Origin of the sequence: Roseobacter sp. (assembly GCF_039970775.1) — a bacterium.
Classification (GTDB): Bacteria; Pseudomonadota; Alphaproteobacteria; order Rhodobacterales; family Rhodobacteraceae; genus Roseobacter.
On sequence record NZ_JBDVLG010000048.1, the window covers coordinates 1 to 56,607 of the forward strand.

Genomic DNA, 56,607 nt, shown 5'->3' on the forward strand with positions numbered 1-56,607 from the left:
GTGCTGTTCGCATGATTACAAAAGATCCTACGCCAATACGGGTCGCCGCCACTCAGCGCTGGGCTGGAAAAAACCCGTCGCTTTCGAACGCAAGGTGCCCTAAACGAGCACCGGGAGCGGCACTAAACCGTGAAAGATCCATAGCACGTCTCAGGATCTTCCAGAACTTCCCTGAGGCGTTTGATATTAGTCGCAGCCTTCAGTGCGACCTTGCCAAACTCAGCGAGATGAGCCCGCAACGCGTTGATCAGCTGCGTTCGTTGCGGAGGGAGCAGATCACGTGTCCGGAACAAAATCGCCCGACTTTGCTGTTCATGGGTTTTCACGGTGATTATTCGTATCGGGCGGCGTGAGGCCGCTTCGGCATCAGCAGCATCGTTCTTGTGTCGTTTGACGAAAGGCTTCGCATAGATAGGCGATATTAACTTAACCTCATGGCCGAGCGCCCCAATCTCGCTTCCCCAATCATGCCCGGTTGCGTAACCCTCCATAGCAATCATGCAAACTGGCAATTATGCAAAAAATAGCACAACTTGCGCTCGAGACAGATTTTTGCGGAATGGAGCACTGCCATCAGCCGATGCTCCATGCGACTGAAAACTGCGCTTTGCCAAATCAACCCCGATGATTGTAGCCTTGCCAATTGTCGCCTCCTCAGTTTCTGGTCTGTAAACAGTGCCAGCCTCGCACATCTCAATGCCGCCGGGAGGGGCACCCACTCCATCACATCGGGCGGCGGGCCGAATCTCATGCCACAGATGCGGGTGTTTGGTCCCGTCTGCGGCTCGGCTCACGCCCAAACCGCATGATATTAGGGCAATCGCTCCGATTTTCGCACAGTAAATAGCCACGACGACACATCTGCCCGCCCCTCTGGGCGGTTTTTCCTTGGTCCAACGGTCGCGGGCCCCTTTGATGGACCCTGCAGGATGTCTAGGGTTCCATTTCGATTTCGAAAGTTTGGTCCGAGAGATATCGCTATCTGGCGAAAGACCAGTTGGTACACGGCGGGGCAAAATCCCGGGAGGCTACTGCGCTGGTTTGACCCGCGCTCCGATTATGCCCTCCACGCGGTCATTCCATTTGACACATATAATGGGGACCGAAGATGAAGAAACTTATATCATTCACTGCGATGGCTCTGTGCCTTGCAACATCCGGCCATGCGCAGGAAAAAACCGACTTTAAGGTCGCATGGTCGATCTATGTGGGCTGGATGCCGTGGGGCTATCTCGAAGAGAGCGGCATCATGGACAAATGGGCCGACAAATACGGCATCGACGTCGAGATCGTGCAGATCAACGATTATGTCGAATCGATCAACCAATACACCGCCGGTCAATTTGATGGCGTTTCAGCCACCAACATGGATACGTTGTCGATCCCCGCAGGTGGCGGCATCGACACCACAGCGTTGATTGTAGGCGATTATTCCAACGGAAATGATGCGGTGATCCTCAAGGGCGACGGCGATCTGGCCAGCCTTGCGGATAAGCCCGTCAACCTGGTGGAACTGTCGGTGTCACACTACCTGCTCGCGCGTGGGTTAGACACGGTGGGCCTGTCAGAACGGGATCTGGGCGGGGTGATCAACACCTCTGACGCGGATATGATCGCGGCCTTTGCCGCCGACGATGTGCAGGCGGTCGTCACATGGAACCCGCTGGTGTCGTCGATCCTCGAAGACCCAACCGCCAAGAAGCTCTTTGACAGCTCCGACATCCCCGGTGAAATCATCGACCTGATGGTCGTGAACACCGAAACGCTCGCTGCCAACCCAGATTTTGGCAAAGCGATAGTCGGCGCATGGTACGAGGTCATGGGGCTGATGGCTGCGGGCGACACAGACGTTTTAACCGCCATGGCCGAGGCGTCGGGCACCAATTTGGCAGGCTATCAGGCGCAGCTTGCCTCGACCGAAATGTTCTATACCCCCGCAGATGCTGTGGCCTTCACGACGGACGCTGCATTGCCCGCGACAATGACCAACGTCGCGGAGTTCCTCTTTGACAAGGGCATCTTGGGCGAAGGCGCACCGTCGGCGGATTTCATCGGCATCGCCTACCCCGATGGGTCCACAACCGGCGATGCAAACAACGTCACCTTCCGGTTTGACACGACCTATATGCAAATGGCCGCCGACGGCGCGCTCTGATCGAAAGGCAGCGTTCTGCGCGGGAAAAACCGCGCAGAGCCCCCCATATGCGTATCATCAACCTCAAACCCGGCAGACCCTTCGCGGTTTTCCTGACGCTGTTGCCCTTTGCGTTGGCCTTTGTGGCCTATGCCATCGGGTCAGACATCAGGCTGTCGGAAAACCCGGCAGACAAGCTGCTGCCCGCACCCGGCACCGTCTGGGACACCGCCTGGCGGTTGATCACCGAACCCGACCGACGCAGCGGGCGCATCCTGTTTTGGCACGACACCTGGGCCAGCTTGCGACGGTTGGCGATCGGCATCGGCATCTCGGCGTCTATTGCGGCTGTGTTTGGGTTGGCCATCGGGCTCATCCCTCTGATGCGCAGCTTTCTGGCGCAATTTGTTGCCGTATTGTCGATGATACCGCCCCTGGCCTTACTGCCGATTTTATTCATCGTCTTCGGTTTGGGCGAACTGTCCAAAGTCGTGTTGATCGTGGTCGGCACGCTGCCGTTCCTGATCCGCGATCTCAGCCAGCGCGTCGTTGAGATCCCCGCGGAGCTGATCGTCAAGGCACAGACCTTGGGCGCATCCAGCTGGGTGATCGCGATCCGCGTGGCGCTACCGCAACTGATGCCCCGGCTGATATTGGCGGTGCGCCTGTCATTGGGGCCCGCGTGGTTGTTCCTGATCGCGGCCGAGGCCATCGCATCTGATCTGGGTCTTGGCTACCGCATATTTTTGGTGCGCCGCTACCTCGCGATGGATGTCATCCTAACCTACGTCATCTGGATCACACTGCTGGCATTTCTCGTCGATTTGGCGCTGCGGCGCATATCCCGCCGGTGCTTTCCGTGGGCGGAGGACAGCCTGTGAGCTTTGTCACCGTGTCTAACGTATTCCAATCCTACGGCCGTCGGTCGATCATCGAACGGGTCAACCTGCAGGCTGATCAGGGTGAATTCCTGTCTATCGTGGGCGCGTCTGGCTGCGGCAAATCCACGTTTCTGCGGTTGCTTTTGGCGCAGGAACGGCCCAGTCGCGGCGAAATACGCATTGCCGGTGCCACCCCCGCGCGCGAACCCGGGCTTGACCGGGGGATCGTCTTTCAACGGTATTCAGTGTTTCCCCATCTGACAGTGCGTGAAAACATCGTGGCGGGCGAAAGCCTGCGCCTTGGATGGGGCCGGTTCTTTGGCGCCGACCGCTCAGCCGCCCGTAGCCGCGCCGATGACACATTGGCCCGCATCGGGCTGGACCACGTGGCCGATCACTACCCCGCCACGCTGTCGGGCGGCATGCAACAACGGCTGGCCATCGGTCAAGCGCTGGCCGCCAAGCCGCGGGTGTTGTTGCTGGATGAACCCTTTGGCGCGCTTGACCCCGGAACGCGGCTGTCGATGCATGATTTCCTGCAAGACCTGCGCGCCGAAACCGGCATGACGGTGTTCATGGTCACCCACGACCTCGAAGAGGCGTTCAAGCTGGGCGACCGCGTTCTGGTCTTCGACAAACCGCGTTGGGATCCGCATGACCCCAGCCGCTATGGCGCCACCATCACCTACGATTTCGATGCCCGAAATGGCGGCATCCCCTTTCAAACCCTCAAGGAGGAAACCCATGTTTTTCAACCCACCTGAACGGTCGCGTTCTCATCACCCTGCCGATGACCGCCCGCAGGACCTGCGCGCCCACCACCCCGATCTGACCAAACTGCGCGGTTGGAAAGCCATGCAAGCCGAAGGCGACTTGCCCGAAACCGGCTGGGAGCAGGAAAAGAAATGGGCCCTGCGCATGGGGCTAACCGGCGCCGACAGCATCGAGGACAAATCGATCCCCACCTTCGCGCGCGGTGAGCTGCCCCATTACGCGGGCATCAATACATTTCTCAAAGCGCCCTACGCCGAAGACGTCACCGAGGTCAAAGATTACGACGCCACGGTGCTGGGCATTCCCTTTGACGGCGGTACGACATACCGGGCAGGTACGCGGTTTGGCCCCCAAGGCGTGCGTAAGATCAGCGCGCTTTACACGCCCTACAACTACGAAATGGGCGTCGATCTGCGCGAACAAATGACATTGTGCGACGCGGGCGATGTCTTCACCATCCCCGCCAATATCGAAAAAACCTTTGACCAAATCAGCCGCGCGGTCAGCCACGTAGCGTCTTCCGGGTCGTTGCCGGTTATGATCGGGGGGGACCATTCTATCGGCTTTCCCTGCGTACGCGGGATCGCGGAATGTACGTCGAAAAAAATCGGGATCATCCATTTTGACCGGCACGCGGACATTCAGGAAAAGGATCTGGATGAACGCATGCACACCACCCCGTGGTTCCATTCGACCAACCTGCCAAATGTGCCCGCCAAAAATCTGGTGCAAATCGGTATCGGCGGTTGGCAGGTCCCCCGCGAGGCCGTAAAAGTCGCGCGCGAACGCGAGACCAACATCATCACCATGGGCGACATGGAAAAGATGGGCATCGACAAAACCGTCGAAATGGCGCTGGAAATGGCGTGGGACGGGGTCGATATGGTGTATCTGTCGTTCGACATCGACAGCATTGATTGTGGCTTTGTGCCCGGCACAGGCTGGCCCGAACCGGGTGGCTTCTTGCCCCGCGAGGCCTTGGCGTTGGTGTCCAAGGTTGCCGCAGAAGGCATCTGCGGGATGGAATTGGTCGAGGTGGCGCCGCCCTATGATCAATCCGAAATCACCGCCCTGATGGGCACGCGGGTGATCGTGGATGTGCTGGGGTCACTGGTTGCGTCGGGCAATATGGGCAAACATAAACGGCACCTCGACAAGCCCGTCGAAATCCCCCACGGCGAATTCACAGGAAAGCGGTGGTCCAATGCCACATGATATCGTGAACGGTCATATCGGCCACAACCATGCCCACCCCGACCACCTGCACAGTCACATGCACGAGGCCGACGACGCCGCCGAATTGCAGGTGCTGACAGAACAGTTCATCGATGGGTTTATCGCCGCCAAAGACAAGATGTCGTATCTGCGCATCGCCGGTGTGCCCTTGGAAATCGACACGCCGGGCGGTGGGCCTTCGATGAAACTGGTTGATGTGAAACTGACCACAGAATGGCAGGTGGGAACGGCCTCGCCCTCCTTTGGGTCACGCGAACTCAACTATCTGCCTTACCCCGGCGAAATGGTGACCGAGCGCACCAATATGGGCCTGATCTACGTATCGATTGACGCCAAACACGTCACCGATTTGCGCAGTTTCCTGCAACACCACTCTGCTTTTGGAAAGGACACCAAATGAAACACCTTGCCCCCGCCGTTACCATATTCACAGCCACCCCGGCCTTTGCGCATCACGAAGCCATTGTGATTGGCTCCGCGATGGGGCCAATTGCCGGCCTCACGGTCGTCTTGTTGGCGGGTATCGTTGGCTGGCGCCGGCGTCGCGCGTCCTGAATACCTATCCGGTTGGGAGTGCGCACCGACGTTGCCCCCAACCGCCGTGATGGTCTTCGACATCGCCATCCGGGTTGCAGTACCCAATACCTCTGACGGCAATCCTGACTTGCATCTACTTGGCGGTCAAAGGCGTGGTTGTGGGTGATCGCCCTTGTGGCGCGCATACGCCAGTAGGTTCGCCTTGATTGCCGGGTCCAACAGATCGACCGTTGGCAGCGCGCGACCAAAATCGACGCTGGTGCGGTAACGAATGTCGCCTGTCCCCATGTCGATATCAAACCCACCTGCAACCTGACGGCAATTCACCCGGTGAAGAAACTCAGCCACATCGCCAATGCGTTCAAAGGGGGCTTGTTCTGGGTGCACTGAATGGATCAAAACGCGGTTTAAGCCTTCGCGAAATCTCAAAAAGCAGGTCCAATTCCCTGCATCCGTCCCGTAATCAAACCAAAATAGCGGTTCCGTTTCATGCCGCTGCACCGGCCAACCCTGATCATCAAAATACGCACGGATCGTCAGTTCTAGGTCAGTCATGCGTCGTACCCAAGCGCTTTGCCATACCGTAACCTCCAGCCCAGGATACACGGCGCGTGGCCCATTCAAAGGCATTTCTTCACGTATATTGGGAACGATACGGCTTTGTTCCGCAGCTGCCTGCGCGGTTTGTCCCGCCTTCCTTTGAAGAGACCAAAACCCGCGGCCATAGGCGGCAGGTTTTTGTGGGTGTTCCACCCCCCTCATCGCCGCTATTGTCGGATGATATACCATTTTGGCCATATGCGACGCCCCGCAAGGAAAGCACCATGTCGGATCTCACCTCTGCTCCAACAGACCCCACGCAGCCGACCGACCCGATCGCACCCGGTGCCATCCGCAAGGTGATCGCAGCCGCCACAGATGACGCCCACCAAATGCTTCACCGGCACGCGTGGATTTCCCGTCTGATCGCCCCCTCCCTGCACCTGCAAGACTACACGCGGCTGCTGGCGGCCTATTACCAATTTTATCTGTCGGTGGAACATGCGCGCGCCTGCACCCGCAGCTATGACACCCTATCAGTACGGGGCGCGATCGCGGCCCTGCACGCCGATCTGACGGCGTTGGGCGCGGTGCCCGAAACCTCCTCAGCGCCTGATCTAAGCTATCTGGATACTGCCCCCAAAGTGCTGGGCGCGCTCTATGTTATGCACGGGTCAAGCTTTGGAGCGCGGCAAATGAGGAGCAACATAAAACGGGTTCTGCCCGACGCCCCCCGCGCGTATTTCGAGACGCCAACCGCATCGCCTATTTGGCACCATCTTACCACCCAACTGGATGCAACGGGCGGCACCTCATCAACTCGCGATACGGTCATCACCGCCGCCAATCAAACCTTCGTACGGTTTGGTGCATTTGTAACATTCAGGTGCGAACAACAGGATTGAAACTTAGGCGCCTGCCCCTGCGACACGTGACTTTAGCGCATCAATTTCAGACAGCAAATCCTCAACGGTAAACGGCTTTTCCAAAGCAACATCCGCGCCGATCCGCCGGGCCGCTGTCAGAATATTGGCCATCCCTGGATAAGCAGAGGTGCCAGAAATCACGATGATCGGCATCTCGCAGTACTTCTTGGAACGCCGCACCCAACCAATCAACGCAATCCCGCCATCTGGCACAGATCGTCTATCTTTCATCACGATGATATCAGAAATTAGCATATCATAGGTTTCGGTCGACAGTTCTTCGATCGCGTCCGAGGCAGACGTCCGCACAACAACCTCGTATCCGGCGGCCTCCAATCCATTCTTTAGCACAAAGCTAAGTTCCAGATCGTCCTCCATCACAAGAACTTTTGACATCGCGTCTCTTTCTGCCAATTTCACCATTCCACCTCTGGCGTGCTAACAGATCACACATTAGATTAACTACAGCGCCTGACACGCCACGCGCACGGTCCTTACACACGTTTTCCATATTAAAAATTATTACAAGACGTATGTCCTGTCCACAAGGAGCCTGAGCATATGGACAAAAAACTCACAGAAGATCAGGTAAACGAAGCGCTCGAGACTTGTGCGGCGGAACCGGTTCATATCCCCGGAACCGTGCAGCCCTTTGCCTGTTTGATCGGGTGCTCGTCGGACCTGTCCACAATCACATATGCCAGCGACACCTGCGAGACCTTCCTAAAATTGGCACCCGCTGCACTATTCGGCAAGCCCGTTGAAACCGTATTGGGCGGCGAAATCACGCACCAACTGCGCAATGCGGCCTCGCGCACGGATCTACACAAAGAGCGCGTGTCGTTGGGTGTTTATAAATTTGGTCGTGATAGTTTTGAGTTCTATTGCTTTCGCAGTGGCACGGCGCTGGTTATCGAATTGGAACCAGCCCTGGACGAGACATTCAGCGAGAGCGATGCGCTTTTTGCGATGAACTTTCTGCTGCCCAAACTACAAAACTGCACCAGCCAAGAAGAGCTATTTGAGGTATCTGTCGATCTGATCCGCCATATGACCGGGTTTGACCGTGTGTTGATCTATCGCTTTGACTTGGATTTCAACGGTGAGGTAATCGCCGAACGTCAACGTGCCTCAATGCCACCCTATCTGGGGTTGCGGTTCCCCCACTGGGACATCCCACGCCAGGCGCGCGAGATCATGAAACAGATCCCCATTCGGATCATCAATGACACCAATCAGACACCACAACCGTTGCAAAAAGCCACCCCGGATCTGCCCGAATTAGACATTACGCAGGCCGCATGCCGCGGTGTGTCCGAAGTGCATATGACCTATCTCAAAAACATGGGCACGGAGGCAACGTTGACGTTAAACGTGACCATCGATGACAAGCTTTGGGGCATCATCTCTTTGCACCATCGCAGACCCCGCCTTTTGCCCCCCAAAATGCGAGATCTCTTGGCTCGTTTTGTTCCGTTGTTTTCCTCCAAACTGCTGACATTGAGACAGAAAGATACCTTAGGCCGTATCCGCATGCTCGATTCCACTCTGGTCAACACGAAAAAACAAACTAACGGGGCGGAAATGGGGATCGCTGAAATCGCGCCGCGCATTTTAAAAAACATCGGCGCTGACGGCATCGCCTCGATCAATGGAGACCGGATATCCACCTTTGGCGACGTCCCGGATCCAGCGCTGCTCAAGGAAATACTCCCTTGGGCTAACGCCCAAGACGACGATGCGATTACAACCGAAACATTGGGCAATGTCTTTCCAGACCTTCAACACACCCTGCGGGGATGCGCAGGCGCATTGGTCATAAAGGCTTCCGACACCAAGGCTATTTGTGTCTTTCGCAACGAGGTGACCCGCAACATTGCATGGGCTGGAAGCCCCGAAAAAATAGCCGGGCCTGTAAGCGGCCCCTTACGTCTGTCACCCCGCGGCTCTTTTTCGACCTTCTTAGAAAAGGTACGCGGGACATGCATCGCCTGGTCCGAAGACGACGTCTATTTTGCGCGCCATGTGCGCACCCTGCTGGATGCATCAGAAACCCAAATGTTGCTGAACAAGATGAACCGGCAGCAGTCTTTGATGATCGACGAGTTGAACCACCGGGTGCGCAATATTCTTGCACTTGTGCGGTCAGTATCGCGGCAGGCGCGGAGGCGCTATGGGTCGGTTGACAGCTACGCCACCGCAATGGAAAGCCGTATTCGTGCGCTCGCCGCTTCGCACGAGTTGAGCGAAGGCTCCCTTGTCGACCCGATCTCGTTGTGCACCCTCATTGGTCAAGAATTCGAACCCTACGGCGGTGCCGAGCACAAAATTGTCATCCATGGGTCTGATCGGAATCTGCGCCCTGACATCGCGCCTATTTTCTCTTTGGTGATGCACGAACTATCCACGAACGCTGCAAAATATGGGGCACTCGTGGCCGACACCGGTCGGGTCAACATCACGCTCTCCCCAGGAGACGGCGGACTGCACATTTCCTGGAAGGAAACCGGTGGGCCACAAGTCAGCACTCCCGGCGACACCGGTTTTGGAACAGCAATGATTGAACAAGCCTTTCCGCATGAATTCGCAGGGACCGCACAGCTTACATACGAAGATGATGGGGTGTTGGCCGAATTTTGGGTTCCCGATCGCCATTTCGACGACGAGGCCCCCATTGGGAACCGGGCCCCCAAACCGACGGTTTTGGCGCAACAGCAGCACAGGTTTGCGGGCGAAAAACTGACAGCACCGGTGCTAATCCTTGAAGACAACTTCATTATCGCGCGCGAAATGAAGGACCAGATTTTGGAGTTCGGCGCACCTGTCGTTGAGGTCTTTTCCAACGTGGCAGATGCGCTCGATTTTCTGGAGGAAGACAAGGTGTCTTTGGGTGTGTTGGACATCAACCTAGGCAAAGATCAAAACAGTGTCGAGGTTGCGAAAAAGCTCACCGAACTTGGTGTTCCGTTTCTTTTTGTATCCGGTTACAGCGAACACTCTGAATTGCCGTTGCAATTCCCCAACACGCCGTTGCTGACCAAACCCGTGTCCAACGATGAACTGCAGACACTTCTCTCTATGCTCATTCTATAAACAGCGGCGGGCAGGTCTTGCGGGCCATCTTAGCCGCCCATGATTTCGGTAGGCCACCTGATGTAGCGGGTCCATTATACTTACCTGCGTAAATGACACCGCTGATTCATGCTGTCTGGCCTGATCCCGCCTTTTCTTGAGGCATGGGGTCTGGTGGGCTTGATTGTACCGCCTTTGGCCTCAGCACCTCCCGGAGCACATCCATTGCGCCAATACACAGCTCAACCTTGCAAGGTGCCGCCATGTAGAGCGGCATCCATTCGGGCGCGAATGACGCTTTGAACTGGTGCAACCCCTTGGCGGCCCATTTCCCGCGCATGTAGTTCAATGGTTTTGACCAGGTGCCCTCCACCGCTTTGGCTTTGGCGGGGACGGCGGCCAATGACATCTTTGGGATCCGCGCTTGCGCCGCCAATTTTATGGCTTCATGCACCAAAAGATACATCGTTCCGTCAGGCGCGTCGGGCGTATCCCGCATCAGATCAAGCGCCCATTCCGTTTGGCCGGTGTGCAGGGTGATAAACGCAACCGGACGACCATCTACCTGCGCCACAAGAACCCGTTGAGTGGCCAGATACCTGCCGCAAAACCGCCCCATGGTGCCGCCGCGTGCCCCCCCTGATCGCGCCTGCCAAGCCCTGTCGACCTGAGCAAGATCGTCGAATTGGCCATGCCTGAACGGCCCCACCACGACGCCTGCTTTGGCAGCCTTGCGTAGCTTACGGCGTAACCCTGCGCGCTTTGCCCCATCAAGATCGAACGACATGGGCGCCAGCATGGCATCATTGGCAACATGCACGACATTCCAGCCTACGCGCCGCGCGGCAACCGCGTATCGGGCAGAACATTTGTACATAAATGGTATCAGATTGCGCGACCGGGCGTGATGTTTGAAGTCTTGGACCCATTCGGGCCCCGGCGCCGCATAGGGGTCAAACAACGATACAAGGCTGTTGCCTGCAGGCCAAAATGCACCGCCCCCTGAGGGCAAAGCCACCATATGGCCACCGTTTTGCGCGATCACCCCTGCTTCGGCGCGGGGGGCTTTGCTAAGGGAAACGGTGGGCGACACCGCTGGAGCCTCTGGCGCGGCTGCAGGCGAGCGCAACACAAAGACAGCCGCGATCAGGGCGGGCAAAACGTAATACACAGCACGAAACCCGCATATCGCCGTCAAAAGGCTCGTTTGATCAATGTGCGTTGGCAAATGTGGCGCGGTGAGGCCTAGCAAGACGACCTCAAACGGGCCCACCCCACCGGGGACGCCAGACACGATGCCTGCCGCGAGTGCGATACAAAATACTGGTAAGAACGTGAAAAAACCTAGTTCGACGCCCACCGGCAAAAGAACGTAAAATGCGATGGCTGCCATCAACACATCAGCCGCCGCCCAAACGACAGATGCGACCATTGCGGGCAACGCGGGGATGGTGATCTCTTTGGTCCACAAGCGGATGCGCGGGCGCAAGACGCCCAAACACAAGACGACACCGACAAGCCCCGTTAAAACCGCCAGACCGACGGCCCGGCCAACCACCATGCCAGAAATCAACACCGCCAGCGCCGTCACGAACACCATACCAATCAGGAAAAACACTGTGACAAACGCGGTCACTTGCCCTGCACGCAACACACCCTGCCCTGGGTTCAACCGGTACCGGGCAAGGCTGCCGGTGATCAACCCAAACCCCAAAAGCTGTGACAAGGCGACGGAAATCATACCATTTTGGCGCCACCGGTTTTCTGCCCCCGGCAGGTGAAGATGGCGCTTTGCCAAGACATCATACTGCCCCACAAAATAAAAACTGGCCGTTGTAAAGGTGATCGCGGTCAGCCACGTCCAGACGGGCAAGGCCCCGATCAGGTCAAACACTTCTGATATCGAGACCGACACAAGAAGTTGCGGAAACGTCTGAAAACAGATCAAGAGCAATGCCAGCGGCATCGCGTGGCGAAGAACGGAATCCGCCGTGACACTTCTAACGCGTAAATTCATATACCTACCCACTTTCCCCGAGCCTGCATATCTGAAATGTCTCACCAAACGCCTAAGCAACTCGTTAAAATTAAGGGAATTGCCCAGTGGATGCCGCGCTTTTGCGCCACCTGAAACGCCCGCCCCTTGGGTGCCAACATGTCTCTAAAGTGTGGGGCGCAGAATTAGACCACGCCTAACGGCAGCCAGCATCTTGAACCCCACCCAGACATGACCCACCTTAGGGGCATGACCAAAACGCTTCTTTCATTTGGGCACGGGTTTAGCGCCCGTGCGCTTGCCCCAAAACTGCAACAGCAAGGCTGGCGGATCATTGGCACCACGCGCAGCGCCGACAAAGCGCGCGATATTTCGGCCACAGGTGTTGAGGCCATCGTATGGCCCGGCGCAGATATGCAACCGGCCTTGGATGCCGCTGATGCTGTGTTGGTCTCGGCGGGGCCCGGCGCGGATGGGGATCCGGTTCTGGGGACATTGCGCGATGCGATCTCGGCGGCGGCCGCGCGGCTAAAGTGGGTTGGATATCTATCCACCACCGGTGTTTACGGCGACCATGCGGGCGGTTGGGTTGACGAGACATCCCCCTTGACGCCCTCGACCAAACGCGGTCAGGCACGCGTTGCAGCCGAAACCGAATGGCAGGCGATTGCGGGTCTCAACCTGCATATCTTTCGATTGGCGGGCATTTATGGCCCCGGACGCGGCCCTTTCGCCAAAGTGCGCAATGGCACGGCGCGGCGGATCATCAAAGAGGGGCAGGTGTTTTCGCGCATCCACGTCGCGGATATTGCGCAAGTGCTGGCGGCCTCGCTGGCACGGCCAAACCCCGGCGCGATCTATAACCTATGCGATGATGATCCCGCCCCACCGCAGGACGTCATCGCCTATGCAGCCGAACTTTTGGGCACGCCTCTACCCCCAGAAGTGGATTTTGAGACCGCCGATATGACCCCAATGGCCCGCAGTTTTTACGCCGAAAGCAAGAAGGTCAGAAATGACCTGATCAAGGACGAATTGGGCGTAGACCTGATATACCCCGACTATCGCACTGGCCTCAAAGCGCTGTTGCAAGACGAAACCGGCGGTTGACCCCTGCGTTACGCGCGGGCTTCGCCGATCTGCGCAATGCCCAACGCGTCTAGGACTTTGCCTTCGATCTGCGCCGCGCTCATGCCCGCATCCGCATACATGTCTGCGGGGCTGGCCTGATCAATGAACGTATCCGGCAGCACCATTGAGCGGTATTTCAGGCCGCTATCAAACACGCCTTCATCTGCCAACAGCTGCGCAACGTGGCTGCCAAAACCACCCACGGCACCCTCTTCGATGGTGATCAAGGCCTCGTGATCTGCGGCCAACTGCAAGATCAAATCGCGGTCCAGCGGCTTGGCGAACCGCGCATCGGCCACAGTTGGATTGATCCCGCGCGCGCCCAACATTTCGGCGGCTTTTTGGACCTCGCCCAAACGCGTGCCAAACGACAGCAGCGCCACGCGGGCGCCTTTTGCCATGATCCGCCCCTTGCCGATTTCCAGCGGGATGCCGCGGTCTGGCATGTCAACACCCTGCCCCTCGCCCCGTGGAAAGCGGAATGCAATGGGGCCGTCATCATGGGCGGCGGCGGTGGCCACCATGTGCTTTAGCTCGGCCTCATCTGCGGCAGCCATAACGACAAACCCCGGCAAGTTCGCCAGAAACCCAATGTCAAAAGACCCCGCATGGGTCGCCCCGTCAGCCCCCACAAGGCCCGCACGATCAACAGCAAACCGCACCGGAAGGCGCTGGATCGCCACGTCATGCACAACTTGGTCATAGCCGCGCTGCAAAAATGTCGAATACATCGCGCAAAAGGGTTTCATCCCGCCCGCAGCCAGTGCCGCCGCAAATGTCACGCCATGTTGCTCTGCGATCCCCACATCGAAGCACCGGCTTGGGTAGCGTTCGGCAAAGAGGTTCAAACCCGTGCCATCTGGCATCGCAGCCGTGACCGCGCAGATCTTATCGTCGTCGGTGCCTTCCTGCAGCAGGCTTTCCGCAAAAACGCCGGTATAGCTGGGCGCGTTGGATGGCGCCTTTTTCTGTTTGCCCGTCACCACGTCGAATTTCGCGGTGGCATGGCCTTTGTCACGCGCAGTTTCTGCGGGGGCGTATCCTTTGCCCTTTTTGGTCAGCACATGGATCAGGATCGGCCCAGTTGCGCGCGCCTTGACCGTGCGCATAACGGGCAACAGCTGATCCATGTCGTGACCGTCAATCGGCCCCAGATACGAAAACCCAAGCTGTTCAAACAGCGTGCCACCAACGGCCATACCCTTGAGCATATCTTTGGCGCGTTTCGCCCCCTCACGGAAGGGTCCGGGCAGCAGGCTCACGGCACCTTTGGCGGCCGCTTTGAAATCCTGAAACGGTTCTTCGGCATACAGTCTGCTCAGATAACTCGACATCGCACCGGTGGGCGGGGCGATGGACATCTCGTTGTCATTCAGGACCACGATCAACCGTTTGCCAAGGTGGCCTGCGTTGTTCATCGCCTCATAGGCCATGCCCGCGCTCATGGAGCCGTCACCGATCACGGCAATCGCATCCCCCAACCCTTCGGGGATCACGCCACCCAGATCACGCGCAACGGCGAACCCCAATGCCGCAGAGATCGACGTCGAACTATGGGCCGCGCCAAACGGATCGTAGGGTGATTCTTTGCGTTTGGTGAACCCGCTCAGGCCGTCCTTCATGCGCAGTGTGCGGATACGGTCGCGACGTTCCGTCAGGATTTTATGCGGATAGCATTGGTGCCCGACATCCCAAATTACCTTGTCGCGGGGGGTGTCAAACACCGCATGCAGGGCGACCGTCAGTTCGACCACCCCAAGCCCCGCACCAAGATGCCCGCCCGTGACAGACACCGCCGATACGGTTTCGGAGCGCAATTCATGGGCCAGCTGCGTCAACTGCCCATCCGACAGAGATTTCATATCAGCCGGGCGTTGGATCGTGTCCAGCAGCGGGGTATCGGGTCGGTCTGCGCTCATCGGGCCCTCTCAATGCCTACGCGAAACGACAAAACGCGCCGCTTCTTTTAGGATATCTGCCTGTGCCCCGTAAACCGTCAGGCTGTCGCAGGCGTCTTCTACCAGGGCCGCAGCCCGCGCGCGGGCCGCATCCAGACCCAAAAGCGAGACGAATGTCGCCTTACCGGCGTCGGCATCTTTGCCAACAGCCTTGCCCACCGCGGCACTGTCGCCGGTGACGTCCAACACATCATCCGCAATCTGGAACGCCAACCCCAATGCACGGGCATAAGATTGCAACGCACTAGGGTCCGCGCCACCCAGCACAGCCCCCGCCGTTGCGGACCATTCGATCAGCGCGCCGGTTTTGCCGCGTTGCAAATGGGTGATGCCCTCTAACGTCAGCGGCACATCTGCGGTTTCTGCCGCAATATCAAGCGCCTGCCCCAGAACCATCCCCTGCGCGCCACTGGCCCGCGCCAACCGCAACGCCAGATCGGCGCGGATCTCGGCGGTGGGGCTGGTGTCTGGGCGGGTGACCAGTTCAAACGCCAGCGTTTGCAACGCATCGCCGGCCAAAACAGCGGTCGCCTCGTCCCATTTGCGGTGCACCGTGGGGTGGCCCCGGCGCAGGTCGTCGTCATCCATGCAGGGCAAATCATCATGTACCAGCGAATAGGCATGCAACGCTTCGATGGCGGTCGCGGGCCAGATCGCCTGCGATGCGCCGACCCCATGCAGCCGCGCGCTTTCCAGCACCAAAAACCCGCGCAACCGTTTGCCGCCATGGGTCGCATGCGCCATCGCCTGCACCACCGGCTGGTCAGACAGCGCCCCCAGAACCGTATCTAAATGCTGTTGAATGGCCCGAGCATCCGCGCTCAGGCGATCGGCAAACATGGTCAGAGCCCTTCGACCGGTTTGGTCCCCACTGCGGCGCCATCGCCATCAAGGGTGATCGCCGCGACCTTTTCTTCGGCCTCTTTCAACTTGGCTTCACACCGGGCCTTCAGCGCCGCGCCGCGTTCGTACAACGCGATGCTCTCGTCCAATGCCACATCGCCGCGTTCCAACTGGCCCAACACTTTTTCAAGCTCGGCCATGGCGTGTTCAAAACTCATGTCTTGTGCGGGGGCGTCGGTCATGGCGGCATATATCCTGTCTGTGTGTTGCGGCGGTTTTAATTGGTTTCACACCTATACGCCAGCCCAAGGCGGGTGCATTCCCAGCTTAATCCGGGGCCAACATATACCCGGCACCCCGCACCGTTTGCAGGTATCTGGGCTGTTTGGGGTCTTCTTCGATCTTGCGGCGCAACCGGGTGATCTGCACATCGACAGCCCGTTCTTGGGCCTGGCCACGATCCCGCCCCAGTTCTTCGACCAATTTGGCCCGGCTAATCGGCGCGTTACATTCAGCAGAAAAAATCTTCATCAGCTGCATTTCGGTGGCGGTCAGCCGCACAAGGTCTTCGCCCTGCCACATCTCGCCACGTTCCATGTCGTACCGGATACCACCCAAACCCAGAACCTTGGGCGTGGCCTGATCGGCGGGTGCGTCGGGCATACGGCGCAGTATGGCGTTGATCCGCAGCAGCAGCTCTTTGGGTTCAAACGGTTTCGCCAGATAATCATCGGCCCCCGCCTCAAGCCCCTCGATCCGGTTGCCGGTGTCGCCCTTTGCCGTCAGCAGCAAAATCGGAACCGCACGGGTCTCTCGTAGGGATTTCGTCAGCTCCAGACCGTCCTCGCCGGGCATCATGACATCCAACACGATCAGGTCAAAATCCAACCCTGACAGGATCCGGCGCGCGTGCGCCGCGTCACGGGCGGCCGTCACCAGAAACCCATTGCGCATCAGGAACTTTTGCAACAGCGTCCGGATCCGTTCGTCGTCATCCACAATCAGCAGGTGGGCATCCATGTCGCTCATGTTCAGGTGTCCCTCAGTCGTTTATATGCCGCGCGCATTTCTCGATCCATCATCGCCTCCAACACATGCCGAAACCCCGAAACCGCCTCCGGCCCCGCGTCTCGAAACGCCATCCTCATCCGCGCGCGCTGCGCATCCGACAAGGTTTGTTCCAGCTCATGCCCTGACTTGGTCAAAAACAGGTGGCGTTCGCGCTTATCGACCTTTCCGACATTGCTTTCAACCAGACCATCCTCAATCAACGTGCGCAATACACGGTTCAGCGACTGTTTTGTGACACCTAAGATGTTGAGCAAGTTGTTGACCGTTGTTCCCGGCGCGCGGTTGATAAAGTAGATAGCGCGGTGATGCGCGCGCCCGTAGGCCATATCTGACAAAATACGGTCAGGGTCTGCGGTGAAACCTCGATACGCAAAAAACATCGCTTCCATGCTTTGCCGCAGTTGTTCGTCGGTCAAAAACAAAAGGTTCTCGCCGCTGTGCACCAAAGTGCTGCGCCCGTCTGCCATCGCGTGCCCCAAACATCTGTTAAACTTTGATCGACACCATATGTCAGCGTTGTTGACATTCCAAGATGTAACGGCTATCGAATCTCATCTTTTGCGCAACTTTATGACCGTAACGGACATATTCAGCGCAACTTTTGGAAATATTTTGCAGACCTCGGAAAGGAAAGACGATGGCAGGCGCTTATGATGACCGCGACGGAATGATTTGGATGGACGGCCAATTGGTCGATTGGCGCGCCGCCAACATCCACGTCCTGAGCCATGCCATGCACTATGCGTCGTCTGTTTTCGAAGGCGAACGCGCGTATAACGGCAAGATTTTCCTGAGCCGTAAGCATTCCGAACGGTTGCATTTTTCGGCGGGTGAATTGGACTTTCAGATCCCCTATACGGTTGATGAAATCGAAGCCGCCAAACAACAGATCCTAACGGCCAGCGGCCTGACGGACGCCTACGTCCGTGCCGTGGCATGGCGTGGAGCCGGCGAAGACATGGGCGTCGCGTCTGCACGCAACCCGGTGCATTTGGCCATCGCCGCGTGGGAATGGGGCAGCTATTACGGTGACGCCAAATTCAAAGGGGCCAAGCTGGACATCGCCAAATGGAAACGCCCCAGCCCCGAAACCATCCCCGTGCACGCCAAGGCGGCGGGTCTCTATATGATCTGCACAACATCCAAACATGCCGCCGAAGCCAAAGGGTGTTCGGATGCCTTGTTCATGGATTATCGCGGCTATGTGGCCGAGGCGACGGGTGCGAACATCTTTTTCGTCAAAGACGGCGAAGTGCACACCCCTGCCGCCGATTGTTTCCTGAACGGGCTGACCCGGCAAACCGTGATCGGCATGCTAAATGACCGCCAGATCAAGGTACATGAACGGGTGATCATGCCGGACGAGCTCGAAACATTCGAGCAATGTTGGCTGACCGGCACCGCCGCTGAGGTCACGCCTGTGGGCGAGATCGGCACCTATAACTTTGAGGTGGGTAGCATCACCCGCGAGATCGCCGAAAGTTATGAGAAGCTTGTGCGGGCCTAACCGACCCGCGCCAGTGACCGTGGCAGTTGTGCGATTTGTCATGGAAATGTGAGGCACCCGTTACACGAGTGTCAGGCGGGTGTCATACAAACAGGGCTTCATGGGGCGGTCACGAACCTGCCACATGGAGCACCCGATGCCACGTTACACCCGCCCGACCCGCCGCGCCGTTCTTGCCGGATCTGCCGCATTTGCCACCAGCCTCGCACTGCCCAATCTCAGCCGGGCGGCATCACGGCCCGTGTTCACCCACGGGGTGCAATCGGGCGATGTGGATCTGTCTTCGGGCATGATCTGGACCCGCACAGACCGCCCGGCGCGTATAAGAATGGAGGTCTCGACCACCGAGAGCTTTGCCCATGCGCGCCAATTGGCATCGATGGATGCGCTGCCAGCCAGTGATTTCAGCATCAAGCGTCTGGTGGCGGGGCTGCCATCGGATCAGGACATATTCTACCGGTTTACCGCCGCCGATCTCAGCGAGACCAGTGTGTTGTCTGCCCCCATCACCGGACGGTTCCGTACGGCGCCCAGCACGCGGCGCGACATCCGGTTTGCGTGGTCCGGCGATACTGCGGGGCAAGGGTGGGGCATTGATGACGACGGCATGGCGACCTACGCCACCATGGCGCAGCACAGCCCCGATTTCTTCATCCATTCGGGCGACACAATCTATGCTGACGGGCCGATGACCGATGAGGTCGAAAAAGACGGTCAGGTCATCTGGAAAAATACCGTTCTGACTGATGACAAACGCAAAGTGGCGGAAACGTTGGATGAGTTTCGCGGCCAGTGGAAATACAACATGCTGGATGACCACGTCCGCGCGATGAACGCCCATGTGCCCACGTTTATGCAGTGGGATGACCATGAGGTGGTCAACAACTGGTCTGACAGCAAAGACCTGATGGCGGATGATCGGTACACTGAAAAATCCGTGCATATGTTGCAAGCCCGCGCCACCCGCGCCTTTCACGAAATGACGCCCCTGCGGATCACCCCCACAGAACCGAACCGCGTATATCGCAAGATCAACTATGGCCCGATGTTGGATGTGTTTTTCTTGGATTTGCGCAGCTATCGTGGCCCCAACAGCGACAACATGCAGACAGAACTGACAGATGCAGCGCGCATTTTGGGCCCTGACCAGATGGCGTGGCTTCGACGGGAACTTAGCGCTTCAAGCGCCACGTGGAAGGTCATCGCCTGCGACATGCCGATCGGGCTGGTTGTGGGCGGCGGACAAGAAGCGGTGGCCAACGGCGACAGCGGTGCCGCCAAGGGCCGTGAATTGGAGATCGCGGAATTGCTGCGGTTCATCAAGGCGGCAAAGATCGACAATACCGTGTGGTTTACCGCCGATGTCCACTATACGGCAGCGCATTTTTACAACCCTGACAAGGCGCAGTTTCAGGATTTTGAGCCCTTTTGGGAATTTGTGTCCGGGCCCTTGCATGCGGGCACCTTTGGGCCAAACGACATGGATATGACCTTTGGTCCGCAGGTGAAATACGTCAAAGCGCCCACGCCCGAACAGGGGGTTAACCTGCCGCCATCGATGGGGTTGCAGTTCTTTGGTCTCGTGGACATCGACGGGCGCACCCAACAAATGACAGTGCGCTTGATGGACCGCGCCAACACCGAACTTTACGCCGTGACGCTGGACCCAAAGGGCACCAAACTATAACGGCCCGAGACGTTGCACAGACATGTCACCCGCCTTGGGTGGCATGCTGCGCGGTTAGGGGACAAAAGGTTAAAAATCCACGCCGCGTTGCGCTTTGATACCGGCCTGAAACGGGTGTTTGACCTCGGTCATTTCGGTCACCAGATCGGCGTACTCCATCAGTTCGGGTTTGGCATCCCGCCCAGTCAGGATCACCCCGGTGCGATCATCACGGCCTTTCAGGGTGTCAATGACCTCGTTCACATCCAGATATTCATAACGCAGCGCGATATTGATTTCGTCCAGCACGATCAGATCATAATCGCCGCTTTGCATCATCTGCGCGCCCTTGGCAAAGGCGGCCTGAGCTGCAGCAATGTCGCGGTCGCGGTCTTGTGTGTCCCAGGTGAACCCTTCGCCCATCGTATGCCAGGTCACATCGCCCAACTGGTCGAAAAACCGCTTTTCGCCAGTGATCCATTTGCCTTTGATGAACTGCACAACGCCCACCTTTTGCTTCCACCCCAGCGCGCGGATCACCACCCCAAAAGCACTGGACGATTTGCCCTTGCCCTTGCCTGTGTGCACCAAAACCAGCCCGCGTCCGGGGTCTTGGGCTTCAGCGACTTTGGCGCGCTGTTTGGCCTGCACCGATTTCATTTTCTCTTTGTGCTGCTCGCTGTCAGACATCTGTTTTCCTTCGTGTCAGGGTGCGCCGGGCGGGGTTTGATTGGGCTTTGATTTGCTGCGATCGACCCCCAGCTGCCGTTCGCGCCAGATAATCAGGATGCCGCCCGAAATGACAAGGGCCGAACCAAACAAAATCGGGCCTGTGGGGGCTTCGCTAAAGGCCACATAACCGATGATGCTGGCAAAGATCATCGAGGCATAGTCGAAGGGCGCAAGCATTGAGGCGCCTGCGAAACGGTAGGATGACGTCACCATGATTTGCGCGATGCCCCCCACCACCCCTGCGGTAATCAACAACACAACCACCGACTGTTCGGGCCAAACCCACACAAGCGACGGATGGTCGATGACCCACCCGATTGGCGCAGACAGCAACGCCAAAACGCTGGCGGTCGCTGAGAAATAAAAGACAATAGCGGCGGTGTGGTCCGTTTGCACAAGGCGGCGCACATGGATCTGCACCATCGCGCGCGAAATAGACGCGATCAGCACCATCAACGCGCCCACCGTCGCCGCCTGCGAGACGTGGCCTGCGTTCACGCTCAGCCGTGGCGCGATCACGATCAACACGCCGACCAACCCCAACGCAACAGCCGACAGGCGGATAAGTCGGACCCGTTCGCCCAAGAAAATCGCGGCAAAGATCACCGCGAACATGGGCGTGGCATACCCAATCGCGGTAACCTCGGGCAGCGGCAGCAACCCCAGCCCCGCAAAGGTCAACGCCATGGCCGACGTCCCGAATATCCCCCGCCAGATGTGGCCCACCAGATTGGACGGGATCAGCCCGTCGCGCAGTTGCCCACGTTGCGCCAGCCACACGGCGATGACCGGTATGGCAAAAAGCGACCTGAAAAACACCGCCTGGCCGGGGGGGACCGCGCCTGACACCGTCTTGATGATCGCAGCCATCACCATGAACAGAAAGACCGCGCAGAGCTTAAGAGCGATTGCGCGGCCCGGTTTGTGTTGGGTCAAATCTTGGGCCATGCGCTCTCTGTGCGCCTCTGCCCAGCAAAGATCAAGCGACGTGTCGGGAGGGTTAACCGATCTGGCCGCGGTTGGCGCCAACCTGCCCGCGATGCAGCAACAAATGGTCCAGCAGCACACAGGCCATCATCGCCTCGCCCACGGGTACGGCGCGAATACCCACGCACGGGTCGTGCCGGCCCTTGGTGATAATCTCGGTGTCCTCGCCGGCTTTGGTGATGGTGCGGCGGGTGGTCAAAATACTAGATGTCGGCTTGACGGCAAACCGCACAACGATGTCTTGGCCGGTGCTGATCCCCCCCAAAACACCGCCCGAATGGTTGGACGAATAAACAGGCCCATCCGGCCCCATGGTGATTTCATCGGCGTTCAGTTCGCCGGTCAACATGGCGGCCGACATGCCCTCGCCGATCTCCACACCCTTGACGGCGTTGATGCTCATCATCGCGGCGGCCAGATCGGTGTCCAACTTGCCGTAAACCGGTGCGCCCAACCCCGCGGGCACGCCACGCGCAACAACTTCGATAATCGCGCCCACCGAACTGCCCGATTTGCGCAGCCCATCCAAATACGCGGCCCAATCGCCCGCGGCCTGCGCATCCGGCACCCAAAACGGGTTCTGCGCGATCTGATCCCAATCGAACCTATCGCGGTCAATCTGATGTGGGCCCATCTGCGTCATGTAACCCGTGATCTCAACGCCCGGGGCAAGCGCCGCAATCGCTGCGCGCGCAAGCCCGCCCGCCGCAACACGCGCTGCCGTTTCGCGCGCGCTTGACCGCCCGCCGCCGCGATAATCGCGGATGCCGTATTTCTGATAATACGTAATGTCTGCATGTCCGGGGCGGAATTTGTCTTTGATGTCGCCGTAATCCTTTGACCGTTGATCGGTGTTTTTGATCATCAGCTGCACGGGTGTCCCGGTGGTCACGCCTTCAAACACCCCCGACAGGATCCGCACCTCGTCAGCTTCGCGCCGTTGCGTGGTGTATTTGTTCTGGCCCGGTTTGCGCTTGTCCATCCACTGCTGGATCATCGCCTCGTCGATTTCCACACCCGGCGGGCACCCGTCAACCGTCGCGCCCAGCGCAGGCCCGTGGCTTTCGCCCCAGGTTGTCACCCGAAAAAGATGGCCAAAACTGTTGATCGACATGGGCATGCTCCTTTGCAAGGGTGCTTAGCGGCACGCGCCCGTGCTCTCAAGAGCTTATCTCTTGCCAATCCCACATGTCACCGTTAGCTATTTCATCACCTCGGGGGGCCTTTTTGGCTGAGATGTGCGCAGGCGCGGACCCGTAGAACCTGAACCGGTTAACACCGGCGGAGGGAAGGTGACGCGCTCATCCTTTCGCCCGTCTGTGACATTTGAAAGGATCGACCATGCGCAAAGCTCTGCTCGCGACAACATTGCTGATGGCTTCACAGGCACATGCGGAAACCCCCGTGCTGACCGTCTATGCCGGTGACTATTTCACGTCCCAATGGGGCCCCGGCCCGATCATCGAGACGGGTTTCGAAGAAATATGCGCCTGTGATCTGCAATTCGCCACCGGCGATCTGCTGCCCCGGCTGTTGCTGGAAGGCGACCGGACCAAAGCAGATGTGGTGATTGGCCTGACGTCGGACGTGACCGCCAAGGCCCGCGAAACCGGCCTCTTTGCGCCCCATGGTCAAGACAACAGCGCCCTGACCCTGCCTGTCCCATGGCAAGACGACGTCTTTTTGCCGTTTAACTACGGGCACGCCGCGTTCATTTATAACGAAAAAACCGTGCCCACCCCGCCTGCCAGCTTTGAGGCAATGCTAGACATGTCCGATGACGTGAAAATCGTCATTCAGGATCCGCGCACGTCTCTGTCGGGCCTTGCGTTGGTTTTGTGGGTTCAGGCCGTCTTTGGCGACCGCGCGACAGACGCATGGGCCGCACTTGCGCCCAACATCCTGACCGTGACCAAAGATTGGTCGGCCAGCTACGGCATGTTCACCGACGGCGAAGTCGACATGGTGCTCAGCTACACGACATCCCCCGCCTACCACATGTTCGCCGAGGATGATTTCACCAAAAAGGCCGCGATTTTCCCCGAAGGTCATTACCTGATGGTCGAAACCGTCGCCAAGATCGCCCAGACCGACCAACCCGAACTGGCAGATGCGTTTTTGGCCTACGTGATGTCCGAACCCTTCCAACACGCTATCCCCGCGGCAAACTGGTCGTTGCCCTCGGCGCTAGAGAAAGATCAATGGCCCGATGGGTGGTCGCAATTGCCGTTGCCTGAAAAGGTTGTGTTTTATTCCGAAACAGACGCCACCGACATAAAAGCCACAGCGATAGAAGCATGGCGCAGCGCGCTCAGCCAATAATCGGGGCATCAGGGTTTATCGCAGCCACGTTGGTGATTGTGGTGGTCGCACTGTCCTTTCTTGGCTTGGGCCTGCGGGCCGAGGTCGGGCGCGGTATGGGCGCGGCGGAATGGTCGGCGATCCGGTTCACGGTTGTGCAATCGGCCATATCTGCGGTCTTGTCCGTGGCCTGTGCGATCCCACTGGCGCGGGCGCTTGCGCGGCGCCGGTTTGTGGGGCGCGGGGTGCTGATCACACTGTTGGGTGCCCCCTTTATCCTGCCCGTGATCGTGGCTGTTTTGGGGTTGCTCGCTGTATTTGGTCGGACCGGTTGGGTCAACACGGGCCTCGGCGCTATCGGGCTGCCCCCCTTGTCTATCTACGGGTTGCACGGTGTCGTTCTGGCGCATGTGTTCTTTAACCTACCGCTGGCCACACGGCTGTTACTGCAAGGCTGGCACAGCATCCCCGCCGAACGGTTCCGGCTTGCGGCGCAGTTAGATCTGCCGCCCGCGATGATCCGGCGCACGCTGGAATGGCCGCTGCTGAAACAGGTCGTCCCCGGCGCCACCGCATTGATTTTCGTGATTTGCCTAACCAGCTTTGCCGTCGCGCTCACCTTGGGCGGCGGGCCCCGCGCCACCACCGTCGAATTGGCGATCTACCAAGCCTTCCGGTTTGACTTTGATCTGGCGCGTGCGTCGATTTTGTCGATCATCCAACTGGGTCTGGCCGGTGGGGCGGCGGTGTTTGCGCTTTGGATAATCCCCAATGTCACAATAGGGGGCGGGCTGGGCCGCACGGTACACCGCTGGGACATGCGTCGCGGTGGCCAGGCCTGGCTGGATGCCGCTGTGATCACTCTGGGCAGTGCGTTTTTGGTGTTGCCCTTGTTGGCCATCGTGCTGGCCGGCGCGCGGGGATTACCGCAAATGCCTGTGGGTGTTTGGGCGACGGCGGGCAATTCGCTGTGGGTTGCATGCCTTAGCATCGCCGTTTTACTGGCGATTGCCCTGCCCATGGCAGGCTGGATCAGCACGCGCCGCGCGGGGGGCGCCGAAGCCATCGGCCTGATCGGTCTGTCCGCCTCGCCGTTGATGATTGGCACGGGGTGGTTCATCCTGATCAACCCTGTCGCAGACCCTGTCGCGCTGGCTCTGCCGGTCACGGCGGTGGTCAACGCCCTGATGGCGCTGCCCTTTGTGTTGCGCATTCTGGTGCCGCCCATGCGTGATGTCACCCGAACTTACGATCGCCTTGCCCGGTCGTTAAACCTGCGGGGTTGGGTCGCGTGGCGGTGGCTGGTCTTGCCGCGCCTGCGTGCCCAGATCGGGTTTGCCGCAGGGCTGACAGGCGCGTTGTCAGTGGGGGATCTAGGGGTCATCGCGCTGTTCGCGGACCCCGACAGGGCAACGTTGCCCTTGCAAATGTACCGCTTGATGGGCGCCTACCGCACAGATGCCGCAGCGGGTGCGGCGTTGTTACTGTTAATCATGGCGCTGTCATTGTTTTGGATCTGTGACAAAGGAGGCCGCTGGCGTGCTGAGGCTTGACGACATCACCATCACGCAGGGGGCTTTCAGCTTGCAGGCGCAGTTCGCTGTCGCACCTGCGCGCAAAACCGCCATCATCGGGCCGTCGGGGTCTGGGAAATCCACATTGTTGGGGGCCATCGGGGGGTTTTTGCCGCTGACCTCCGGCAGGGTGCGTTGGAACGATCAAGACATCACCGATGCCCCCCCCGGCCAGCGGCCCATGGCGATGTTGTTTCAAGACAACAACCTGTTCCCCCATCTGAGTATCGCCCAAAACGTGGGCCTTGGGCTGCGCCCCAACCTCAAACTGAGCGCCCAAGATCACCAGCGCGTGGCCCAAGCGTTGGACCGTGTCGGTCTAGACGGGTTGGCCAACAGGACGCCCGCCGCCCTTTCGGGGGGGCAACAAAGCCGTGCGGCATTGGCCCGCGTGTTGGTGCAGGACCGCCCCGTTATTTTGCTGGATGAACCCTTTGCCGCCCTCGGCCCTGCCCTGCGCCACGATATGCTGGACCTTGTCAGCACCCTCAGCACGGAAACCGGGGCAACCCTGCTGATGGTCACCCACGACCCGCAAGACGTGCGGCGGATCGCGGATGATGTGATCTTTGTCGAAGGTGGGCGCGCGGCCGCACCGCAACCGGCGCAGGCGTTGCTGGAAAACCCACCGCCTGCGTTGCGCGCCTATCTGGGTTAGGCGGCCGGTGCGCGGTGTACTGCCGCACGGGCTTTGACAATCCCAAGCGCGGCTTGCGCAGCCTCTTGGCCTTTGGTGATGAAATGCGCGCGGTAGATCGCTGTGTGATGGTCGGTTTCGTGATAGTGGTGCGGGGTCAGGGATACCGACAAGACCGGCACGCCAGTGTCCAGCCCCACACGCATCAGCCCATCGACCACCGATTGCGCCACAAAATCATGGCGGTAAATACCACCGTCCACAACAAACGCAGCACAAACCACCGCGCTATAGCGCCCGGTTTGCGCCAGATCCCGCGCCATCAACGGCATCTCGAACGCGCCCGGCACGTCGAACACATCCACCTGCGCGGCGGGGATTGTCTGGGTGAAACCATCGTAGGCACGGTCTACGATATCGGCATGCCATTGCGCTTTGACAAAGGCGAAACGGGTGTGTGTCATGGTGATCTCCTATAGGTTCAGACACGTCCACCCAAGGCGATCACGGCTGCACACGGGGGCCACTGGCCCCGCGGTCATCCGCATTCTCTTTCATCCGGACTATGACCGTCGGCTCTGGCGTCTCACCAGATCTGCTGGCACCCTAACAATCGAAGGGCCGCTCGCGGGCTCGGGGGTCAGGGCCCCCATACCGCCGGTGGGGAATTTCACCCCGCCCTGAGAATGCGCGCAGCTTGCCAAGGTCCGCGAAAGCCTGCAAGAGGAAACGGTCCCTCTTTGAAGGTCCGCATCATGCACCCCAATCCGATCTACCACACGCACGACGCCGTGCAGAACCTGGCCTTTGCGCGCGAACGGGCGTTTGGGGTGCTGGCCGTCAGCGGGGCCGACGCGCCGTTTCTGTCACATATTCCGTTTTTGCTGGACGATGCGGGGGGCTGCGCCGACCTGCATCTGTTACGCTCCAACCCGATAGCGCGGGCTTTGCAAAACGCACAGGCGCCGGCACGCATCGCGGTGTCAGGCCCCGACAGCTATGTGTCGCCCGATTGGTACGGGGTGCAGGATCAGGTCCCCACCTGGAATTATGTCGCCGTGCATCTGACCGGCACACTGGAATTGCGCCCGCAGGACGAACTGCACGGCACGCTCGACCGGCTGGCCGCCTTTTTTGAAGACCGGCTGTTGCCCAAGCCCCCTTGGATGACCACCAAGATGACAGACGGCGTGATGGACCGGATGATGCGCGCCATTGTGCCGTGCCGGTTGGTGATCGCCGATGTTGATGGCACATGGAAACTGAACCAAAACAAACCCGATGACGTGCGGTTGCGGGCCGCAGACCACATCGAGGCCTACGGTCAGGGCACGGATCATGCTGTTTTGGCGGCTCTTATGCGGGCCGTGCATGGACAAGACACCTAGCTCTGCTAGGCTGACACATCTGTCGCAAAAGGACACCAGCATGAAACTTTTCCATTCACCCACATCGCCCTTCGTCCGCAAGGTGGTGGTATTGCTGCACGAATTGGGCAAGGCGGATGATGTTGAATTGGTTGGCGTGCAATCCACGGTGCTTGCATCCGACACTGCATTGGCCGCAAGCAACCCGTTGGCCAAATTACCGTCTTTGGTGCGCGACAGCGGGTGCACACTGTATGACAGCCGAGTGATTACCACATTTCTGGACGATCTTTATGGGGGCACCATGTACCCAACGGGGCCCGCACGGTGGGAAGCCCTGACCTTAGAGGCAACAGGCGACGGCATTATGGACGCCGCCGTTTCGATGACCTACGAGGTCCGCCTGCGCCCCGAAAACATGCAGTACGCCGATTGGATCGAGGCGCAGTGGGACAAAGTCGCGCGGGCCTTGTCTGTGTTGAATGCTCGGTGGATCAGCCACCTGTCTGGCCCCGTCGACATAGGGCAGATCTCGGTCGCCTGCGCGCTGAGCTATATTGATTTCCGCCATGACCGCCGAAATTGGCGCGCTGGGAATGACGCCTTGGCCAAATGGCATGCAGAATTCGAATCGCGCGCGTCTATGACTGCGACGAAACCGCCCGCTGGATAAAAAACCATTTTGTTTAACGATTTCGACGCAACATACCGCTAGAAGAGCTGAAAAACCGGTGTACGTGCGACCCTTTGCGCTGTTTTGATTACTAGACGCGAGCAAAACACGGCGCTACATAACCGGAAGAAGAGTGGCTGCATCCCGTGCGGCCCGACGTATTTTTGGCCGCTGTTGGCCCAGGAAATGGAGCATTACCGTGTCCCACGCAGAAGATCACGAAGGCACTCGCAGGGATTTCCTGTACTATGCCACGGCAGGCGCCGGTGCGATTACCGCAGGCGCTGCGATTTGGCCACTGGCCAATCAGATGAACCCATCGGCCGATGTTCGCGCCTTGTCGTCTATTCGCGTGGACGTCAGCGGGATCGCACCGGGCACGCAGCTGACCGTCAAATGGCTGGGCAAACCCGTCTTTATCCGCCGCCGCACAGAAGAAGAAATCACTGCTGCACGCGATGTCGAACTGTCGGAATTGCCAGATCAGGGCGCAGAAAACGGGAACCTGCCCAATGGCGCAGATGCATCCGACGAAAACCGGTCTCTGGATGAAACCGGTGAATGGTTGGTGATGATGGGCGTGTGTACGCACCTGGGCTGTGTGCCTTTGGGCGACGCCGGTGATTTTGGCGGTTGGTTCTGCCCATGCCACGGGTCGCACTACGACACATCCGGCCGGATCCGCAAAGGGCCCGCTCCGCGGAACTTGCCCGTTCCTGTCGCAGAATTTGTGGACGCATCCACAATCAAACTCGGTTAAGGGAGAAACCTGATGGCTGGAATTCCTCACGACCATTACGAACCGAAGGCAGCTTGGGAAAAAAGCTTGGCCAAGCGGTTGCCTATTCTTGGTCTCATGTACGACACTCTCATGATACCGACCCCCAAAAACCTTAACTGGATGTGGATCTGGGGCATTGTCCTGACTTTTGTGTTGGTGCTGCAGATCGCCACTGGCGTTGCCTTGGTGATGCATTACACACCGCACGTCGATCTTGCGTTTTCGTCGGTCGAACACATCATGCGCAATGTGAATGGCGGCTATATGCTGCGCTACATGCACGCCAACGGCGCCTCGCTGTTCTTTGTGGCTGTGTATGCCCACATTTTCCGTGGTCTGTACTATGGGTCCTACAAGGCGCCGCGCGAAATCACATGGATCATCGGTATGCTGATCTATCTGATGATGATGGGCACCGCATTCATGGGCTACGTGCTTCCGTGGGGGCAGATGTCCTTCTGGGGCGCGACCGTCATCACCGGCCTTTTCGGTGCGATCCCATTTATTGGTGAAGCGTTGCAAACATGGCTTCTTGGCGGGCCAGCGGTGGATAACGCCACACTGAACCGCTTCTTTTCGCTGCATTATCTTCTGCCGTTCGTCATCGCAGGTCTTGTCGCGGTGCACATCTGGGCATTCCACACGACGGGCAACAACAACCCCACTGGGGTAGAAGTACGTCGGACGTCCAAGGAAGACGCCGCGAAAGATACATTGCCGTTCTGGCCCTACTTCGTGATCAAAGATCTCTTTGCACTGGCGGTCATTCTTGCGGTGTTCTTCGCGGTTGTCGGGTTCATGCCAAACTATCTCGGCCACCCAGATAACTACATCGAAGCCAACCCACTTGCGACGCCAGCACACATCGTACCCGAATGGTATTTCCTACCGTTCTACGCGATTTTGCGGGCTTTCACCGCAGACGTTTGGGTGGTGATCATCGCCGACACTCTGACCGGTGGGATCGTTGACGCCAAGTTCTTCGGTGTTCTCGCCATGTTCGGAGCGATTGCCGTCATGGCTCTGGCGCCTTGGCTGGATACATCTTCGGTCCGCTCTGGCCGCTTCCGTCCGATGTTTAAGTGGTGGTTCGCGCTGCTTGTGTTCGATTTCTTTGTCCTGATGTGGGTTGGCGCGCAAGAAGCCAAATTCCCCTATGACATGATATCGCTGGTCGCTTCCGCGTATTGGTTTGCTTACTTCTTGATTATTTTGCCTCTTCTGGGTGTGATCGAAAAGCCAACCCCAAGACCAAACACAATCGAAGATGATTTCGCCGAGCATTACCCCAAAGCCTCAAGTGGTGGGTCCGCTGGTCAATCACAAACCACGCCTGCTGAATAAGGGAACAGATAACATGTTCAAATCACTTACATTAAGTGCTGTGGTGGCTTTCGGGTTTGCCACAGCCAGCTTGGCCGCAGGCGCAGGCGACACCCATATCGAAGACTTCGACTATTCTTTCGAAGGACCGTTTGGCGCATACGACCAAAACCAACTGCAACGCGGACTGCAGGTCTACACCGAAATCTGCTCAGCCTGTCACGGTCTCAAGTTCGTGCCAATCAGGTCGTTATCAGAAGAAGGGGGGCCGTCGCTTCCCGAAGACCAAGTACGCGCGTATGCAGAGAACTTCGAAGTCTTTGACGCCGAACTCGATGATTTTCGCCCCGCTCGGCCGGCCGATCACTTTCCGCCGTCGGGGCTTGCAAATGCACCTGACCTCAGCTTGATGGCCAAAGCCCGCGCGGGCTTCCACGGGCCATACGGTCTGGGGATCAACCAGTTCTTTAAAGGCATCGGTGGCGCTGAATACATCGCGTCTATCCTCACCGGATATACCGGCGAAGATAAAGAACAAGCAGGCGTCACTTTTTACGAAAACACGGCCTTCCCTGGTGGATGGATCGCAATGGCACCCCCTCTTTATGGGGAAGATATCGACTTTGCCGATGGCCATGACAATGACCTGCATCACATCGCCCAAGATGTGTCGGCTTTCCTGATGTGGACAGCAGAGCCTAAAATGATGGCGCGCAAGCAGGCCGGCTTTGTCGGCGTTGTTTTCCTAACGCTGTTGTCTGTCCTGCTCTATCTGACCAACAAACGGCTCTGGGCACCGGTTAAGGGCAAGAAAACGATCTGATTTAAATCAGATCTTATCGTGACAAAAAAAGCCCCCGCACCAAATGTGCGGGGGCTTTTCTGTCTGCACTTTCGTAAAAAGCTAATAACAGACCCTGGGAAACATAAAATTAGACGGTTCGAACTGCCGCAGCTATTTGGCAGCAAAGCATACCTTTTACCGCAACCTCGTTCCTATCCCTTTATAAAAACAGTCAGCTATACCCACCCATTCACCCTGAAATTGAAGGTAGCTACTAACACCGGTCACCACTAATTTCTTAACACTAGACTAAGCGCAGATTCCCGTATGTGATCTGGATCACATACGGCGCGGTTTTTTCAAAAAACGTTTCCCGTCTATGCGGTTTGGCCGAGGCAAGCCGCACATGCAAAACGGATGTCCCCATCTGAATCGTTAACGTAATACACATGGCTGATGGCGCCTCCCAATACGGTATCGGCACCACAAGACTGGCACAATGATACGTTCTAGCGCCCTACAGATGGCAGCACGAATCCAAGATGTCTGTGAAACATGTCACAGGTTAGATCTGCTGCAGGTCTGCCATTGCTTGCAACGCGTGCCTGTCAAGCACGCGCACCCCCCCGCGTGATCCTTCGATCACACCTGCCCGTTTCCAACGCGATAACGTCTTGGACACAGCCTCGCGGGTCGCTCCGACAAATTCAGCCAATTCCGATTGCGACAGCGGTAACACCGCAAGATGTTTCGATCCATCTTCCGTGAGGTACAGAATCTTGCGGGCCAATCGCGCAGGCATCGGCAAAAAGACCTGTTCATTCAGCTGCCGGTTCATCCAGCGCATCCGCCCACCAGCAAGCTGGATCATATCAATCGCCAATTCGGGCGCATTTCGAATGGCTTGCAACATATCCGCATTTTTAACGCCCCGTAAAACGACAGGCTCCAAGGCGGTTGCAGTTGCGGTGCGGGTGCCCGGATCGAACAGGGCGATTTCGCCAAAAAGCGCCCCTGTGCGCATGACGTCCAACGACAGCTTACGCCCCTCACGAGACAAAACGCTAAATTCCAAGGACCCCGAAACGATCGCATACAGCGTGTCGCCGACATCGCCCTGCTCAAACAAAACGTCCCCTTGCGCCAAGGTCACTTTGGTTGCGACAGACAGCATCAAGTCAGACAAGTCCTTGGATGCATGGGCCAAAAATCCAGTCTTTGGCCAGTTGGTTGTCTCCATTGTGTTCCCTTTCCCGTCCGCCTTGGCCGCGATCATCCCTCAATCACGACCAGCCACATGCACAGATTGCCGGGTATTAAACGACGGCATCATCATGTGCAAAATCTTCGGCGCACCTCTCCCACGAAGTGCTGGCACCCTAGCGAGCAAACAACGCCGTTGTCACGTGATTTAAACCCCGGCCCTATGATTGCACGACCAGCGCATCCTCAGTGCATTTGGCAATGGTGGCGACCAAAATTGCGCCCTCCGCCTGCGGAACATCAAACGTTACCGGGCAAAATTGCTCCGTTCTGCCCATCGTTTCGCTTTCCATCAGAACGCGGTGCGTCACGCCCACCTGCGCGGCCAAATGACGTTGCACCTGACGTTCCCCGCGATACCGTAGGCGCGCCGCACGGTCTTTGATCACGCCACCATCTACCGCTGGCATCCGCGCAGCCGGTGTCCCTTGCCGCGCCGAATACGGGAAAACATGCAGCCACGTCAGGTCACACTCTTCAACCAACGCCAGCGAGTTTTGAAACAGCTCTTCGGTTTCGGTCGGAAATCCTGCGATGATATCTGCCCCAAAAGTCATATCGGGGCGCAGCTTACGGGCTTCGCGTGTGAACGCGATGGCGTCTTGCCGCAGATGTCGCCGCTTCATCCGCTTGAGGATAAGATCATCGCCGTGTTGCAGCGAAAGATGCAGGTGCGGCATCAATCGGGGTTCGGTCGCAATGGCCATCATCAGGTTGTCGTCGACTTCGATACTGTCAATGGAACTGATCCGCAAACGCTGCAAATCCGGCACCAACCGCAAGATCCGCATAACCAGATCCCCCAGCTTGGGCGTGGCGGGCAAATCGGCCCCCCAACTGGTCAAATCCACACCCGTCAGCACGACTTCGTTGAACCCTTTGTCCACCAACCGCTTGATCTGATCCACCACAACGCCCGCCGGTACAGACCGCGAATTGCCCCGACCGTAGGGAATGATGCAAAACGTACAACGGTGATCACAGCCGTTTTGCACCTGCACATAGGCGCGGCTGCGGGTGCCAAACCCATCAATCAAGTGGCCCGCAGTTTCGGTCACCGACATGATATCGTCGACCTGCACGGCTTCGGTGTCACCGATGAAGTCAGCCGACAGCCCCTGCCATGTGCCCGGTTGCATTTTCTCGGTGTTGCCGATGACGGCGTCGACCTCCTCCATTTGGGCAAAGGTCTCGGGCTCTGTTTGAGCGGCGCACCCTGTCACGATCAGCCGCGCGTTTGGATGGGCCCGGCGCAGTTTGCGGATGTCTTGGCGGGCTTTGCGCACGGCTTCGGCGGTCACGGCGCAGGTATTGACTACCACAGCGTTTTCCAACCCGGCCTGTTTGGCCAGATCTTTCATCGCCTCAGTTTCATAGGCGTTCAGGCGGCAGCCCATTGTCGAAAAAACAGGTGCTGTCATGACAGACCCGCCAAAAACGAGGGTCTTAACGTGCCTGAAAACACATGCATGGTCGGCCCCGTCATCCAGACGCCATCCTCGCGCCAATCGATATAAAGCGTACCACCATCCAGATCGATCTGCACTTTCCGGCCGGTCAAACCACGCCGAACCGCAGCGACCGCGGTGGCGCAACTGGATGATCCAGAGGCCAGCGTAAGCCCGACCCCACGCTCCCACACCCGCATACGGATCTGATCTGGCCCGGTGATCTGGGCGACCTGCACATTGGTGCGCTCGGGGTATAGTGGATGATGTTCATGCGCGGGGCCGAATGTATCAAGGTCGATCTCATCCACATTATCCACGAAAAACGTACAATGCGGGTTGCCCATTCCGGTCGCCACGGGCGCGCCTTCGATAGGCAATGCCAACGTCTCCATCGCGTGCGCCAGCGGGATATCGGCCCAATCCAATTGCGGCAGGCCCATGTTGACTGACGTCAGGCCGTTGCCGGCATCGCACGCATACAATGTTCCGTGGTCGGTGGTCAGTGTCAGGGTGGTGTCGCCCGTTTCATCCATGACATGGCGCGCAATACAGCGGGTCGCATTGCCGCACGCCCCTGCTAAAGACCCGTCTGAATTGAAGAACGTCAAATGCAACACATCCGCCCGCATCGACATAACAGCCAGCTGGTCAAACCCAACCCCGCGATGACGATCACCAACAGCCTGCGCCAAGGCGGGCGTCATGTTTATATGTTGACGGCGGGTGTCCACGACAACAAAGTCATTGCCCAACCCGTGCATTTTCATAAAGGGCAGTTCGATCTGTGCGGTGTTCTGCATGGTGGCCTTTGTGTCCGTCGTCAGGTGGTGGCCGGTGCGGTGCCCTTGGCCATCTGTGCGTCTTTGTCATTGGGCCACGTCATTGCCCGGTGATATAATTGGGTGGATTCTATGTGGCCCGCCGACGTTTACCCAACACCGGCAGCAAGATCCACCTTTGGCGCGGAAACACCCTGTTTCAGGTCACCGAAGCGCTCCGTAATGTTGAACGGTCCGCCCTGCGGCCTCAACCGCCGCACGCGCCGCCGTTTCGGGGTGGTTGGTCGCGAGAAGTTTGGCCAAAAAGACACCCGCGAATGTGTCGCCTGCGCCTGTGCTGTCCACCGCCTTGACCGGCCGGGCGCCGATGTCGATGCGGCGCCCTGATGACGACAAAACAGCCCCCTTGGCCCCACGTTTCAGCGCGACATGGGCCGCGCCGAAGCTTTCGAAATAGTCTAATATCGCGTCGGGGTCGGAGGTGCCGACCAGCATCGCGGCCTCGTCATCGGACGGCAATGCGATATCCACGCGCGGCAGGAAATCACGGATGTAGGCGCGCGCCTCGTCGAGGGTCCAAAGTTTCAACCGCAGATTTAGGTCCAGCGACACCAACGTGCCATTGGCGCGCGCCACATCCGCTGCGGTGCGCACGGCGGCGCGCAGGGATGGGCTGACGGCCAGACTAACCGCCGAAACATGCAAGATCTTGGCCTTGGCGATTGCATCCAGTGGCAGGTCGGCCGCGCTATAAAGACTGGCGGCTGATCCACGCCGCGCATAGGAAAACCGCCGCGCCACGGGATCTGGGTCAATCACATTCAGGCCGGTCGGGTCATTTTCGCGCCGCAGTATATGTGTTGTATCGACCTGTTCCGCCTGGCAAAACGCGCAGATGTCATCGCCCAGCACATCGCGGCCCACCGCGCTTAGATACCCCGTGCGCGCGCCAGATCTGGCCGCGTGCACGATTGCGGTCAAGGTGTCACCGCCCACGCCTTGTTTGTACAAAACCGCGCCGTCTGGTTGCGGTGGCAGGCGGATCATTTCGATGAGGGGCTCGCCCAAGGCGAGAATATCGGCGTTTGGCATGCGGCCACCTGACAGGATGCGGTGCCGCCTGTCCAGAGCTTCGCGCAACACTGTGGCACGGGCCCTGCGCAATAAAATTTCGGTAGCACACCATTTTGGGGAAATAATTTGCCAAATGGGGGGCTTATAACCTTACGCATAGGTAAATGCTCGGCTAGGCTCGTCCCAAAGAGAGCCTGCGCAGATCTCTTTTTGCCAAACACGGCAAACAACCGGCTGGCAATGCCGGGCGCGCGAAACGACGGCCGCACTCCCGAATGAGTGCAGGAGGGCTGCTGGCAGGGAACTACCAACAGCAAAACGACAGTGGAGGAACGACAATGAAATATACCCGCACAATGCTGAGCTTTATGGCAACAGCGGCTTGCGTCGCAGCAGCGCCCGCGCTGGCACAATGTGACTGGAAGCCCGAACGCCCCGTCACCTATGTTGTCCCATGGGGCGCGGGCGGCGGCACTGATGCCAATTCGCGCATGCTCGCCAGCCTGTTGGAACAGCAATTGGGCCAGCCCGTCAACGTGGTCAACCGGACAGGCGGCAACGGCGTTGTCGGCCATTCGGCCATCGCCACAGCACAGCCTGATGGCTACACCATCGGGTCGGCGACCGTTGAGATCACCACCATGCATCACGCCGGTCTGACAGAACTGAACCACACCAATGTCACGCCCATCGCATTGGTCGACATCGTGCCTGCCAGCATCCTTGTTTCCAAGGATTCACCGTTCAATTCGCTGGACGAACTGTTAGCAAATGCCAAAGAAAACCCCGGGTCGCTTACCGGGTCGGGCACAGCACAGGGCGGCATCTGGCATCTGGCATTGGCAGGCATGTTGAACGCCGAAGGCATGGACCCCCAAGCCATCCGTTGGATCCCGTCGGACGGGGCGGCATCGGCCATGCAAGAGCTCATTGCGGGCGGTGTGGATGTCGCATCACCGGCGTTGTCTGAAGGCAAAGCGTTGATCGAAAGCGGCGAACTAAAAGCTCTGGCCTACATGCACACAGAACGCAACGCTGCGCTGCCTGACATCCCCACCACGGCCGAAACCTTAGACAGCCACTGGACGTTGGCGGCCTTTATCACGGTTTCTGGCCCCGAAGGCATGGATCCAGAAATCGCGTGTTCTTACGAAAAAGCCGCCTTGGCCGCGTTTGACACCCAAGAATGGGCCGACTTCAAAGCCTCGCGCGGGTCGGATGTTGTCAAAATGGGCAGCGAAGAGCTGACATCGATGATGGCGGCGACCTCGGACAACTTGGGCGAAACGATGAAAGCAATCGGCATCGCCAAGTAACTCTGTCGGCGGGGCGTCACCACACGCCCCGCCGCATTTGGCGATCAAAGGCAGTATCATGAAAATCAACGACGCGTTTCTAGGGCTGATCATGGGTGTGATCGGTGTCGCCATTGTCTTGCACGCGCAGACGTTCCCGGTGATGGCGGGCATGCAATACGGGCCCGAATTTTTCCCCTCGATCATCGGGGGTGGCATCGCGCTTTGTGGGGTGGGCATGGTGGTCAGTTGGGCCACAAGCCGTCGCGCCGACCCTTGGGTGACCGTGCCAGACTGGATGAGATCCCAGATCAACGTGGTGCGCGCGCTGGGTGTTCTGGCGGCTGTCGTTTTCTACATCATAGCCTCGCCCGCGTTGGGGTTTATCCTGACGATCTTTCTCACCGCGCTTGGGCTGTTGCTTTTGCTGGCCAACCCGCTGTGGCTGAGCATGATCATCGCGCTGGTCCTTCCGGCTGTGCTGCATTTTGGGTTTTCCGTCGGATTGCGCGTCCCACTGCCGCGCGGCATCATTGAAAAGTTGCTCACCTGATGGGACATTTCGCCGAAGCCCTCGCCCTTGTTTTGCGCATTGATGTCGGGGTGACGATCCTGCTGTCGGCGATTTTCGGATTGTTCGTGGGCTCTGTACCGGGCCTGACGGCGACGATGTCTGTCGCGCTGCTGGTCCCGATCACGTTTTTCCTGGATCCCGTGCCGGCGGTTGCCGCCATCGCTACGGCATCCGCCACGGCGATTTTCGCAGGCGACATCCCCGGCGCGCTGCTACGGATCCCCGGCACGCCCGCCTCTGCCGCCTACGTCGACGAAGCGCACGCCCTGACCAAAAAGGGCCAAAGCGAGGTGGCACTTGGCACGTCGCTGATCACCGCATCGCTGGGCGGGTTAATCGGGGTGCTGTTGCTTGCCGTTTTCGCGCAACAGCTCGCCGCTGTTGCGGTCAAGTTTTCATCCGTCGAATATTTCTGGCTGGGGTGTCTTGGATTGACGGCGGCGGTGGCTGTGTCGTCGGCATCTTTGTCGCGCGGCGCGTTGTCATTGTTGATTGGCTTGCTCATTTCCACCGTCGGCATCGATATCGCCACCGGCCACCCACGGTTCACGTTCGGCCAGATGAACCTGCTTGACGGTGTCAGTTTCGTGCCCGCCATGATCGGCATGTTCGCGTTGTCACAGGTCATTCGGTCCGTGACGACCGACCTTGATGTCAAAGTGCCCGTTGCGAAAATAGGCAGCCTGTCGCGTCAAATGGTGGGCACTGTGCGCACATATTGGCCCAATATCATCCGGTCTTCTGTGCTTGGGAATATCCTTGGCGCGCTTCCGGGTGCCGGCGCAGATATTGCGGCCTGGGTGGCGTTCAGCCTGTCTAAAAGGTTCTCTAAGACGCCCGAAAAATTCGGCACGGGGCACCCTGAAGGGATCGCAGATGCGGGCGCGGCGAACAACGCCGCCGTCGCAGGCGCATGGACGCCCGCATTGGTCTTTGGCATCCCCGGAGACACCGTTACCGCCATCGCCATTGGCGTGATGATGCTCAAAGGCATCACCCCCAGCCCGCGTGTTTTCGAAACCGATGGCACCTTGGTTTTGGCCATCTTTATGGCCTTTGCCTTGGCCAATTTGATCATGATCCCCCTAGGTATAATCGCGATCCGCGTGGCCCGACACGCCCTGTCTGTGCCCACGCGCATCTTGATGCCGGTTATCCTGATATTTTGCATCGTCGGGTCCTACGCCGTTGATAATACCATTTTTTCGGTCTGGATCATGCTGGGCTTGGGCATTTTGGCGTATTTGATGGAAGAAAACGGCATCCCCATCGCGCCCGCCATTTTGGGCATTGTCCTGGGCAAGGTGATCGAGAAAAACTTCCTGATCACCATGTTGAAAACCCAAGGCGATATGTTGGGCTTTTTTGACCGACCCGTAGCTGCGGTATTGGGCGTCGTAACGCTGGCCTTATGGAGCTTTCTGATCCTGCGCGCCATTCGCAGCGCTGCGGCATCACGTAAGGTGCAATCACATACGGCGCCCGCTGTTAAATGACCCGTTTCAGCAAGGACACGTTACCCATCCTTATCATAGGTTTTGGTCAATTTCGGGTCATAAAATCCGGGTTGACCACACCTTTGAAACACCGCGGAAAGTACGGATATGTATCCGTCGCGAAATACGTGTAGGTCCCGTTAACCTGCGCGCCATTGCAGTCATCAAGTGTGCCGTGCCCTGCGACATATTCAAAATCCTGTTCAAACGCGCCGTCGTATGCGCCACCGGGGGCTGTTGGGCGCACCCCCGATTTCAACCGCCACGATGACGTTGCGGTCGCCGGGTCATAGCGGATCTCGAACCCATCAGGGGCGTAGCCAACAAGCGTATCCCCCTGCGCGGCCATCAACGCCTCTGAAACGCCGTGGTAATGATACAGGCCAGACCTATCAACATGGGCGTTTTGCGTATCCATGCCCAAACTGCGCGGGTTGTGCATGGCTTGTTGTCGCCATCCGCTGGATGGATCGCGGCCGATGCCGCGCCGACCGTTGGGGTCATAATACCCAGCCGTATAAGGCCGGATCGGCACCCCGGTTACCGTTGTGCCGACGGTCATCAATCCGTGCGTGACGGTCTGTGCAAGGCGGGGCGCAGACGCAAAACAAAACCGCAGGGTCTGCGTGCGATACGCATTTGGGTTCGCGCGGTTGGGGAACCGCCCCATCTCATGGTTGGGCGCGCCGTTTGAGGAAATGCACGTCATGTCCCCTTGGGTTTGGGTCTGTGCGTTGTTTTCATGGGCGGCAGCCGTCGTAGTTGTCACGACCAAGATCAAGGCTGCGGTGTGAAAGTAAGACAAGGGCGTTCTCCGTCTGGTGGGGTCCTATCTTTCACGTGATGTCGTTAAATTACCGTCGATAATTTATGTGATTTTCTGCAATAACCACACACGCCTGCAGGCCCGGTCACGTGTCACGCAGCCGCAAGACCGAAATCCATGGGTAATCCTCACCACGGGATCGCCGCGGTTTGAGCACCCCTGCCGCATCAATTTTAGGCCGCTTGGCCTTGACCGAATTGTCGACGTTACCGCCCACCGTTCGGATTGTCCCATCCTCGGGATCTACCGCGACGACGAAGTCAGAATGCGACGGATAAAAGCCGTCAATCTTCAAGTGTTCCACTGCGGCAGCCAAATCGAACTTGGACGCAGTTGACCGGCCATAATGCACAATATCACCGGGTTGAGGCGCATAAATGAGCGGGTCCATCACCTCAAAAATCGGCTGCGCGAGGCGGGCATCGACCAGATCTTTGAAATAAACCCAATGCGCTTGGGCCCCTTTGAACTGCGCCGCGTCAAGGCCCTGCTCGTGCAACGCCCAACTGATAAACGCGGCGGACCACGCAGGGTTGCCGGTGCTGCCATCGGCGAACGTCACAACAGACCGGCCATGATAGGGCAGCCCAAGCGCCGCCCAATAGTCACCAATACGGGCGAAATGCGTGGCGGCGTCTTCCTTATGGCGGCCGTTGTCAAAACGGTCCAGCTCGGTGGTGAGCGTCGCCAACAACTGCCTGCGCATCGTCCCCATCGGGCCGGGTGCTGCCGCTTTGCTGCGGGCATCGAACCCCGAGGACACCGCCCCAAACCGGATCATATGGGGGGTGGGCAGCACCGTTCCCGGCGCAAACCCATGATAGTGCACATCTTTCTTACCTGCGTCTCCGAATGTCGCGACCGCATTGGCCACAACGTGATTGCCCCATTGCGTCAGGGCTGTGGGCGACGACAGGAATGGGTTTAAGAAATGCGTAGCGCCGGCCAATTGGCCGTTCGCCCCTTGGGCGCGGTGTTCCAGATAGGCGCGGATGATGCCCTCGATGGCTGCCGACCCGGGTTTCAGGCCCGTCCAACTGCCTGTCGTATTGATCGCGGAAAACTGAAACCGCTGATTGATCACAGACTGAATATCATCTGGAAACGCAACATGAGCGACCCGGTTGATAACCGTCTCTGCCACTGCTTGCAGCCCACCAACAAGCTGCGCCTGCCCGTATTTCCCAAAATGACCAACCTCGCTTTGGGCGACGCGGGTCAAGGCGTCAAGATCTGTGGGTGACACGTCGATAACACGCACGCCTTCGGTCGCTTCAGGCCGCGTCGGCGGGGGGGCCACGGGCGTGGGGTCGGCAGCGTCGGCGGGCACGCCTTGCGCATCCAGCATTCGGCGCAACCGCGCGACAACCCGCCCCTGTTTGGCCAATTCTGACGCGGCCAAATCCTGCAACGCACCCACCGCCTGAGTGATTCGACCCAACCTCCAGGCGTCTGACAATCCTTGCAACTTGTTGGCCACGGCGGTTTTGGCCGCAAGTTCCTGTTGGAACACTTGCCTATCTGCGCCAGCAGCGGTTGCCAATTCCATCTGCAGGTCAATAATTGCGGTTGTCAGCTGCGTAATTTCAGCAAGATACGGGTTTTGAGACATAAAATTCCCCAATCTGATCAAATGATTGCATTTAAAATACGCCAACCAATGCGTCATATGCCGCATCGATTTCGGTAACGTGCCTGTCAATCCGCACCGCCGAATCCGACAGCAAACTGATCACAGATTGCCCGCTGTTGCCCATTTCTGCGCGAGCCTTGAGGATCGCCAGATCCTTGCGCGTCTGGTCAATCAGCAGCACCCAATCGGCCAGCATACCGCGAAAGGTCTCTAGCTTTTCGACACTGCCCCCCGAACCAGCCGTGGCCAAACGCGCTGTCTGGTACATCGACGAAGTATCCTCGCGGATCACCTCTAGAAAGGTATCAACCGCCCCGGTGTTGTCATGCAAGTTACGTAAAAATTCCTGCCTGTCAGACCCCGCCAATGACAGGTTTACCAACGCCTGCGCCGCTCCGATCACAGCGCTGACCTCGTCGCCCAGGCCACCAACCAAGGTCGCGGTGTTTGCGGCCGCCACGGTCAGACGGTCGATCTGGGGTTGTTGCAAACTTAAGGTATTGTTCTCGGCATAGCGCGCCAACACTTCGTTATAGGTTGTCGCCGCGGCGAACCCTTCTGTGATTCTAAGACCAATCGGCGACAACGCTGTCGCCGAATAGACATCTGCAAAATCAGGGTCGAACGTGGCCGCATCTGTGCGGTTTTTGCGGTTCACCTTGTCGTATTGGTTGTAGGCATCCACGACCCGAACAGACGCCGCGCGCGCAGCGTCATAAGAGGCCCGGTAGTCCTGAAACGCCGCAGTCCCAGGGACTGTGCACCCTACCATCAACAAACAAAATAAAGACGCGATGAAACGGCAGAAGAAAAACATCTGACATCGCCTAAAATAGATTAAATAATAGTCAAATTGTTGCACATCGACCCGTTTTCCGTCAAGCGTACGGTATTTGAAGGTCCCCAACACGCGGCGCTAAACGCAATCAAACGCCCCTGACCCGGGTCATCCAAGGCGGCCGTAATTTCCCGGATTTGAACACCCAAATATCTGTTAATGCGCCGCTTTAGCCAACCGTCACGCGCCGCGCCCAAACCCACATGGTCGGGGTCCATTCATCCGGCCCGCGCGTGCGTTTGGGGCCGCAGCCGCGTGATACAACGCCCCGAATTTCGCGCTTGCGAATCGGGTCTTTTCCCGGCTGCGCCATCCGGGTACTGTCGCCGATATGCCCTCTGACACACCTCTTCTGACCCACGTGGCTGCGCGTATTTCGGCAAGCCTGATCGAACTTTTCGCGCGCCTGATCACGGCCGTCCGCGCCGATTGGCGCGACGTGGAACCCGTGGCGGCCCACCGCGTCTATTATGCCAATCACGCCAGCAACGGTGATTTCGTCCTGATTTGGGCCGTTCTACCACGCCGTTTGCGCGACCGCGTGCGCCCGGTCGCGGGGTCCGATTATTGGCTCGCAAACCGTTTCAAAACATTCATCGGACGCCACGTGTTTAACGCCGTGTTGATCGACCGCACCGGCAGCGGCCCCAAAGAGGCACCGGTCGAACAAATGGCCGCCGCCTTGGACGACGGGTCATCGTTGATCCTCTTTCCCGAAGGCACCCGAAACCTAACCGACCAGACGCTGCTGCCGTTCAAAACGGGGCTGTACCATTTGGCCTGTGCCCGCCCCGACATCGATTTTGTCCCCGTCTGGATCGAGAACCTCAACCGGGTGATGCCCAAAGGCGAAATCGTGCCTGTGCCGTTGCTGTGCACGGTCACCTTCGGCGCGCCACAACGGTTGGATGGCGCCGACAAAGACACCTTTCTGGAGCGCACCCGAAATGCCCTGCTTGACCTATCGCGAGACACCCCATGATCTCTGATCTTGCCGTTTTACTTGTAGGGATCATGGCGCTTTTGGGCGTGGCCACGGCCATCGGTATGGTCCTAGAGAAAAAATATTCCCCAAACGGCGAAAACGACGCCATTGAAAACCTGACCGCACGCATCCGCGCGTGGTGGGGTATGGTGATCCTGATCAGCCTTGCGTTTTTGGCAGGCCGCACCGGCGTGGTGATCCTGTTTGCCTTGTGCAGCTTTGCGGCGCTGCGTGAATTCATAACGCTGACCAACGCGCGCCGGGCCGACCACTGGACCCTCGTGCTTGGCTTTTTTGTGGTGATCCCGTTGCAATATTGGCTGATCTGGGCCGGGGAATACGGTATCTATTCTATCTTTATTCCGGTCTATTGCTTCTTGTTTGCACCCATATTGTCGGCGCTGCGCGGTGAAACCCACGACTTCCTGATCCGGGTTGCCGAAGTGCAATGGGCCTCGATGATTTGCGTCTTTTGCGCCAGCCATGTGCCCGCGTTGATCACGCTCGATATCGCCGGGTATGAAGGGCGCGGGGTCTTGTTGATCGCGTTCCTGATCGTGGTGGTGCAGCTTTCGGACGTGTTGCAATATGTTTGGGGCAAGCTGTTGGGGCGGCACAAAATCGCGCCACGCCTGTCGCCGTCCAAAACCGTCGAGGGTTTTGTGGGCGGGGTTGTGTCTGCCACGGTGATCGGCGCATCGCTGTATTGGATAACGCCGTTCACTCCGGTGCAGGCGGGGATGATGGCGTTTGTCATCGCTTTGATGGGGTTTTTCGGGGGCCTTGTGATGTCGGCGATCAAACGCGACCGAGGCGTCAAAGATTGGGGCCACACAATTGCCGGACACGGGGGGTTCATCGACAGGCTTGATTCTGTTGTGTTTTCCGCACCAATATTCTTTCATCTGACCCGGTATTGGTGGACATGACCCCCCGACATTTCGCGCGGGTCTCGCAGACCACACCCACACAGGAGCCATGTCATGGCTGACCCTCTCAACCGCCGACCGCTCAACAGTCGCTCCACGAAATGGGCACAGTTCATCACACGGCGGCTGGCCGCGGCACAGATCACACCGAACCAAATCTCGGCCGCCAGTCTGGTGTTTGCGACCCTCGCAGGGCTCAGTTTTGCGGGTGTTGCGTGGTCCGAAGGCGTGCTGCGCGTCGTGTTGTTGGTGGCGGCTGGTGTGCTGGTGCAGTTGAGGTTGTTGTGCAACCTGTTTGACGGGATGGTCGCGATAGAGGCCGGCCAAGGCGCGCCCACGGGCCCCTTCTGGAACGAGGTGCCCGACCGCCCGGCAGATGCTGTGATCTTGATCGGGGTCGGCATTGGTGCGGGTGCTGCAACGCTCGGCTGGGCGGCGGCGGCCTTGGCGATTGGCGTTGCGTATCTGCGGGCGTTTGGGTCCTCGCTGGGGCACGAGGCTGATTTCTCGGGCCCGATGGCCAAACAACACCGCATGGCCGCCGTCACCATCGCAAGCGCTGCTGCGGCGATTTTGTCGCCCTGGATAGACGCGATGCTGATATTGCACATAGCCCTATGGTGCGTAGTGGCGGGGGCCGGGGTGACCCTGATCCGCAGGGCGCGCACCCTGCACGCAAAACTGTCGCGCGGCGGGTAACCGCCCGCCCCCTGTGGCTTGCGCCGCCACATCGAAATACCCACAGGTGACGGTTTTTGCTGGCCCTCGGCGGTTGTTTTGGTGTTTTCATGGCAGGTAGCATGACCACAACGCCCAAATCCTTTACCGATGGGACCCACCGGGTCGTGTCTCCTGCGGGGACCCTTCGAGCCGTCACCCCGCATTTGCCCGCTATGGGGATCACGCGGGTGGCCAATGTCACCGGGCTGGACCGGATCGGCATCCCCGTGGTCAACGCGTACCGGCCCAATTCGCGGTCCCTTTCGGTATCGCAGGGCAAGGGGCTATCGCTCGACGCCGCCAAAGCCTCTGCCGTGATGGAAGCCATCGAAGGCTTCCATGCAGAAGAGCTCGATCTGCCGCTGCATCCAGCCAGCCACGCCGAGATTGCCACCCGTGGTCGGGTGATCGACATCCAAGGTCTGGCGTATCTGCGCGGTACGGCGTTTCGCCCGCATCGGTCGCTTCTGTGGGGTCAGGGCCGTGACCTGATGACGGACGACCCCGTGTGGCTGCCATCAGAGTTGGTGCACACCGATTACACACTGCCCCGGCGGCCGCATGCGGGGTGTTTCGTCGCCAGCACCAATGGTTTAGCGTCGGGCAATCACCCGTTAGAGGCCATGGTGCACGCCATCTGCGAGGTGGTCGAACGCGACGCCCACGCGCTGTGGGAACACGCGCCCATGGCCCACAAAGCCGCGACCCGTGTAGACCTAGACAGCATCACAGACGACAAATGCCGCACCGTTTTGGCGGCCCTGCAGGCGGCGGATATGTCTGTGGGGATCTGGGACATGACCAGCGACGTGGGCATCGCCACGTTCCATTGCCTGATCACCGACATGCGGGACCCACACGGCCATTCCGGCGGCGGGGCTGGCACCCATCTGAGCCGCGATGTCGCGTTGCTGCGCGCCCTGACAGAGGCCGTGCAGGTACGGACCAACTACATCACCGGCGCGCGGGATGATCTACGCCACGACGAATATGAAACATCCGGGATTGCCGCGAAAAACGCCTATGTGCAGGCCTTGCGCACGACGCCGTCGCCGAAATATGTGCCCTTCGAACAGGTGCCTTCGCACATCTGTGCCACTCTCGAAGAAGACCTCGATTGGGTCCTGACCCGGCTGGGCGCTGTTGGTATCACAGAGGTGATCAGCGTTGATCTGACCAAACCCGCCTTTAACATCCCAGTGCAGCGGATTGTGATCCCCGGCTTAGAAGGCCCGCATGACCACGATGATTATTCCCCCGGCCCGCGCGCACGCGCGTATCGCCCGGTGACGCCATGATCGTTGTTTTCGCAGGTCCGACGCTGGGTGCCGCATCTGTCCGCGATGTGGTGCAGCACGCAGACGTACGCCCCCCTGCACGGGCGGGTGACATTTATGCCGCCTGCCAGCAAGGTGCCACGGCGATCGGGTTGATCGACGGGTTCTTTGATGGCGTGCCTTCGGTGTGGCACAAGGAAATCCTTTGGGCGTTGGACCGCGGCATAGCCGTCTTTGGTGCGTCCAGCATGGGGGCCCTGCGCGCCGCCGAACTGCATGAGTTTGGCATGATCGGTATAGGCGCGATCTTTGCAGCCTACCGCGACGGCACCCTAGAAGACGACGACGAAGTCGCCCTGCGCCACGGGCCCGCAGAATTGGGGTATATCGCACTGTCCGACCCAATGGTGAACATTCGCGCGTCCTTGGACGCCGCCGTGACAGATGGTATCGTGCCCCACGAAACGGCCCAAGCCTTGATCGACCACGCCAAGGAGTTGCATTTCGCTGATAGGTCGTGGGACAGGCTATTGGCCGCGTCCGTCGCCCCCAAAACACCCGTGTTAAAGACGTGGCTAAAGACCAACGCCGTGGATCAAAAGAAACGCGATGCAATAGAGATGCTAACCGCGATGGTCGCCGCGCCAGATCACCACGCCGCCCCTACGTTTGCGTTTCAGCACACCGCCATGTGGCAAGCGTTGGTGCACCACGCCGCTGACGCGCCTGTTGATCGCGCGGTGTTGTTGATCCTTGATCAGCTGCGCCATACCCCCGGCCGGTATCAACCCCTGCGCCGCCAAGCCGCTGATGCGTTGAAATTAGAACATCTGCCCGACGTGATGCAAGCCGATGTTGAGCGCGCGATGACGCAGTTTCGCGCCCAACGGCAGTTGTATACAGCGCGTGCGTTACAAGATTGGCTGACCGCGCAAGACATGGACCTGCCCGACCTCTATGACGACATTGCAATCGACCTACGCCTGTCGGCGATCATCGCCGAAAACCGCGCCGCCTTTTTGCACGCGCTGATGGACACATTGAAGGCGCAAGGCACATACGCTGACCTTCAAACAGAGGCCCAGCATATGGCCGCGACCCTCGACAAAGATGCGGCATCCGGCGGCACAGACATACCCCCCGGCATGTTGCCAGTGTGGTACTTTGAGACGTTTTGCGCCCGTGCAATGCCCCCCGACCTAGAGGCGTTTCTGGGGCAAAACGACTTTGCCGACCACGCCGAATTCGAACAAATGATGGCGCGAACGTATATCCTGTGGCAACATCAACCGCATGGGGATTGACGATCCGGTGGCCGGATCAGGGGGTGTCAGACATGGGATACGTCGAAACAGAACACGCCGGGGGCACACGGTTTCGGCTGTTTCCGCAATTGCCGTCGCTGACGCAGCAACAAGAGCCTGAAACCGTCTGGGTCACATCACCCGCCGGCACCGTTGGGCCCGGCCCTGCGGATCACCGGATGTATGTCGTTGATCCCGTGGGAAAAGACCGCGCTTATGGCTACTACCCCGGCCCGCGTGGATCGACAGTGCACTACCGCCCGCCATGGCAAGGGCCCGTGTTTCCGCAGGCCAGCCCGGATGCGGATGGGCATTTTGACCACATCGAACCGGGGTCGTACCAGTTCCAACAGGCGCATGCTTTTGGGTCTATTCGGTTCACAATGGACATCTGGGAGCGGTATTTTGAACGCCCATTGGGGTTTCATTTTCGCGACCACTACGACCAGCTCGAAATCGTGTTTTTGCGCGGGTTGGACAATGCGTTTGCCGGGTTTGGATCGATCGAGATCGGATCATATACGCTAAAAACCGGTGATCTGGTCGAATTCGGGCTGAGCTTTGACGTCTTGTCGCACGAATTCGGGCACTTGATCATCTACAATGAAATTGGTCTGCCCAGCACGACTGATGCGAACGGCGAGTACTTTGGCTTTCACGAATCCGCCGCCGATATGGTTGCGTTGATCTCGCTGGCGCATTTTGACAGCGCCGTCGTGGGCCTATTGGAGGCCACCAGCGGCAACCTTTATTGCTTTAACCGACTGAACCGTTTTGGCGAAGTATCAGACAATGAACAACTCAGATCGGCATCCAATTCCACGACCCTTTATGAATTTGAACATGGCTGGGAGAAAGAGCACAAACTGTCAGAGGTCATGACCGGTGCCCTGTTCGACATTTGGGTCGATGTCTTTCACGAAAACCTGCTGGACCGGGGTCTTATTTCGCACGCCCTCGAAGACCTGTCGGACCGCCTGGAAGGCGACCCAAACTACCAACAGGTGATCCAACCCCTGTTTGACGCAGCCTATGCGCAAAACCCCGGTGGATTTGCCGATGCCTTGATCGCATCGCGCGATTACATGGGGTTTGCCATGGCCGAGGTTTGGACGCGCCTGTCGTTGGACACCCTCGATTACGCAGATGTTTACCACACGTTTATGGCGGTTGATCACACCATGACGGGCGGCCAATACCACCGGATTATCGCGCTCAACATGGAACGCCGGGGCATTGGACGTATCACCGCAGGGCCGCGTTTGGCCCCACCCGACGAAAAAAGCCACGCATTTTCCAGCCGCATTGCGGTCCCCGACGAAGGCCACCACTGCTGTGGCGGGGGCGTGCCATATGCCGTCCGCCGGGCGCTGGCGCTCGGCCAGTAACCCGCCGCCACTATTGCAGGAAATTGCTGACACGGCGCGGTGTGTTATGCCATAACTGTTTCCATAGGGCAGGAAATCATAGCCCTGCCATGTATTTGAAAGGATACAAACGTGGGTGATAGATTAATTAATTTTTCAACGATCATGCTATTTGGCAGAGAACTCGACGACTTCGTTTATATGGAGGCCGACGGCCCGAACGCATCAAAGGATGACGCCGACGGGACAACCCCCGCCGCGACCACGCGACCGGATCAAGAGGACGCGACGAATTTTGTAGATAAGCAACTGGCCAGCAGCAATGCCCGGTTTGCCCGCATTTTCGGGTTCAGCTTTGAAGGCCACTACTATGATCTCGCGCGGCCACAGATTTTTCTGGTCCACGGTGACGGCGCGCCTGCCGAGGATGCCCAAGCGGTTGGGAACGGTGGTCGCGGCAGCGTCGATCAGGGCGGGTTGCCCCTGCGGAACCTGAAATTCGCCGATGACCTGCGGGTTTGGGCCAATGAAAAGTCCGACTTTTCGATCCGGTTGGACCCTGAAATCGGGCCTTTAGAACAAATCTTGCTAGAGGCAGAACTGGGCGCAGACAGCGGCATCGGCCACAGTGGCGGCAAAGCGTACGGGGGCGGCAAAGCCTATAGTGGCGGTAAGGCCTACAGCGGTGGCAAAGCCTATAGCGGCGGAAAAGCATACAGTGGTGGCAAGGCCTATAGCGGCGGCAAAGCATTCGGCGGCAGCGACTAACGCACCACTGCAAAACGCGACTAGGCCTGCGTGGTGAGAAGCCGCATGTAGGTCTTGGTTTTGTCGCGCGACATCGTATTAAACCCAAGCCTGCGGTACAAAGCGTGGGCTCGGTTGCCATTCACGAAAGACAAGGTCACGTCTTTCTTTTGGGCACGTGCATCTGCGACAATTGCGCCGATCAACGCCGTGCCAATCCCCCGACACCGCGATTCCGGGACCAAGTGCAACTGATCAAGACACAACGCGTCTTCCGTGATCGACACCTGCTGCCAACCAATATCAACGCCATTTACCACCACAATCTTGATCTCGCTCAGGTCAAAATAGCTGCGAAACGCGGCTTCGATGGTATCGCGGTTCCATGCGTTCAATGCGGTCAGAAGGGGTTGCATACTGGCAATGTACAAACGCCGGGTAAATTCAAAATCATCCAGCCGCGCAGGTCGCAGATCAAACTCCGGCGGCTCATCCCCTTGCAGGGTTTGTGAAGCGCCGCCACCGGTCACCGAAGCCCTGCCTTTTTGAGCCCTTCGATCAGTCGGTCACGAGGTCCCGGGTTGCGGTCTGGCGGTACGTTGGCCCAATGCGTCAGCGTAAATTCCGGATGGGTTTCAAGGATAAGCGCAGCGTGTTGTTTTGCGATATCCATCCGGCCCAACAACGCATTGCTGGCGGTCAACATACGGTACGCCTCGGTTTTGTCGCGCATCTGGTTCAGCGTTCGAATGGCCCCTTCGTAGTCGTTCATATCAAAGTAGGTCTCGCCCAGATGCCACAGGTACCAATCAGGGTAAAATGGGTTTAGCTGCATCGCGCGTTCAATCAGTTGGACCGCGCGCAAAGGGTCGCCGCATACACTCGCAGAGTGGCCCATTTCAGCGAGGATATCCGCGTTGTTCGGGTTGAACTGTATGGCCCGTTCATACGCTGCCAGCGATTCGTCATAGCGACGTTTGTACAGGCAGGCATTGGCAAAAGCCGCATGCCCCTGCGCATCATCAGGATCCAACCGCAACGCCATCTCGGCCTTGGCGATCGCATCATCCAACGCCGCTTCGGAGTTCTCGGCCCAATCAAACCGCCACGCGTCATTTGACGATCGCGAAATACTGGCATAGGGCACCGCATAGTTCGGATCCACGAGGGCCGCTTGCTCAAACAAACGCCGGGCGTGCAGGTTGAGCTCGCGACGCGGTTGTTTGTAAACCTCACGCCCGCGCAAAATGAGCCCGTAGGCCTGTAGATCCGATGGGGCCGTGCGCTGTTGTCGTTGCCGTTCAGCTTTGTCAATTTTCACCGATAAACACGACGCAATCACGGCGGTGATTTCATCCTGAAAGGAAAAGATATCCTCGATATCGCCGTTAAATTTCTCGGCCCAAACGGACCGACCGGAATCGGCCTCGACCAGTTGGATGTGCACCCGCAGCTGACTGCCCGCCCGTTGAAAGCCGCCCGTCGCAAGGTACCTGACGCCCAGCTTTTTACCGATTTCACGGATCGGCACATGGCGGGTCTGAAACAAGCTAGAGGATTGCTGTGCGATCACATGCAGGTTGTTGAACCGCGTCAGATTAGAGATGATATCGCCGGTAATCCCATTGCACAGATGCGCATTCTGCGGCGCGCCAGACAGGTTATCCAACGGCAAGACAGCAACCGATGTCGCCGGAACCTCCCGTGGCGGCGGTGCCCGTTCGACGATGTTGGGTGTCCTCATCGATTTTCGAACCGGTATTTCGCCCGGCTCCACCTCGAAGACTTCAATGACCTCATCAATGTTCTTGAGCACTGGGGTTCCCAGCGACGTCAGCGGCACGTCGGTTTCTTCGCGTACCACCAAAGATACCGCCTTGGACACGCATATCCCGCCGGGTTTTGCCAAAGATTGAAGCCGCGCCGCGACGTTAATCGCGTGGCCATGCAACCCAAAATGCCCCTCACGGACCTCACCGATGTTGATACCAATGCGAAAAGAGATCGGATCGGAGCCGGAATTCCACACCGCGTCGTTCATGAATTCCTGTTGCATCGCGACAGAGAAGTTCACGCAATTTGCCACACCGTTAAACAACGCCAAAACGCCGTCGCCTGCGATGTTTTTGATGGTACCGCCGTAGTCGGTTGCCAATTGTCGGATCAAATTGATAGCGTTGGAAACACGCGCCGAGGTTTCTTCCTCGTTGCGGCTCATCAATTTTGAATAGCCATAGATGTCGGCAACAAGAACCGCAGCCAAGCCGTAATGTTTGACGCCAGGCATTTCCAATTGGTGTCCTATTTTGCCGCAACCCCAAACATAGTGGTCTCCAGCGCCCCTTCCGAATCCAAGCTAAGATTACAGCGTTTTGTGGCAACAAGACAGAAAATTTCGCAAACGTTGCACACACCCCCAAAAAAATCGCAGTTTCGATAGCTGTGATTGTAAAGCAACGTGTCAAATATGCGTTCAGGCGCAGCTCTTTGAGATCGTAAATAATCCTTGCTCAGCACGGTCTACCCTATCTTTTGGCGTGATCATTTTAGGTTAATTTTGTTGAAGACCTCTACTTCTTTTCTTGCGCCTTAAGATGCGTCATCGCGTTAATTTATTGAGAGATCCGAAGCTGGTCTGCTCTCTTACCCAAAAGCAGGGGCCATAGGCTTGATTTTCGCCAATTTCCGGAGGTTTTGGGCGGTGATATTGAGGCTCCGACGCCGTGCATTAACGGGCGAAGTCTCCTACGATCTCGAATTTCTCCCGGTGGACTGCGCGCGCTTCTGACTTGGGGCAACACTTTCCCTTCAGCGCGCCCCCGGCACCATCGGACTTAAGCACCCGATACTTGCAGGCTTTCCAGCTTGGTGTGTTTCACAGGGGATCGGAATAGGTGTGCAAGGTATGTTCCATTTCTTTACCGCCAGGACAGATGCAGATGTCGTTTTCATCATTCCATGTAAAGTCGGATCGTGAGAACCTGCCATCCGTGCGCTCGCTCTTGTCAAAGGTCGGTATGAAGGGGAGAGTTTGCCGCTCGAGCGCGAGTTAGACCAGTTTATCGGATGAGCCGTACGCGGTATCTGCTGCGATCCCGTCTGGCTTCATGCCGAAGCGTTCTTCGGCCCGGTCCTGCATCTCACGCATAACACCCACTTTGGCGGTTTTATTCGCCCGGCAAGTATCCACGTCAACGCAGTGATGCGTATCAATCAGATTATTGCAAGAATACGCAAAGAAAACACGCCCTTTGCGCGCCGCAGTCCACTGACTGGCGAGGTCGGCATGAGCTGTGAACTTCGGTTTGACGGTCGAGGCCGCACCAAACGCTTCATCATCCAAGGTTTCAAGATACTCTCACACTGCCCGTGGCGCGTCGTCTGGGTCGATCTCGCGGGCAGCCCAGTCATCAAGATTGCTAGAGTTCTGCTTCTGCACATCCGCGCTGATCAGGCTGACGTCAACGGCAAACCCGTGACCGCCGACCAGCCCTTCGCGCATGCAGCGCGCAACGGTCAACTCAAACACATGGCGCAGCAAATCACTCTCCCGGAAACGGCTTTGACGGTTCTTGGAAAAGATAGAAAGGTTTGGAATTCAGTCGGTCAGGTCGAGACGGCAGAACCAGGGATATGCAAAGTTCAAATGAACCTCTTCGCAGAGCCGACGTTCCGAACCAATACCAAAGCAATACCCCACCAGCAGCGTGCTGATCAGTAGCTCAGGATGAATGAAACGGCAGCCTAGTATGGCTGTAGAAATCGGATAGATGCGTGCGGATACTACTCAGATCAACGAACCGGTCGATCGACCGCAGCAGGTGATCTTGCGGGACGTGATCCTCCAGAGAGGACTGATAAAACAGCGCCGCCTGCGCTTTCTACCTAGGTCCCATCATCGCCAAATCCTCCCCGTCTGTACGATGAATTGAATCAGCAGAGCATACCTAATAGAGAATAATTTCTAAATAAAATCAAATTATTAATCCAAATTTACGCATCACCGAGACCCTGTCGAACGATCTCGACTCGACCAATATGAACGGCCCAGACCGGACCTTGAGCTGGTCATCTATTGCTGGGTTGCAGCGCCCCCAGAGCGGACGTTGGCGATTGCAGGAGCGTTTCAGTATTTCAGCTTGGGGGCAGTTTACGCATTGGGTCGATCATAGAGCCCTTTACAAGGCTGCTTAAGACAGTGGGCATAGGTGGAATTTTGCTGAGGGGGCTCAAAACGTAATCACGCAAAAACGGTAAAGCGCGATTGTCTGACTGATACATTGGCGTAAAGGCCCAACTCATCGCCTGATATATATTTGTGTGCAATCGGCGTGCTTTGACATATTTTGGCAAAGCCTGTTCAAGTGAGAACAATTCAAGACATTTGATCAATGCCGCTGCATCTAGCAGCGCCATATTTGCACCTTGTCCCAATTGGGGGCTCGCGCGATGTGCGGCGTCTCCGATGTGTACAATGCGCTCACCAAATGGCTTGCGTAGATTGCCGTGGCCGTACACGGCAGGAATCATTTGGCTGTGATCCGTGATTTGATCCGTAAAAGGCGCGAGATCTGGCCAAAGTGCCGTGGCCTGCCGCCGCCATTGGTCGATTGGCATGTGCTGCCAATTTTTGATTTGGGTGCGGGGCATAGACCAAAACAGGGCGGCCTTTGGCGCGACGTCACCGGGTATTGTTCCAATAGGCAACACCCCGATCATATGCGACGCCCGACGATACCGCTGCTGCAAACAATCGTACCGCAGTTTACAGTTTTCTGGCCAATCGACAGTCCCCCAGATTGCACCATAGGGCAGCGGCTTGGCCACCAATCGACTGACGGTTGAACCCACGCCCATCGTATCGATCACCAGATCAAACGGCCCAAGGGTTTTACCATTTCCAAAATCGACAAAACGCCCCTGACCGTCTAACCTCGTGGATATCACGCGATGTTGCCCGGTGACCGCGATGCCCTCGGCTTTTGCAACATCCATCAGAGCACTGAACAAGCTGGCGCGGTGGATCCCCAAGCCAAAATTTTCGCCCCCAGGAGCGCCATAGGTAACATCTAGAACCAAACGCCCGCTTCTGGCTTCACGGCCGATCATGTGAAACCCCTTGGCACCCTTTGCCAAAGCGGCCTCAGCAGCGCCCAGTTGTTTCAGGACGGATAATCCAACGGGCTGGATGACCAACCCCGACCCCACGGATTTTGGTGTGTCAAACTGATCAAACACCGTCACGTCGAAACCAGCGCGACTTGCCAGAATGGCCGCTGCAAGACCGCCTATACCGCAACCACAAATCGCAATCTTCATCTGGTACCTTTTTGCATCGACCATACTTTGATCAACTGCGCGCGCAATCGGATAGAGCCGTCCTGGTTGCAAAAGCCCGGTATTTGATCTGCCCAGCCGAGCTGCTCAGAAACTGCACATCTTTTGCGATTGGTCTGCATTCCGGATCAGTACGTTTTGCCCCGTAAGAGACAGAAGAATGAGATGCCCAAACCCTTGACGATACACGGACTGCCCCAATCGATTGCTTTGTCGCACTGTGCGACAGTACGGGCATTTAGACGTATGCAGAAATTTCCGCGCTGCAAGCACCCGTAGCATAGAAAACCAATTCACGAATGGGCTTACTTTGTTGAAAAAGTTGTTTGTTTTTGAACGTTGAAACTGGCTACCGCGTTGATTTGTCTCGGATGCCCAATGTTCACGCTACTTGTTAACCTATTGGGGGAACCACCCGCTTGAGTTTTGCTAGCTTTCGGAGGTTCTGGGCGGCGGCCGCGAGTGTAAACTCGTGCTGAACGCCGCATGGACCTCGCAATCGGAGCCTACCCAAGCCGAGGGTGCTTTTGAGATCAGCAAACAGCATCTCGACCTTCTTTTGGCGTTTCAGGGCAGTCGGGTTGTGAGCCTTTTGCGGCGTCTGCCGCATACCACTGATGCGCATGTCTCCGAGCATCCGATCAAGAAGCGGGTTTACTTTTTCCTGTGTCGTGGGAACCTCCGGGTTGATCATTGAGAAGGGCCCAATCATCAGGCACGAATCAAGCCCCCCAAAAACAACGTCAAATCAGGCAGCCGAATAGTCGCGACCAGCGCCAATGCCGCGCGAACAGCTTGGTCTAGGGGACCTCTTTGCCAGATGTCGCAACTTCTACCAATGTCTTCTAAGGGTAGCTCAGGGATTAGGGGTGATGCAACGCTTACAAAACTTCCAATGAAGTGTAGCGATCCAAGATTAGAACACGCCTAGATTGTGCAGAGCACGTCAAATGGCATGTCGCACTGCGATGTGCCCCTAAATCGGGGGTATCACTGGCCCACAGGGTCCCCTGTGGGCCGTGTTGCGCCGCCGTGGATCAGGCCGCAGGTTCTTTGTTGACGACATCCGCGAAGGACTTAAAGAACTTCGCAGCCAGTTTCTTGGCCGTGCTTTGGATCAAACGACTGCCCAACTGGGCCAGTTTGCCGCCGATATCGGCCTTTGCGTCATATCGCAAAATCGTCGTATCGCCATCTGCCGTCAGGGTCACATCTGCACCGCCTTTTGCATGGCCCGCAGCCCCGCCACTGCCTTTTCCGGTCAATGAAAACGCATCTGGC

At 58.0% G+C, this 56,607-nt stretch carries 53 protein-coding genes, 2 pseudogenes and 3 riboswitches (1 of these 58 only partly in view); of the genes and pseudogenes, 29 read left to right on the forward strand and 26 right to left on the reverse strand.

The genetic code is table 11. The annotated features are described in order from the left end of the window. Positions 1 to 122 precede the first annotated feature (122 nt). Positions 123 to 500, reverse strand: coding sequence for a hypothetical protein (locus tag ABJH13_RS11575; RefSeq protein ID WP_348406369.1), 378 nt, complete (start codon positions 498 to 500; stop codon positions 123 to 125). 422 nt (positions 501 to 922) lie between these two features. Further along, positions 923 to 1,029: riboswitch (guanidine-I (ykkC/yxkD leader) on the forward strand. 79 nt (positions 1,030 to 1,108) lie between these two features. Between ABJH13_RS11575 and ABJH13_RS11580 the strand changes: the two genes are divergently transcribed. From ABJH13_RS11580 to ABJH13_RS11605, 6 genes are read left to right on the forward strand one after another with little or no spacing between them, the layout of a single operon-like run. Next, positions 1,109 to 2,155 (forward strand): putative urea ABC transporter substrate-binding protein, encoded by a 1,047-nt coding sequence (locus tag ABJH13_RS11580; RefSeq protein WP_348406370.1) that lies wholly within the window; start codon positions 1,109 to 1,111, stop codon positions 2,153 to 2,155. Between the two features lie 47 nt (positions 2,156 to 2,202). Next, on the forward strand, positions 2,203 to 3,015 hold the full coding sequence (locus ABJH13_RS11585) for an ABC transporter permease (RefSeq protein ID WP_348406371.1): 813 nt from the start codon (positions 2,203 to 2,205) through the stop codon (positions 3,013 to 3,015). Beyond that, positions 3,012 to 3,779 carry an ABC transporter ATP-binding protein gene (locus ABJH13_RS11590; protein WP_348406372.1) on the forward strand — a complete coding sequence of 256 codons (768 nt, stop codon included), beginning with the start codon at positions 3,012 to 3,014 and terminating at the stop codon, positions 3,777 to 3,779. The genes ABJH13_RS11585 and ABJH13_RS11590 overlap by 4 nt, the downstream gene beginning before the upstream one ends. After that, complete coding sequence (locus ABJH13_RS11595) at positions 3,760 to 5,004, forward strand: agmatinase family protein (protein ID WP_348406373.1); 1,245 nt, start codon at positions 3,760 to 3,762, stop codon at positions 5,002 to 5,004. The genes ABJH13_RS11590 and ABJH13_RS11595 overlap by 20 nt, the downstream gene beginning before the upstream one ends. Further along, on the forward strand, positions 4,994 to 5,425 hold the full coding sequence (locus ABJH13_RS11600; protein ID WP_348406374.1) for a hypothetical protein: 432 nt from the start codon (positions 4,994 to 4,996) through the stop codon (positions 5,423 to 5,425). Before ABJH13_RS11595 ends, ABJH13_RS11600 begins: the two co-directional genes overlap by 11 nt. Then, positions 5,422 to 5,580 (forward strand): LPXTG cell wall anchor domain-containing protein, encoded by a 159-nt coding sequence (locus tag ABJH13_RS11605; protein WP_348406375.1) that lies wholly within the window; start codon positions 5,422 to 5,424, stop codon positions 5,578 to 5,580. The genes ABJH13_RS11600 and ABJH13_RS11605 overlap by 4 nt, the downstream gene beginning before the upstream one ends. Positions 5,581 to 5,706: 126 nt before the next feature. Here ABJH13_RS11605 and ABJH13_RS11610 read toward each other — a convergent pair whose 3' ends face one another. Further along, positions 5,707 to 6,117 carry a YbjN domain-containing protein gene (locus ABJH13_RS11610; RefSeq protein WP_348406376.1) on the reverse strand — a complete coding sequence of 137 codons (411 nt, stop codon included), beginning with the start codon at positions 6,115 to 6,117 and terminating at the stop codon, positions 5,707 to 5,709. A gap of 269 nt (positions 6,118 to 6,386) precedes the next feature. Between ABJH13_RS11610 and ABJH13_RS11615 the strand changes: the two genes are divergently transcribed. After that, complete coding sequence (locus ABJH13_RS11615; RefSeq protein ID WP_348406377.1) at positions 6,387 to 7,007, forward strand: biliverdin-producing heme oxygenase; 621 nt, start codon at positions 6,387 to 6,389, stop codon at positions 7,005 to 7,007. A gap of 3 nt (positions 7,008 to 7,010) precedes the next feature. Here ABJH13_RS11615 and ABJH13_RS11620 read toward each other — a convergent pair whose 3' ends face one another. After that, a complete protein-coding gene (locus ABJH13_RS11620) occupies positions 7,011 to 7,424 on the reverse strand; it encodes a response regulator (RefSeq protein WP_348406378.1) in 414 nt (137 codons plus the stop codon). A gap of 165 nt (positions 7,425 to 7,589) precedes the next feature. Between ABJH13_RS11620 and ABJH13_RS11625 the strand changes: the two genes are divergently transcribed. Next, positions 7,590 to 10,121, forward strand: a complete 2,532-nt coding sequence (locus tag ABJH13_RS11625; protein WP_348406379.1) for an HWE histidine kinase domain-containing protein — start codon at positions 7,590 to 7,592, stop codon at positions 10,119 to 10,121. Positions 10,122 to 10,227: 106 nt separating this feature from the next. Here the strand turns inward: ABJH13_RS11625 and ABJH13_RS11630 are convergent, their stop codons facing one another. Then, positions 10,228 to 12,117, reverse strand: a complete 1,890-nt coding sequence (locus ABJH13_RS11630) for a phosphatidylglycerol lysyltransferase domain-containing protein (RefSeq protein WP_348406380.1) — start codon at positions 12,115 to 12,117, stop codon at positions 10,228 to 10,230. A 228-nt stretch (positions 12,118 to 12,345) separates the two neighbouring features. Here ABJH13_RS11630 and ABJH13_RS11635 point away from each other — a divergent pair, with 228 nt between their 5' ends. Beyond that, positions 12,346 to 13,206 carry an SDR family oxidoreductase gene (locus tag ABJH13_RS11635; RefSeq protein WP_348406381.1) on the forward strand — a complete coding sequence of 287 codons (861 nt, stop codon included), beginning with the start codon at positions 12,346 to 12,348 and terminating at the stop codon, positions 13,204 to 13,206. An 8-nt stretch (positions 13,207 to 13,214) separates the two neighbouring features. On the opposite strand, the gene dxs is transcribed toward ABJH13_RS11635, so the two are convergent. The 5 genes from dxs to ABJH13_RS11660 form a co-directional block, all read right to left on the reverse strand. After that, a complete protein-coding gene (gene dxs / locus ABJH13_RS11640) occupies positions 13,215 to 15,146 on the reverse strand; it encodes a 1-deoxy-D-xylulose-5-phosphate synthase (RefSeq protein WP_348406382.1) in 1,932 nt (643 codons plus the stop codon). 9 nt (positions 15,147 to 15,155) lie between these two features. After that, positions 15,156 to 16,025, reverse strand: coding sequence for a polyprenyl synthetase family protein (locus tag ABJH13_RS11645; RefSeq protein ID WP_348406383.1), 870 nt, complete (start codon positions 16,023 to 16,025; stop codon positions 15,156 to 15,158). Positions 16,026 to 16,027: 2 nt separating this feature from the next. Beyond that, complete coding sequence (locus ABJH13_RS11650; protein ID WP_348406384.1) at positions 16,028 to 16,270, reverse strand: exodeoxyribonuclease VII small subunit; 243 nt, start codon at positions 16,268 to 16,270, stop codon at positions 16,028 to 16,030. An 85-nt stretch (positions 16,271 to 16,355) separates the two neighbouring features. Continuing rightward, positions 16,356 to 17,057 carry a response regulator gene (locus tag ABJH13_RS11655; protein ID WP_348406385.1) on the reverse strand — a complete coding sequence of 234 codons (702 nt, stop codon included), beginning with the start codon at positions 17,055 to 17,057 and terminating at the stop codon, positions 16,356 to 16,358. A gap of 2 nt (positions 17,058 to 17,059) precedes the next feature. Beyond that, the gene (locus ABJH13_RS11660) at positions 17,060 to 17,566 is read right to left on the reverse strand and encodes a MarR family transcriptional regulator (RefSeq protein WP_348406386.1); all 507 of its coding nucleotides are present in this window, start codon (positions 17,564 to 17,566) and stop codon (positions 17,060 to 17,062) included. A gap of 170 nt (positions 17,567 to 17,736) precedes the next feature. On the opposite strand from ABJH13_RS11660, the gene ABJH13_RS11665 reads away from it, so the two are divergent. Beyond that, positions 17,737 to 18,606, forward strand: coding sequence for a branched-chain amino acid aminotransferase (locus ABJH13_RS11665; protein ID WP_348406387.1), 870 nt, complete (start codon positions 17,737 to 17,739; stop codon positions 18,604 to 18,606). 136 nt (positions 18,607 to 18,742) lie between these two features. After that, positions 18,743 to 20,293, forward strand: a complete 1,551-nt coding sequence (locus ABJH13_RS11670) for an alkaline phosphatase D family protein (RefSeq protein WP_348406388.1) — start codon at positions 18,743 to 18,745, stop codon at positions 20,291 to 20,293. A 69-nt stretch (positions 20,294 to 20,362) separates the two neighbouring features. Here the strand turns inward: ABJH13_RS11670 and cobO are convergent, their stop codons facing one another. From cobO to aroC, 3 genes are read right to left on the reverse strand one after another with little or no spacing between them, the layout of a single operon-like run. Continuing rightward, positions 20,363 to 20,962, reverse strand: a complete 600-nt coding sequence (gene cobO / locus ABJH13_RS11675; RefSeq protein ID WP_348406389.1) for a cob(I)yrinic acid a,c-diamide adenosyltransferase — start codon at positions 20,960 to 20,962, stop codon at positions 20,363 to 20,365. A 15-nt stretch (positions 20,963 to 20,977) separates the two neighbouring features. Next, positions 20,978 to 21,952 carry a DMT family transporter gene (locus tag ABJH13_RS11680; protein WP_348406390.1) on the reverse strand — a complete coding sequence of 325 codons (975 nt, stop codon included), beginning with the start codon at positions 21,950 to 21,952 and terminating at the stop codon, positions 20,978 to 20,980. A 52-nt stretch (positions 21,953 to 22,004) separates the two neighbouring features. Then, positions 22,005 to 23,105, reverse strand: a complete 1,101-nt coding sequence (gene aroC, locus ABJH13_RS11685) for a chorismate synthase (RefSeq protein WP_348406391.1) — start codon at positions 23,103 to 23,105, stop codon at positions 22,005 to 22,007. A 91-nt stretch (positions 23,106 to 23,196) separates the two neighbouring features. Continuing rightward, a riboswitch (TPP riboswitch) is annotated at positions 23,197 to 23,298 on the forward strand. A gap of 34 nt (positions 23,299 to 23,332) precedes the next feature. On the opposite strand from aroC, the gene ABJH13_RS11690 reads away from it, so the two are divergent. Genes ABJH13_RS11690 through ABJH13_RS11700 form a run of 3 tightly spaced genes read left to right on the forward strand, consistent with a single transcriptional unit; the run spans position 23,333 to position 26,524 of the window. Further along, positions 23,333 to 24,313: a thiamine ABC transporter substrate-binding protein gene (locus ABJH13_RS11690; RefSeq protein ID WP_348406392.1), complete on the forward strand. Its 981-nt coding sequence runs from the start codon at positions 23,333 to 23,335 to the stop codon at positions 24,311 to 24,313. Continuing rightward, entirely contained in the window at positions 24,289 to 25,845 is a 1,557-nt protein-coding gene (locus ABJH13_RS11695; RefSeq protein WP_348406393.1) for a thiamine/thiamine pyrophosphate ABC transporter permease ThiP, read from the forward strand. Before ABJH13_RS11690 ends, ABJH13_RS11695 begins: the two co-directional genes overlap by 25 nt. Further along, entirely contained in the window at positions 25,832 to 26,524 is a 693-nt protein-coding gene (locus tag ABJH13_RS11700; protein WP_348406394.1) for an ATP-binding cassette domain-containing protein, read from the forward strand. Before ABJH13_RS11695 ends, ABJH13_RS11700 begins: the two co-directional genes overlap by 14 nt. Here the strand turns inward: ABJH13_RS11700 and ABJH13_RS11705 are convergent. After that, positions 26,521 to 26,967 (reverse strand): 6,7-dimethyl-8-ribityllumazine synthase, encoded by a 447-nt coding sequence (locus ABJH13_RS11705; protein ID WP_348406395.1) that lies wholly within the window; start codon positions 26,965 to 26,967, stop codon positions 26,521 to 26,523. The genes ABJH13_RS11700 and ABJH13_RS11705 overlap by 4 nt on opposite strands. A gap of 78 nt (positions 26,968 to 27,045) precedes the next feature. Further along, positions 27,046 to 27,195: riboswitch (FMN riboswitch) on the reverse strand. 63 nt (positions 27,196 to 27,258) lie between these two features. Here ABJH13_RS11705 and ABJH13_RS11710 point away from each other — a divergent pair. From ABJH13_RS11710 to ABJH13_RS11730, 5 genes are all read left to right on the forward strand, one after another. After that, positions 27,259 to 27,891, forward strand: a complete 633-nt coding sequence (locus ABJH13_RS11710; RefSeq protein ID WP_348406396.1) for an FMN-binding negative transcriptional regulator — start codon at positions 27,259 to 27,261, stop codon at positions 27,889 to 27,891. 40 nt (positions 27,892 to 27,931) lie between these two features. Beyond that, positions 27,932 to 28,543: a glutathione S-transferase gene (locus tag ABJH13_RS11715; RefSeq protein WP_348406397.1), complete on the forward strand. Its 612-nt coding sequence runs from the start codon at positions 27,932 to 27,934 to the stop codon at positions 28,541 to 28,543. A 199-nt stretch (positions 28,544 to 28,742) separates the two neighbouring features. Beyond that, positions 28,743 to 29,303 (forward strand): ubiquinol-cytochrome c reductase iron-sulfur subunit, encoded by a 561-nt coding sequence (gene petA / locus ABJH13_RS11720; RefSeq protein ID WP_348406398.1) that lies wholly within the window; start codon positions 28,743 to 28,745, stop codon positions 29,301 to 29,303. A 12-nt stretch (positions 29,304 to 29,315) separates the two neighbouring features. After that, entirely contained in the window at positions 29,316 to 30,668 is a 1,353-nt protein-coding gene (gene petB / locus ABJH13_RS11725; protein WP_348406399.1) for a cytochrome b, read from the forward strand. A gap of 13 nt (positions 30,669 to 30,681) precedes the next feature. Next, positions 30,682 to 31,470, forward strand: coding sequence for a cytochrome c1 (locus tag ABJH13_RS11730; RefSeq protein ID WP_348406400.1), 789 nt, complete (start codon positions 30,682 to 30,684; stop codon positions 31,468 to 31,470). A gap of 526 nt (positions 31,471 to 31,996) precedes the next feature. Here ABJH13_RS11730 and ABJH13_RS11735 read toward each other — a convergent pair. The 4 genes from ABJH13_RS11735 to ABJH13_RS11750 all read right to left on the reverse strand — a co-directional run bounded on the left by ABJH13_RS11735 (position 31,997) and on the right by ABJH13_RS11750 (position 36,016). Then, positions 31,997 to 32,671, reverse strand: a complete 675-nt coding sequence (locus ABJH13_RS11735) for a Crp/Fnr family transcriptional regulator (protein WP_348406401.1) — start codon at positions 32,669 to 32,671, stop codon at positions 31,997 to 31,999. A 184-nt stretch (positions 32,672 to 32,855) separates the two neighbouring features. Beyond that, a complete protein-coding gene (gene mtaB / locus ABJH13_RS11740) occupies positions 32,856 to 34,115 on the reverse strand; it encodes a tRNA (N(6)-L-threonylcarbamoyladenosine(37)-C(2))-methylthiotransferase MtaB (RefSeq protein WP_348406402.1) in 1,260 nt (419 codons plus the stop codon). Then, positions 34,112 to 34,945 carry a diaminopimelate epimerase gene (gene dapF / locus ABJH13_RS11745; protein WP_348406403.1) on the reverse strand — a complete coding sequence of 278 codons (834 nt, stop codon included), beginning with the start codon at positions 34,943 to 34,945 and terminating at the stop codon, positions 34,112 to 34,114. Before dapF ends, mtaB begins: the two co-directional genes overlap by 4 nt. 183 nt (positions 34,946 to 35,128) lie before the next feature. After that, the gene (locus ABJH13_RS11750) at positions 35,129 to 36,016 is read right to left on the reverse strand and encodes a sugar kinase (protein ID WP_348406404.1); all 888 of its coding nucleotides are present in this window, start codon (positions 36,014 to 36,016) and stop codon (positions 35,129 to 35,131) included. Between the two features lie 320 nt (positions 36,017 to 36,336). Here ABJH13_RS11750 and ABJH13_RS11755 point away from each other — a divergent pair, with 320 nt between their 5' ends. The 3 genes from ABJH13_RS11755 to ABJH13_RS11765 are packed head-to-tail and all read left to right on the forward strand — an operon-like array spanning position 36,337 to position 39,363. Continuing rightward, positions 36,337 to 37,314, forward strand: a complete 978-nt coding sequence (locus tag ABJH13_RS11755; RefSeq protein WP_348406405.1) for a tripartite tricarboxylate transporter substrate binding protein — start codon at positions 36,337 to 36,339, stop codon at positions 37,312 to 37,314. Between the two features lie 58 nt (positions 37,315 to 37,372). Then, positions 37,373 to 37,846, forward strand: coding sequence for a tripartite tricarboxylate transporter TctB family protein (locus ABJH13_RS11760; RefSeq protein ID WP_348406406.1), 474 nt, complete (start codon positions 37,373 to 37,375; stop codon positions 37,844 to 37,846). Further along, positions 37,846 to 39,363: a tripartite tricarboxylate transporter permease gene (locus ABJH13_RS11765; RefSeq protein ID WP_348406407.1), complete on the forward strand. Its 1,518-nt coding sequence runs from the start codon at positions 37,846 to 37,848 to the stop codon at positions 39,361 to 39,363. Before ABJH13_RS11760 ends, ABJH13_RS11765 begins: the two co-directional genes overlap by 1 nt. Positions 39,364 to 39,409: 46 nt before the next feature. Here the strand turns inward: ABJH13_RS11765 and ABJH13_RS11770 are convergent, their stop codons facing one another. The 3 genes from ABJH13_RS11770 to ABJH13_RS11780 form a co-directional block, all read right to left on the reverse strand. Then, entirely contained in the window at positions 39,410 to 40,168 is a 759-nt protein-coding gene (locus ABJH13_RS11770; protein ID WP_348406408.1) for a YHYH protein, read from the reverse strand. A 106-nt stretch (positions 40,169 to 40,274) separates the two neighbouring features. Next, on the reverse strand, positions 40,275 to 41,801 hold the full coding sequence (locus ABJH13_RS11775; protein ID WP_348406409.1) for a DUF2272 domain-containing protein: 1,527 nt from the start codon (positions 41,799 to 41,801) through the stop codon (positions 40,275 to 40,277). 31 nt (positions 41,802 to 41,832) lie between these two features. Next, positions 41,833 to 42,639, reverse strand: a complete 807-nt coding sequence (locus ABJH13_RS11780) for a hypothetical protein (RefSeq protein ID WP_348406410.1) — start codon at positions 42,637 to 42,639, stop codon at positions 41,833 to 41,835. 352 nt (positions 42,640 to 42,991) lie between these two features. Here ABJH13_RS11780 and ABJH13_RS11785 point away from each other — a divergent pair, with 352 nt between their 5' ends. From ABJH13_RS11785 to ABJH13_RS11815, 7 genes are all read left to right on the forward strand, one after another. Then, positions 42,992 to 43,642, forward strand: coding sequence for a lysophospholipid acyltransferase family protein (locus ABJH13_RS11785; RefSeq protein ID WP_348406411.1), 651 nt, complete (start codon positions 42,992 to 42,994; stop codon positions 43,640 to 43,642). After that, positions 43,639 to 44,574, forward strand: a complete 936-nt coding sequence (locus ABJH13_RS11790; protein WP_348406412.1) for a phosphatidate cytidylyltransferase — start codon at positions 43,639 to 43,641, stop codon at positions 44,572 to 44,574. Before ABJH13_RS11785 ends, ABJH13_RS11790 begins: the two co-directional genes overlap by 4 nt. Before the next feature lie 54 nt (positions 44,575 to 44,628). Next, positions 44,629 to 45,273, forward strand: a complete 645-nt coding sequence (locus ABJH13_RS11795; protein WP_348406413.1) for a CDP-alcohol phosphatidyltransferase family protein — start codon at positions 44,629 to 44,631, stop codon at positions 45,271 to 45,273. A 101-nt stretch (positions 45,274 to 45,374) separates the two neighbouring features. Continuing rightward, positions 45,375 to 46,592 (forward strand): YcaO-like family protein, encoded by a 1,218-nt coding sequence (locus ABJH13_RS11800; protein ID WP_348406414.1) that lies wholly within the window; start codon positions 45,375 to 45,377, stop codon positions 46,590 to 46,592. Further along, on the forward strand, positions 46,589 to 47,875 hold the full coding sequence (locus tag ABJH13_RS11805) for a TfuA-like protein (protein ID WP_348406415.1): 1,287 nt from the start codon (positions 46,589 to 46,591) through the stop codon (positions 47,873 to 47,875). The genes ABJH13_RS11800 and ABJH13_RS11805 overlap by 4 nt, the downstream gene beginning before the upstream one ends. Continuing rightward, positions 47,848 to 49,263 (forward strand): hypothetical protein, encoded by a 1,416-nt coding sequence (locus tag ABJH13_RS11810; protein ID WP_348406416.1) that lies wholly within the window; start codon positions 47,848 to 47,850, stop codon positions 49,261 to 49,263. The genes ABJH13_RS11805 and ABJH13_RS11810 overlap by 28 nt, the downstream gene beginning before the upstream one ends. Positions 49,264 to 49,374: 111 nt before the next feature. Beyond that, a complete protein-coding gene (locus tag ABJH13_RS11815; RefSeq protein ID WP_348406417.1) occupies positions 49,375 to 50,010 on the forward strand; it encodes a hypothetical protein in 636 nt (211 codons plus the stop codon). A gap of 20 nt (positions 50,011 to 50,030) precedes the next feature. Here ABJH13_RS11815 and ABJH13_RS11820 read toward each other — a convergent pair whose 3' ends face one another. From ABJH13_RS11820 to ABJH13_RS11845, 6 genes and pseudogenes are all read right to left on the reverse strand, one after another. Then, a complete protein-coding gene (locus ABJH13_RS11820; RefSeq protein ID WP_348406418.1) occupies positions 50,031 to 50,519 on the reverse strand; it encodes a GNAT family N-acetyltransferase in 489 nt (162 codons plus the stop codon). Then, on the reverse strand, positions 50,516 to 52,276 hold the full coding sequence (locus tag ABJH13_RS11825; RefSeq protein ID WP_348406419.1) for a tetratricopeptide repeat protein: 1,761 nt from the start codon (positions 52,274 to 52,276) through the stop codon (positions 50,516 to 50,518). The genes ABJH13_RS11820 and ABJH13_RS11825 overlap by 4 nt, the downstream gene beginning before the upstream one ends. Before the next feature lie 465 nt (positions 52,277 to 52,741). Continuing rightward, a pseudogene (locus ABJH13_RS11830) lies at positions 52,742 to 53,855 on the reverse strand (transposase); the annotation flags it as partial. 268 nt (positions 53,856 to 54,123) lie between these two features. Continuing rightward, positions 54,124 to 55,308 (reverse strand): NAD(P)/FAD-dependent oxidoreductase, encoded by a 1,185-nt coding sequence (locus ABJH13_RS11835; RefSeq protein ID WP_348406420.1) that lies wholly within the window; start codon positions 55,306 to 55,308, stop codon positions 54,124 to 54,126. Between the two features lie 412 nt (positions 55,309 to 55,720). Further along, a pseudogene (locus ABJH13_RS11840) lies at positions 55,721 to 55,900 on the reverse strand (transposase); the annotation flags it as partial. Between the two features lie 463 nt (positions 55,901 to 56,363). Then, positions 56,364 to 56,607, reverse strand: partial view of a carbon monoxide dehydrogenase subunit G gene (locus tag ABJH13_RS11845; RefSeq protein ID WP_348406421.1) — the 3' portion only. Its footprint extends 209 nt past the window's final position; the window shows 244 of its 453 coding nt (coding positions 210-453); the start codon falls outside the window, past its right edge; its stop codon occupies positions 56,364 to 56,366.

What these genes read in the sequence shown, in the direction of transcription:
- ABJH13_RS11575 (WP_348406369.1), bottom strand. Translation starts at nt 500, where the DNA reads ATGATTGCTATGGAGGGTTACGCAACCGGGCATGATTGGGGAAGCGAG.
- ABJH13_RS11580 (WP_348406370.1), top strand. Translation starts at nt 1,109, where the DNA reads ATGAAGAAACTTATATCATTCACTGCGATGGCTCTGTGCCTTGCAACA.
- ABJH13_RS11585 (WP_348406371.1), top strand. Translation starts at nt 2,203, where the DNA reads ATGCGTATCATCAACCTCAAACCCGGCAGACCCTTCGCGGTTTTCCTG.
- ABJH13_RS11595 (WP_348406373.1), top strand. Translation starts at nt 3,760, where the DNA reads ATGTTTTTCAACCCACCTGAACGGTCGCGTTCTCATCACCCTGCCGAT.
- ABJH13_RS11600 (WP_348406374.1), top strand. Translation starts at nt 4,994, where the DNA reads ATGCCACATGATATCGTGAACGGTCATATCGGCCACAACCATGCCCAC.
- ABJH13_RS11605 (WP_348406375.1), top strand. Translation starts at nt 5,422, where the DNA reads ATGAAACACCTTGCCCCCGCCGTTACCATATTCACAGCCACCCCGGCC.
- ABJH13_RS11610 (WP_348406376.1), bottom strand. Translation starts at nt 6,117, where the DNA reads ATGACTGACCTAGAACTGACGATCCGTGCGTATTTTGATGATCAGGGT.
- ABJH13_RS11615 (WP_348406377.1), top strand. Translation starts at nt 6,387, where the DNA reads ATGTCGGATCTCACCTCTGCTCCAACAGACCCCACGCAGCCGACCGAC.
- ABJH13_RS11620 (WP_348406378.1), bottom strand. Translation starts at nt 7,424, where the DNA reads ATGTCAAAAGTTCTTGTGATGGAGGACGATCTGGAACTTAGCTTTGTG.
- ABJH13_RS11625 (WP_348406379.1), top strand. Translation starts at nt 7,590, where the DNA reads ATGGACAAAAAACTCACAGAAGATCAGGTAAACGAAGCGCTCGAGACT.
- ABJH13_RS11630 (WP_348406380.1), bottom strand. Translation starts at nt 12,117, where the DNA reads ATGAATTTACGCGTTAGAAGTGTCACGGCGGATTCCGTTCTTCGCCAC.
- ABJH13_RS11635 (WP_348406381.1), top strand. Translation starts at nt 12,346, where the DNA reads ATGACCAAAACGCTTCTTTCATTTGGGCACGGGTTTAGCGCCCGTGCG.
- dxs (WP_348406382.1), bottom strand. Translation starts at nt 15,146, where the DNA reads ATGAGCGCAGACCGACCCGATACCCCGCTGCTGGACACGATCCAACGC.
- ABJH13_RS11645 (WP_348406383.1), bottom strand. Translation starts at nt 16,025, where the DNA reads ATGTTTGCCGATCGCCTGAGCGCGGATGCTCGGGCCATTCAACAGCAT.
- ABJH13_RS11650 (WP_348406384.1), bottom strand. Translation starts at nt 16,270, where the DNA reads ATGACCGACGCCCCCGCACAAGACATGAGTTTTGAACACGCCATGGCC.
- ABJH13_RS11655 (WP_348406385.1), bottom strand. Translation starts at nt 17,057, where the DNA reads ATGAGCGACATGGATGCCCACCTGCTGATTGTGGATGACGACGAACGG.
- ABJH13_RS11660 (WP_348406386.1), bottom strand. Translation starts at nt 17,566, where the DNA reads ATGGCAGACGGGCGCAGCACTTTGGTGCACAGCGGCGAGAACCTTTTG.
- ABJH13_RS11665 (WP_348406387.1), top strand. Translation starts at nt 17,737, where the DNA reads ATGGCAGGCGCTTATGATGACCGCGACGGAATGATTTGGATGGACGGC.
- ABJH13_RS11670 (WP_348406388.1), top strand. Translation starts at nt 18,743, where the DNA reads ATGCCACGTTACACCCGCCCGACCCGCCGCGCCGTTCTTGCCGGATCT.
- cobO (WP_348406389.1), bottom strand. Translation starts at nt 20,962, where the DNA reads ATGTCTGACAGCGAGCAGCACAAAGAGAAAATGAAATCGGTGCAGGCC.
- ABJH13_RS11680 (WP_348406390.1), bottom strand. Translation starts at nt 21,952, where the DNA reads ATGGCCCAAGATTTGACCCAACACAAACCGGGCCGCGCAATCGCTCTT.
- aroC (WP_348406391.1), bottom strand. Translation starts at nt 23,105, where the DNA reads ATGTCGATCAACAGTTTTGGCCATCTTTTTCGGGTGACAACCTGGGGC.
- ABJH13_RS11690 (WP_348406392.1), top strand. Translation starts at nt 23,333, where the DNA reads ATGCGCAAAGCTCTGCTCGCGACAACATTGCTGATGGCTTCACAGGCA.
- ABJH13_RS11695 (WP_348406393.1), top strand. Translation starts at nt 24,289, where the DNA reads ATGGCGCAGCGCGCTCAGCCAATAATCGGGGCATCAGGGTTTATCGCA.
- ABJH13_RS11705 (WP_348406395.1), bottom strand. Translation starts at nt 26,967, where the DNA reads ATGACACACACCCGTTTCGCCTTTGTCAAAGCGCAATGGCATGCCGAT.
- ABJH13_RS11710 (WP_348406396.1), top strand. Translation starts at nt 27,259, where the DNA reads ATGCACCCCAATCCGATCTACCACACGCACGACGCCGTGCAGAACCTG.
- ABJH13_RS11715 (WP_348406397.1), top strand. Translation starts at nt 27,932, where the DNA reads ATGAAACTTTTCCATTCACCCACATCGCCCTTCGTCCGCAAGGTGGTG.
- petB (WP_348406399.1), top strand. Translation starts at nt 29,316, where the DNA reads ATGGCTGGAATTCCTCACGACCATTACGAACCGAAGGCAGCTTGGGAA.
- ABJH13_RS11730 (WP_348406400.1), top strand. Translation starts at nt 30,682, where the DNA reads ATGTTCAAATCACTTACATTAAGTGCTGTGGTGGCTTTCGGGTTTGCC.
- ABJH13_RS11735 (WP_348406401.1), bottom strand. Translation starts at nt 32,671, where the DNA reads ATGGAGACAACCAACTGGCCAAAGACTGGATTTTTGGCCCATGCATCC.
- mtaB (WP_348406402.1), bottom strand. Translation starts at nt 34,115, where the DNA reads ATGACAGCACCTGTTTTTTCGACAATGGGCTGCCGCCTGAACGCCTAT.
- dapF (WP_348406403.1), bottom strand. Translation starts at nt 34,945, where the DNA reads ATGCAGAACACCGCACAGATCGAACTGCCCTTTATGAAAATGCACGGG.
- ABJH13_RS11750 (WP_348406404.1), bottom strand. Translation starts at nt 36,016, where the DNA reads ATGCCAAACGCCGATATTCTCGCCTTGGGCGAGCCCCTCATCGAAATG.
- ABJH13_RS11755 (WP_348406405.1), top strand. Translation starts at nt 36,337, where the DNA reads ATGAAATATACCCGCACAATGCTGAGCTTTATGGCAACAGCGGCTTGC.
- ABJH13_RS11760 (WP_348406406.1), top strand. Translation starts at nt 37,373, where the DNA reads ATGAAAATCAACGACGCGTTTCTAGGGCTGATCATGGGTGTGATCGGT.
- ABJH13_RS11765 (WP_348406407.1), top strand. Translation starts at nt 37,846, where the DNA reads ATGGGACATTTCGCCGAAGCCCTCGCCCTTGTTTTGCGCATTGATGTC.
- ABJH13_RS11775 (WP_348406409.1), bottom strand. Translation starts at nt 41,801, where the DNA reads ATGTCTCAAAACCCGTATCTTGCTGAAATTACGCAGCTGACAACCGCA.
- ABJH13_RS11780 (WP_348406410.1), bottom strand. Translation starts at nt 42,639, where the DNA reads ATGTTTTTCTTCTGCCGTTTCATCGCGTCTTTATTTTGTTTGTTGATG.
- ABJH13_RS11785 (WP_348406411.1), top strand. Translation starts at nt 42,992, where the DNA reads ATGCCCTCTGACACACCTCTTCTGACCCACGTGGCTGCGCGTATTTCG.
- ABJH13_RS11790 (WP_348406412.1), top strand. Translation starts at nt 43,639, where the DNA reads ATGATCTCTGATCTTGCCGTTTTACTTGTAGGGATCATGGCGCTTTTG.
- ABJH13_RS11795 (WP_348406413.1), top strand. Translation starts at nt 44,629, where the DNA reads ATGGCTGACCCTCTCAACCGCCGACCGCTCAACAGTCGCTCCACGAAA.
- ABJH13_RS11800 (WP_348406414.1), top strand. Translation starts at nt 45,375, where the DNA reads ATGACCACAACGCCCAAATCCTTTACCGATGGGACCCACCGGGTCGTG.
- ABJH13_RS11805 (WP_348406415.1), top strand. Translation starts at nt 46,589, where the DNA reads ATGATCGTTGTTTTCGCAGGTCCGACGCTGGGTGCCGCATCTGTCCGC.
- ABJH13_RS11825 (WP_348406419.1), bottom strand. Translation starts at nt 52,276, where the DNA reads ATGCCTGGCGTCAAACATTACGGCTTGGCTGCGGTTCTTGTTGCCGAC.
- ABJH13_RS11835 (WP_348406420.1), bottom strand. Translation starts at nt 55,308, where the DNA reads ATGAAGATTGCGATTTGTGGTTGCGGTATAGGCGGTCTTGCAGCGGCC.